At 40.7% G+C, this 43325-nt stretch carries 26 protein-coding genes and 1 pseudogene; 17 read left to right on the plus strand and 10 right to left on the minus strand.

Going from position 1 to position 43325, the window contains the following annotated elements:
- Positions 1-176 precede the first annotated feature (176 nt).
- The 5 genes and pseudogenes from HMPREF0106_RS21665 to HMPREF0106_RS21645 all read left to right on the plus strand — a co-directional run.
- A pseudogene (locus HMPREF0106_RS21665) lies at positions 177-2786 on the plus strand (SusC/RagA family TonB-linked outer membrane protein); the annotation flags it as partial.
- 20 nt (positions 2787-2806) lie between these two features.
- Positions 2807-4441: a RagB/SusD family nutrient uptake outer membrane protein gene (locus tag HMPREF0106_RS21660; RefSeq protein ID WP_032850989.1), complete on the plus strand. Its 1635-nt coding sequence runs from the start codon at positions 2807-2809 to the stop codon at positions 4439-4441.
- Positions 4442-4464: 23 nt separating this feature from the next.
- A complete protein-coding gene (locus HMPREF0106_RS21655; protein WP_004296466.1) occupies positions 4465-6138 on the plus strand; it encodes a BACON domain-containing protein in 1674 nt (557 codons plus the stop codon).
- A 60-nt stretch (positions 6139-6198) separates the two neighbouring features.
- Positions 6199-7182 carry a glycosyl hydrolase family 18 protein gene (locus HMPREF0106_RS21650; RefSeq protein WP_004307900.1) on the plus strand — a complete coding sequence of 328 codons (984 nt, stop codon included), beginning with the start codon at positions 6199-6201 and terminating at the stop codon, positions 7180-7182.
- Between the two features lie 171 nt (positions 7183-7353).
- Complete coding sequence (locus HMPREF0106_RS21645) at positions 7354-9180, plus strand: endonuclease/exonuclease/phosphatase family protein (RefSeq protein ID WP_032850980.1); 1827 nt, start codon at positions 7354-7356, stop codon at positions 9178-9180.
- A gap of 80 nt (positions 9181-9260) precedes the next feature.
- Here the strand turns inward: HMPREF0106_RS21645 and HMPREF0106_RS21640 are convergent, their stop codons facing one another.
- Genes HMPREF0106_RS21640 through rbsK form a run of 10 tightly spaced genes read right to left on the minus strand, consistent with a single transcriptional unit; the run spans position 9261 to position 25031 of the window.
- Complete coding sequence (locus tag HMPREF0106_RS21640) at positions 9261-10238, minus strand: fibronectin type III domain-containing protein (RefSeq protein WP_009038928.1); 978 nt, start codon at positions 10236-10238, stop codon at positions 9261-9263.
- A 23-nt stretch (positions 10239-10261) separates the two neighbouring features.
- Positions 10262-11269 (minus strand): GRP family sugar transporter, encoded by a 1008-nt coding sequence (locus HMPREF0106_RS21635; RefSeq protein ID WP_008642584.1) that lies wholly within the window; start codon positions 11267-11269, stop codon positions 10262-10264.
- 18 nt (positions 11270-11287) lie between these two features.
- Positions 11288-12808 (minus strand): alpha/beta hydrolase, encoded by a 1521-nt coding sequence (locus HMPREF0106_RS21630; protein ID WP_009038929.1) that lies wholly within the window; start codon positions 12806-12808, stop codon positions 11288-11290.
- Between the two features lies 1 nt (position 12809).
- Positions 12810-14408 (minus strand): alpha/beta hydrolase, encoded by a 1599-nt coding sequence (locus HMPREF0106_RS21625; protein WP_009038930.1) that lies wholly within the window; start codon positions 14406-14408, stop codon positions 12810-12812.
- 12 nt (positions 14409-14420) lie between these two features.
- A complete protein-coding gene (locus HMPREF0106_RS21620; protein WP_004323853.1) occupies positions 14421-15968 on the minus strand; it encodes an ADP-ribosylglycohydrolase family protein in 1548 nt (515 codons plus the stop codon).
- A gap of 6 nt (positions 15969-15974) precedes the next feature.
- Positions 15975-17582 carry an ADP-ribosylglycohydrolase family protein gene (locus HMPREF0106_RS21615; RefSeq protein WP_009038931.1) on the minus strand — a complete coding sequence of 536 codons (1608 nt, stop codon included), beginning with the start codon at positions 17580-17582 and terminating at the stop codon, positions 15975-15977.
- 12 nt (positions 17583-17594) lie between these two features.
- Positions 17595-19559 carry an ADP-ribosylglycohydrolase family protein gene (locus HMPREF0106_RS21610; protein WP_009038932.1) on the minus strand — a complete coding sequence of 655 codons (1965 nt, stop codon included), beginning with the start codon at positions 19557-19559 and terminating at the stop codon, positions 17595-17597.
- Positions 19560-19618: 59 nt separating this feature from the next.
- Positions 19619-21148 (minus strand): RagB/SusD family nutrient uptake outer membrane protein, encoded by a 1530-nt coding sequence (locus HMPREF0106_RS21605; protein WP_009038933.1) that lies wholly within the window; start codon positions 21146-21148, stop codon positions 19619-19621.
- A 14-nt stretch (positions 21149-21162) separates the two neighbouring features.
- The gene (locus HMPREF0106_RS21600; protein WP_009038934.1) at positions 21163-24096 is read right to left on the minus strand and encodes a SusC/RagA family TonB-linked outer membrane protein; all 2934 of its coding nucleotides are present in this window, start codon (positions 24094-24096) and stop codon (positions 21163-21165) included.
- A 20-nt stretch (positions 24097-24116) separates the two neighbouring features.
- Positions 24117-25031, minus strand: coding sequence for a ribokinase (rbsK, locus tag HMPREF0106_RS21595; protein ID WP_008642596.1), 915 nt, complete (start codon positions 25029-25031; stop codon positions 24117-24119).
- Between the two features lie 143 nt (positions 25032-25174).
- On the opposite strand from rbsK, the gene HMPREF0106_RS21590 reads away from it, so the two are divergent.
- The 12 genes from HMPREF0106_RS21590 to HMPREF0106_RS21535 all read left to right on the plus strand — a co-directional run bounded on the left by HMPREF0106_RS21590 (position 25175) and on the right by HMPREF0106_RS21535 (position 43113).
- Positions 25175-26191: a LacI family DNA-binding transcriptional regulator gene (locus tag HMPREF0106_RS21590; protein ID WP_008642597.1), complete on the plus strand. Its 1017-nt coding sequence runs from the start codon at positions 25175-25177 to the stop codon at positions 26189-26191.
- Between the two features lie 907 nt (positions 26192-27098).
- Positions 27099-30518: a TonB-dependent receptor gene (locus HMPREF0106_RS21585; protein WP_009038935.1), complete on the plus strand. Its 3420-nt coding sequence runs from the start codon at positions 27099-27101 to the stop codon at positions 30516-30518.
- A gap of 20 nt (positions 30519-30538) precedes the next feature.
- Positions 30539-32272 (plus strand): RagB/SusD family nutrient uptake outer membrane protein, encoded by a 1734-nt coding sequence (locus HMPREF0106_RS21580; RefSeq protein ID WP_009038936.1) that lies wholly within the window; start codon positions 30539-30541, stop codon positions 32270-32272.
- A 19-nt stretch (positions 32273-32291) separates the two neighbouring features.
- Positions 32292-33083, plus strand: a complete 792-nt coding sequence (locus tag HMPREF0106_RS21575) for an endonuclease/exonuclease/phosphatase family protein (protein ID WP_004310723.1) — start codon at positions 32292-32294, stop codon at positions 33081-33083.
- A gap of 28 nt (positions 33084-33111) precedes the next feature.
- Positions 33112-35268, plus strand: a complete 2157-nt coding sequence (locus HMPREF0106_RS21570) for an alpha-N-acetylglucosaminidase (protein WP_009038937.1) — start codon at positions 33112-33114, stop codon at positions 35266-35268.
- An 8-nt stretch (positions 35269-35276) separates the two neighbouring features.
- Complete coding sequence (locus tag HMPREF0106_RS21565) at positions 35277-36419, plus strand: glycerate kinase (RefSeq protein ID WP_032850981.1); 1143 nt, start codon at positions 35277-35279, stop codon at positions 36417-36419.
- 6 nt (positions 36420-36425) lie between these two features.
- Positions 36426-37682, plus strand: coding sequence for a GntP family permease (locus HMPREF0106_RS21560; protein WP_009038939.1), 1257 nt, complete (start codon positions 36426-36428; stop codon positions 37680-37682).
- 14 nt (positions 37683-37696) lie between these two features.
- Complete coding sequence (locus HMPREF0106_RS21555; RefSeq protein WP_008642604.1) at positions 37697-38782, plus strand: acyltransferase family protein; 1086 nt, start codon at positions 37697-37699, stop codon at positions 38780-38782.
- Positions 38783-38788: 6 nt separating this feature from the next.
- Positions 38789-40972, plus strand: a complete 2184-nt coding sequence (locus tag HMPREF0106_RS21550; protein WP_008642605.1) for an alpha-N-acetylglucosaminidase — start codon at positions 38789-38791, stop codon at positions 40970-40972.
- A gap of 118 nt (positions 40973-41090) precedes the next feature.
- A complete protein-coding gene (locus tag HMPREF0106_RS21545; protein ID WP_004317492.1) occupies positions 41091-41672 on the plus strand; it encodes an RNA polymerase sigma factor in 582 nt (193 codons plus the stop codon).
- Between the two features lie 108 nt (positions 41673-41780).
- Positions 41781-42737 (plus strand): FecR family protein, encoded by a 957-nt coding sequence (locus HMPREF0106_RS21540; protein WP_008642606.1) that lies wholly within the window; start codon positions 41781-41783, stop codon positions 42735-42737.
- A 31-nt stretch (positions 42738-42768) separates the two neighbouring features.
- Positions 42769-43113, plus strand: coding sequence for an endonuclease/exonuclease/phosphatase family protein (locus tag HMPREF0106_RS21535; protein WP_232286749.1), 345 nt, complete (start codon positions 42769-42771; stop codon positions 43111-43113).
- Positions 43114-43325: the final 212 nt, after the last annotated feature.

The following is a 43325-nucleotide window of genomic DNA, read 5'->3' on the forward strand; positions in this document are numbered from 1 at the left end:
CTTTTTTTGATGTATATTTGTACGTTGTAGATATGACTTGTTGCATTGTAACTCTTAATGATGTGGTGTCTTTAAAGTTACTAAAAAGCAAACATATCTACAACTTTTAATAGGATTAAGAAAGAAGAAGACAGTTGAAATAAAAAAGAGATTACCACCAAATTTGACGAAGAACCAAAAAATCAGATATAACCGGTGCTGTGGCTTCTGTTTCTTCCAAACAATTTAAGGATCAGCCGGTAAAGCGGGTGGAAGATATTCTGCAAGGACGTACTGCAGGTGTGGCAGTGACGAGCGTAAATGGTTTACCTGGTGGTACAGTTAAAGTTCGTGTTCGTGGTACTACTTCTCTTAATACCAGCAATGACCCCTTGTATGTCATCGATGGCATTATGTCTGGTGGACTGGATGTAAATCCAGCTGACATTCAATCTATTGAAGTTCTGAAGGATGCTTCGGCAACGGCTATTTATGGCTCACGCGGTGCTAATGGTGTGGTATTGGTAACTACTAAAAAAGGGGTGGAAGGTAAAGTGCAGATTTATGCAGATGTGGCTATAGGCGTATCGAACATTCTTAAAAAATATGACTTACTGAATGCTTATGAATATGCGACTGCATTAAAGGAGTATAATGGTATCTCATTTGCAGATGATGAGATGGAAGCCTATAAGAATGGCTCCAAAGGCATTGACTGGCAGAATTTGATGTTGCAGACCGGTATTAGTCAGGACTATAAATTAGGTATTTCGGGTGGAACGGCTAAAAATAAGTATCTTATTTCCGCCAATGTATTGAATATGACAGCCATGACCATCACGACCAAGTATCAACGTGCACAGTTGCGGATAAATTTGGATAATGAACTCACTAAGTGGTTGACACTTTCTACCAAAATTAATGCTTCACGTACTCACAGTCACAATGGGGGCATTGACATTATGAACTTTCTGAACTATTCTCCTACGATGGAAATGAAAGATCCGGTAACGGGCGTTTATAATATGGACCCTTATAATTCAGTAAATGGAAACCCTTATGGTGCACGTGTCGCAAATTATGGTGACTCATATGTGTATGCTTTGAATACTAATATGGATTTGACTTTCAAAATAATGAAAGGGTTGACATTGTCTGTACAGGGTGCTGCTAATTACTCTCATGTTCCGAGTTACTCTTTCACCTCGTCATTAGCAAAACCCGGTCAACTTAGTGGTATGGAAAATGCGAGCAGGATGAATCTTTTCTGGCAGAATACCAATAATGTGACTTATAACACAAGTTTCGGCGATCATCATTTGACTGCAACAGCTGTATTTGAAGCAAGTGGTGCCGAAGGCAGAAATCTAAAACTGACCGGTAGTGATTTAGCCAATGAATTTGTTGGTTATTGGAATGCAAAAAATGCAAAGACACGCGATGGAGAAAATGGCTATTCCGCAGAAGCTATTGTGTCCGGGCTTGGTCGAATTATGTACAATTACAAAGGGAAGTATATGCTGACAGGTACTTTCCGTGCCGACGGTTCATCTAAGTTTCAGAAGAAGAATAAATGGGGATATTTTCCGTCAGCAGCTGTTGCTTGGGATGTTGCTAAAGAAAACTTTATGAGCAAACAAAACATTGTCCAGCAATTGAAACTAAGAGCCAGTTTTGGTGTTGTTGGTAATCAAAGTATCGGTGCTTACACAACATTGGGTATGTTGGCTCCTACAAATTATGACGGTTATGGTAGCGATGCAATCCATACCGGTTATTGGACTGGAAATCTCGCTACACCGGATGTAACTTGGGAAAGCACCTATCAGTATAACATAGGTTTGGACGCCAGTGTTTTAGACGGTCGCTTGAGTTTTACAGCCGAATGGTTCCGAAAGGATACTAAGGACCTGTTGCTTCGCAAACCTGCTCCTCAATATAACGGAGGTGGCTCTTTCTGGGTCAACCAAGGTGAAGTTAGAAACTCTGGTGTTGAATTTACCATCACAGCAACTCCTTTGACTGACAAAGATATATTTGGTTGGGAAACATCGCTGAATGCATCTTATTTAAAGAATAAGATAATCGATCTGGCAGGTAGTGATTTTATCGTTGGGGAGAATTATACAAGTATTGGCGGTGGTCCTATTCAAATTAAAAAAGTAGGGTATCCGATTGGTTCTTTCTATCTTTATGAATGGGCAAACTTTAATGACCAGGGCGCCAACTTGTATAAACATCAATCTAATGGAAGTTTGACAACCAATCCGGGTGCTGACGATCTGGTTACTAAAGGGCAGGCCGAGCCTAATTGGACTTTCGGATGGAATAATACATTTACTTGGAAAAATTGGACGCTCAATCTCTTTATCAATGCTGCATTAGGACAAGATAGACTGAATGTAAGCCGCTATGCGATGGGATCTATGACAGGTGTATATCGTTTCATCTCTTTATCTGATGCTTATTACAAAAGTTGGGATAAAGTAGCCAATAAAGCAGATGCTGTGTATGCAAGTCATAAAAATTCAGATAATAGAAACTATCCTGATTCCGATTTCTGGCTTGAAGATGCATCATTTGTGAAACTGAAAAATATAAGCCTTACGTATAATATTCCTAAGAAGATAACGAAAGTAGCCGATATTCAATTGTCGGTCAGTGCTCAAAACCTGTTTACATTAACGAAATACACAGGTATGGACCCAGAAGTGTACAGTGAATCCGATTACGGCTTTAATGGCGTAGATATGGGCTCTTATCCTGTTCCAAGAACTTTCACTTTTGGTATGAAACTTAACTTTTAATCTTTTAACTATACATGGATATGAAAACAATATATAGAATATTCAAATCTGTCGGACTAGCATTGATAGCACTTTGGATGGTGTCTTGCCAGGATTTACTGACAGAAGATCCTAAAGGGCAGTTGGCGGTAACTAATTTCTTCAATTCAAAAGCTGATCTGGACTTGGCTCTGAATGGAATGTATTCCAAAGTTGCAAGTGATATGTATGCAAATATCTGGGCAGGTTTCGAATCAGTGATGGGTGATGATATTTCTACACACCCTGCAGCTAATAAACAGGGGCTGCGTGAGGTAGATACTTATAATGTTTCGGACAACAACACTTGGGTGACTGAATTGTGGGGAGCTCGTTGGAGATTGGTGAAAGCTGCTAATTTCATTATAGATAATGCCGGACGAACTCCGGAGGTGAGCCAGGAAGAGAAAGATGCGGCCATTGGACAAGCTTATTATTGGCGCGCCTATTCTTATTTTTACTTTGTAATGGCTTGGGGAGAGGTACCTATGGTTGTGAAAGATGAAATCAATTACAACATGCCGTTGGCAACCGTTCCTGAAATTTACGAGCTGATTGTATCTGATCTGAAAAAGGCAGAAACAATGGTCCCTGCTAATTATACTAAAGAACCCTATGCAAGAAATGGGGTAAACATTGCTGTTAGTCAAGGAGCTGTAAAAGCAACACTGGCTTATGTGTATATGGCAATGGCGGGATGGCCGTTGAACAAAGGAACAGAATATTATCAACTGGCCGCTGCAAAGGCAAAAGAAGTAATCGATGCTGCGAAGAAAGGTACTTACTACTACAAATTATTACCTGATTACAAGCAAGTATATTCGATGGAGTATAATAAGAATAATCCAGAAGTGTTACTTGGTGTTTATTATAATTTAGGAATAGATGCACTTACCAATGCCCCTTTAGCCGATTTCTTGGCAGACTATGCTTATGGTGGCGGTGGATGGGGAGATACGAACGGAGAAATTAAATTCTGGTATGATTTCCCGGAAGGCTCACGCAAAGATGCATCTTATTTCCCGAAAATCATATTGAAGAATGAAACGAAGTTGCGTGATTGGTGGGAAGACCCCAATCCGGAAGCGCCGCGTGTGGTTGTTGCTCCCTGTTTCATGAAGAAAGTAGAAACGACTACTGGAGAAGAATTCGACTATACAAATCCGAAAATTTCGATGAATCAGAATGGAGAAAAGACGCATCAGATTATTCGCTTGGCAGAAGTATATTGCTGGTATGCCGAAGCCGTAGGTCGTTCAAAAACAGGCAGTATCACGGAAGCTGTCAACTTATTGAATGAGGTACGCAATCGTGCCAATGGATCTGTTGTTGCAGAGCGGGATATCTATAAGACAACCATGTCGTATGATGAACTGGCAGAAGCTGCCTATAATGAACATGGTTGGGAAATAGCCGGATATTATTGGGGAAATATTGCCACTAGAGCAAGGGATATGTTTCGCATGAATCGCATTAAAGATCATTTTGAATACAGAAAATTAAATCCGGAGATTGAAGTGGCCCCCGGAGTCTTCAGGAAAGAAGCTGTTTCCGTATCTGGTACGTGGAATGACAGTAAAATGTATCTTCCCCGTCCTTTTGTAGATTCGTCTATTAATCCGAATTTGAAGAACTGAATGAAACAATAAAAACAATCATTATGAAACTAAGATATTTATATTTAGCAATAGGTGTATTATGTAATGCCTCTTTAGTATCATGCGGTGATAGCTTCAAAGAGAAAACAGAGATTGTTGCATGCGGAATCTCCACAAATGCTTTGACATTCGGAGTCTCCTCTACTGAAGTTCAGACTGTAGATATTACGTCAGAAGCAGCTTGGGAAGTAGCAGTGGATCAGGCAGGTGGTAATTGGCTTACAGTTTCTCCTTTGGAAGGAACTGGTAATGGTACGCTAACAATTGCTGCTGATAAGAATAACGGCCCAAAACGCAGTGCAACCTTGACCATAGCGGCGAAAGGTGCTGAACTTCGAACCATCACAGTTATTCAGGATGGCTATAAAGGAACCATTTATAATTACGGTGACTTTACTGGATTGCAAAAGACGGGGCTTGTGGCAGGGATCAATCCGATCACTATCGTAGATAATGACGAATGTGAAGATGGAAAAGCGTTAAGAATCTATACCCGGGCAGGTGAAGAGTATGAAGGTACTAATGGGGACCGTTTCAAGGTGCAGACAACAACGCAATTCGGATCAGGTCGTTATGAATGGAGGATATATGTCCCTAAATTCGGAATGAATGACCGGGCTAGTATTGGAGCATTTTTATATTTTGACGATGGGCATGAATTGGATTTTGAAATTTGTTCCGGTACAGCTGCAGACCGTGCAGCACATAGTGCCGGACCAGATGATATGCTGTGCCTTGTGACTAGTCAGGCTAATCCTTTTTTCTCTGAATTCACGCCTATTAAGGGGGATGCTTGGCATACGTTTGTATTGGATTTGAAGTTAGAAAATAAGAAATATCTGGCGGAGTGGTCGGTTGATGGTAAGGTTTTAAAGAGGGCACAATTAGATTATGGTGAAGAGGCTTATTTCCGTGCTATATCTAGTGTCGAGAATCTTTATGGTATGGGCGATCATGCGGCAACTCAAGAAAATTATGCCTTATTTGATTATCTTGAATATGTTCCTTATGATTATTCAATGAAGCCGATTATCGAAGGTCAACTTCCTCCCGAACCAGAGGGAACAACAGTGAAGTGGGACTTTGAGGAAGCTGGTTTTGTTCCTGTTGGATGGACTAACAATGGAGGAACGATTGCGGATGGAAGTTTGAATCTATCTAACGGGAATAACTTCGTTTATGGTCCGGAGATAGGAGCTGGAAAATATACATGGGAAATAGATGTTCCTTTGGTAGGGGTAGGTGAAAAATGGTTGGCAGGCGGTAATATCGCTGCAACTAATGCTGAAGAAAGGTCATTCTCTATGTTTGTTTTCTCGGGTACTGAAAATGATCGTGCGGCTTGTACGGTTCCTCCTGTTCCTGGTCAGATGCTGGTACGTTGTTATACGGAAGCTATGGGAGTTTACGGTGTACCTATTGATCCGGGTAAACACACTTTGACTATTGACCTTAGACTTAATGCAGATGGTGCATATTGGGCGGCATGGATTATAGATGGTGAAGTGGCGAAAACATTTACTACTTGGTATACTCCGGCACAGTTTAAATTTGGATTCTCAATGATGACCTTTGCTGATGGAGGTGGCTGGCAAGGAGATAAGCCTACTGCAAAGACATATACAGTCAAATATGACTATATAGAATATAAGAAGTATAATTATGATGAAGAATAACAGTTTACTTTACATTCAATGAGGTATTTAAGTATAATTGGAACAGCTATATGCTGTGTAATGTTGGTAATGACGAGTGTTTCCTGCAAGCAGGAAACATTCTCTTCCACCACCCAGGAGAAGAAAGTAGCTCCTTGGTATGTCTATATAGATGGAAGCTCTTTTAAGGATATAGAGCCAGTGAAAGAGATTATTAGTTCCATTAGCGTTTTCGGGAATCCTCCGAAATCATTTATCGATGAATGTCATCAGAATCATATCGAAGTATATCAGGCTGTAGGTGGGAATGAAGAAACGATTGATACGCCACAGAAAAGAAAGGCGCTTGTTGAGAAGTATGTAAGTGATTGCAATGCAAACGGATATGATGGAATAGATCTTGATCTCGAACATTTGAACCCTGATATTCAGGATGCATATACCGAATTCCTGAAACTGGCTTCAAAAGAACTCCATGCTGTTGGAAAGAAATTAAGCCATTGCGTTAGTTTTTATCCGGCTTTGTATCAGGATAACGAAACTAAGATGTTTCACGATCCGGCAGTTTTGAATACTACTTGCGACTTAGTTAGAGTGATGTGTTACGATATGTATTTTGCACCTGGGATAGATAAGCCCGAGCTCAAACATAGGGATGATTGTATGGGCATTGGACCTACGTCTAATTATCTATGGACTAGAGAGGCGATGCTTTTCTGGATGAAACATATTCCAAATGATAAATTAGTGATGGCGTTGCCTGCTTATGCAAATGATTATGCTGTAACTGGCGGCATCAAAGGAAGGCAGATTTACCAATCTGTGCCTGACAGTATAAATGGAATTTTGCCTTCTCCTACCTGGTTATGTTATGAAAAGGTAAACATGTATCTGTATGATGGTACTGATGGTAATCGGCATCTGTTTTATGCAAGTGATGCCAGAAGTACGGAAGCGCTACTTGAACTAGCTGATGAACTGGGAATCTCTCAAATCGGTTTTTGGCACTTTAATAGCGTAGATCCGCAAATGTGGGATACTGCCGCAAAGTGGCAAAAGAAATAATAAGATAATAAATCGACCTTGTAAATAATATAGCTTTATTCTCATCCCCCCATTTAGAGAAAAGTTATTCTTAACAATAAGAGGCCGCAAAGGTATGAATCCGTATCTTTGTGGCTTTTTATTTTTTTCTTACCTTTGGGGGACTTAACATAACCCCCAAAAATGAAGAACATGAAAAAGATCTTTTTACTCATTTCCGTCATTCTATTTATTTTTCCGGTACAGGCTCAACATACATTGAGACTGATGACTTATAATATTAAAAATGCGAACGGCATGGATGATATTTGCAGTTTTCAACGGGTAGCCAATGTGATAAATAATGCTTCTCCTGATGTTGTGGCTATACAAGAGGTAGACAGTATGACCCGTCGGAGCGGGCAGAAATATGTGCTGGGTGAAATAGCTGAACGTACACAGATGCATGCCTGTTTTGCACCTGCTATAGAGTTTGAAGGAGGTAAATATGGAATCGGACTGTTGACAAAGCAAGTTCCGCTACGTTTACAAACTATCCCTTTACCTGGTAGAGAAGAGGCCCGCACCTTGATTCTGGCAGAATTTGAGGATTATATTTATTGTTGTACTCATCTGTCATTAACGGAAGGAGATCGCATGAAGTCCCTGGAAATAGTGAAGTCATTGATTGCTTCCTATAAAAAGCCTCTTTTTCTAGCCGGAGATATGAATGCTGAACCTGAATCCGATTTCATCAAAGAATTGCAAAAGGATTTTCAAATACTCTCCAATCCGGAAAAGCATACTTATCCTGCTCCCGATCCAAAAGAGGCCATTGATTATATTGCCGTGTCAAAGCAAAACGCTACCGGATTTGCTGTCATATCTGCGAAAGTAGTTAATGAGCTAATGGCTTCCGACCATCGTCCCATACTTGTGGAATTGCGTACCGCTGAAAAGGCAGACAAGATATTCCGTACTAAACCTTATTTGCAGAATCCTGTGGGTAATGGCATTACTGTGATGTGGGAAACAACCGTTCCTTCTTATTGCTGGGTGGAATATGGCACAGATACTACCCGGCTGGAACGTGCGCGTATGATTGTTGACGGTCAGGTGGTCTGCAATAACAAGCTGCATAAAATACGTATAGATGGCTTACAGCCCGGACAGAAATATTATTATCGTGTGTGTTCGCAAGAGATGTTGCTTTATCAGGCATATAAAAAGGTATTTGGAAATACAGCACAATCGACCTTCAGTGAATTTACTCTTCCTGTTGCTGATACAGAGTCTTTTACCGCTATTGTTTTTAATGATTTGCATCAACATACCAATACTTTCCGTACTCTATGTAAACAAATACAGGATGTTAAGTATGATTTTGTTGTTTTCAATGGTGACTGTGTGGATGATCCTGTGGATCACGAGCAGGCAACCACATTTATCAGTGAACTGACCGAAGGAGTGTGTGGCGATCGCATACCGACTTTCTTTATGCGTGGCAACCATGAAATCCGCAATGCCTATTCTATCGGTTTGCGTGACCATTTTGATTATGTGGGAGATAAAACTTATGCCTCTTTTAACTGGGGAGATACCCGTATCGTCATGTTGGATTGTGGAGAAGATAAACCGGACGACCATTGGGTATATTATGGCTTGAACGATTTTACTCAATTGCGTAATGAACAGGTTGATTTTCTGAAAAAAGAACTGTCTGCCAAAGAATTCAAGAAAGCAAAGAAACGTGTCCTTATTCATCATATTCCGCTTTACGGTAATTATGAAAAGAATCTCTGTGCAGATCTGTGGACTAAATTATTGGAAAAAGCACCTTTTAATGTCAGTCTGAATGCACATACCCATAAATACGCTTACCATCCGAAAGGGGAACTGGGTAATAATTATCCAGTTATTATTGGTGGAGGATATAAGATGGACAGTGCTACGGTGATGATTCTGGAAAAGAAGAACGATGAATTGAGGATTAAGGTGCTGAATGTAAGGGGAGAGGTTTTACTGGATATAACAGTCTAAAGTCTCTAATAACTTTATAAAAAATGGAGGTGCGCCAGACTTCTAGACACACCTCCATGAATTAGTTATTTCATAAAGTGCTATTCGGAGAAATATGTATAATAGAAATTCTCTATATATCCGTCATAGTTTTTGCTTTCCTCTTTGATACAACTATTTTCGTCATATTCGAATGTGTAAGTAGCTGTACTGGATGAATGTTGCCAACCACTGCTCGTATGGCAATTAGCCGAAGCTTTTCCAAAGAGACCAGTTTCAACCAGCCAACGACTAGCTCCACTACTTTCCGCATAGATGCAATGTGCTCCGCTCACATTAGGCACGGCAGAATAGGTCTGAACTTTAAACTGCTCTACTCCATCTGAAAATCTGGTCCATTGCATAATATTTCCATCTTCTATGGTGATGTTAGATGCAATATTGCCATTCTTTTCAGCTTTGGTCATGTAGCCGTTTTCATCATAAGTATATTCGTAAGTGTTGGAACCATCTACAAAAGTTGCAACATAACCTTGGTCATTTAAAGTCATGTTATATGCGTTCTTACCTGTCACTGTGATATTATTTCCGTCATAAGCAAAGAGCCATTCTCTATCCAATTCTCCTTCATATAACCTGTATACACGTTTTACAGTACCATTATCATTATATTCGTAATACCATTTATCCCAGTCGTCCGCAAAAGTGGCTATTCGATAAACTGTTACTTCAGAGGTTGTTGTAAAAGTGATTTCTGCATAGTCTGAATCTTCAAAATAGATTGATCCGGTTTTTTGAGCTTTTACTTTGAATGTATAACTTTTTTCCGGCTCTAAACCTGTCAGTTGAATTGTATTTTGGTCAGTACTTTGTTCACTACCGTTGTTCAAGCTATAAATATAAGCTGTTGCGTTTCCTATGGCTTTCCATGTAATAACAGCAGAACTCTCTTTTACATCAGGAACAGTAACTTCCGGTTTATCCAGAATGTTTGTACTGGGATGATTGTCATCATCACTGCAAGCAGTCGTACCTAGTACTACTGCCAGCATGGCTAATAAGTAAAAATACTTTTTCATGTTGTTCTATTTAAGGTTAATAATTAGTTTCCGGCAACTACTATCATTCCCAAACCAACCAGGAAGAAGATAAACATCAAGGCCAGTAGTTGATTAACAGATTTCGTTGAACCTTTAAATTCTTTCCAGATAAATACTCCCCAAATAGCGGCAATAAGTGGTGCGCCTTGTCCTAGTGCATAAGATACCGCCGGACCAGCTTCTCCTGATGCGATATAGCTGAACGCGGAACCAAGTCCCCATATCGCTCCACCAAGCATTCCGCATATATGAGTTTTCGTGTTTCCTTTAAAGTATTCGGAGTAGCTGACTTTTTCTCCAACAAAAGGATATTTCATTACTAATGTGTTGAAAACAAAATTGCTTAGTAATACGCCTATTGAAAAAACAAAGATGGCAGAATAAGGAGTCATCATTCCTATAGCAGGAGAATTGAAGTTTTCTACGTCCATACCTTTCACTACGAACCTGTAGAACAAAGACATCAGTACACCGGCAATTAATGCAATGATAATTCCCTTTTTGTTGTTTTTCCTGCTTTCTTCTCCCTTTTGCATTTTTCCGGAAGCCACTCCATTGCAAATGATAGCAATGACAATGAGAGCTACACCGCCAAATAAAAGCAAAGGATTACCAGTTGGAATTCCCAGATAATTGACGATTACCCCTAATACCAATGCAATGCCAACTCCTAAAGGAAAAGCTACAGACATACCAGCCAAGGAAATAGACGCTGAAAGAAGAATGTTTGAAGCATTAAATATTACGCCCCCCAAGATAACCCAACCAATGCTGTCTCCTGATGCTTGTCCCAGATCTTCCAGGAATGAACGTCCGGTATCTCCATGACTACCCATTGTGAAGCCTAGTAAGATGGTGAACAATACCATTCCAATCACATAATCCCAATAAAAAAGTTCATAACGCCAATTTTTGGAAACTAGTTTTTGGGTATTACCCCAAGAACCCCAACAAATCATGGTTACGATGCAGAATATAACTGCCAATAAATAACTGTTTACTGTGAACATACTATTAGTATTTAATTGTTAAACATGAATTCTGTTATTTAAATATAGTATCCAATCTTCCCAATAAATGAAAACATTGGCTTCTTTACATTTTCTTGACCGGAACTCATGTTCCAGGTCCGATTCTTTCAAAAGGATATGTATATTACTACTAAAACCATATTCTTTTGATTCGGGTAGTATCTCTATCCAGCATCTGGGATATCTTTTGTGTGAGTTGACTGCTTTTATAAGATTTTGAGCATCATTCTCGTTGCCGATGGCATTTACACAGACTATGCCGGTAAACAAATTTTCTCCCTGAATGGCTTCTATACCTTCTTTGATATTATCTCCCAAAGTGATTAAAGCCCGCATACGTTGGGAACCTCTGATGCCGGAGAGTTGCTTTTCTATATCAGAAATTGTTTCTGACAGGTCTGTGTTAGCTTTTACGAAACTAAGAACAGCAGGCCATGTTTTATTCTCATCTACCATTTGATGAAACTGACTGACGAGAACCTTTTGCTGTTGTTCGTTGATTTCTCCCTGTACATAGATAATAGGATATTTTCTTGTGCTTCCTTGAGCCTGTTCCGGATAATAGACCGTTGCATTGGCTGTTTGGATAAACGGAGTCTCATTCGGAAGACTACTCTCACTATTTCCTGACTGCTTCCCATTGAAATATTCGTTTATGAATCTGAATGCTTTGGGCAGTGCAGTATTCCAGCAGGCGAAATCATGTCCTCCTGAACGTACTTCCCATTCATGAGGTATTTGTCTTTCCAGTAATAAACGGTGCAGTTCTTCATTACTTTCGCAAAGAGTACCTTCTTTATCTCCAATATCCAGCATGATGCCAAATCCTTTTAAATCGGAATTGCGGAGGGTGGAAAGAATGTGGTAGGGTGAATGTTGTTTATAGTAACTGGTTAGGCGCTGCTTACCATTCTTTCCCACTCCTCCGAAAATCCGTCCCCATTGATTGTCCCATCCTTTTTGTGGCCCTTCTTCCATGTATTGTTTTTCTGTACGGATGGATGGCGATAACGCAACGACAGAGCCGAATAAGTGGCGGTTGCGCAAACTAACGGATAATGCTCCGAATCCTCCCATAGAGAAACCAATGATCGAGCGTCCATTAATATCCTTGCGAGTACGATAGTTGTTATCTATATATGGAACCAGTTCTTTGATAAAGAAAGTTTCATAAAGGGAGCTACCATCATAAGTGTCACTGTAATAAGACAGGTAACCGTCAGGAATAACCATAATGAAAGGTTGAATCTTTCCTTCTTTTATCATTTTGTCCATTACACGGGCAACGTTGCCGTATTCGAGCCAACTGGTATAATCACCTCCTATTCCATGAAACATGTATAAGACTGGATATTCTGTATCTGAATGTTCATAACCTTCCGGTAAGATAATAGAGTAGGAGATTTCTTGCTTTAGGGACGGACTGTAAATACTCATCCCTTCTTTTTCTATGGGAAGTGCCCAAGCTCCATCTATACCTGATAGAAATAGGATAATATATAACAGTATCTTCTTCATATTATTTCTTTATTAACTGTTCACCAATATAATAACTCATTGAATAAATACCTGTTTGGGCGGACTGTTCACTATCCAGTCCGTTTCTGACACGATATTGCACCGGAGCTTCTGCACCTCGCAATCCATTGAACAGAGTAAAGATGCTATTGTAGTTGCTGCCTTCGTCTGTTATGTCCAAATAATAGATTTTGGCACGATTCTCGGCAGAAAGGTTGATAATATCCGCGTCTTCTGCAAAGAAAAAGTTGATAGCAGGGGCATTGCCTGTTGACTGATTGTATAAGTAATCAGCTTCTGAACCGTAGGTTAATCCTAATCTGAAATCTGCATTGCTTTCCGTATGAACCGTCTTTTCCACTGCATCGGTAATAGCTGAAAAATTTGTTTCATTTAGAATCATTTCTTTCACATTAAAACCTGCGATTATCATACGTTTGATTTGCATAAGAGAATCTAATGCCACTGCCACCTTCTTTGTTGTAAGATCAACATTACCTTCTCCTTTGCTGTAATAAAGAACTTTGTAAGTTAGTTCGGAATTATAGTCATCCGGTAACCATAGTTCGATATTGGAATTACCTACTTTAATGTTTTTATTAGTAGCATGTAATTCTTCTGTGAATTTTTTCAGAGTTTCCTGCGGATAGTTTTCTCCTTTGAATGAACGTTCGATAAAAGGCAGTGCCTCTTTCATGGATTCACGCCAATAACTGTCGGTGTGGGCACCATTCCGTACACGATATTCGTGTTTGATATTTTTGTCCTGTAATAGAGTATGTAATTCACCGTTTCCTGCATATAGTCTTTCTTCATCATCACCGCAGTCTATGTAATACCGTACTGTTTGAAATGTGGAACTTGGTTTATCCTTGAAAAAGTGTAGCGGACATTGGCTTTTATAATAGCTTGTCAGCCTGCCTGTTCCTGTCTGGCCGCTTCCTCCGAAGTTGTTTCCCCATTGAAGATTCCAACCGTCTTGTGACAAAGAGATGTATTGTTCATCTGTATTTAGAGAGGGACTTAATCCTATTGATACCGAGAATGTTTCAGGATGTTGCGATGCTATACTTAATGCCCCGAAACCTCCCATAGAGAATCCGGCAACAGCTCTTTCCGTCTTACTGGCTGTTGTTCGGAACCGCTTATCAATCAGGGGTACGAGTTCATTAATGAACATATCCATATAGTTGAACTTTCCGTCATAGCGGTTGCAAAAATAAGAGTTGAAACCTTCCGGCATGATGTAGATCAATGGGCGAATACTACCATTGCTGGTTTGCGCATCAGCTATGCTTTGAATATTCAGACCTAAAGGTCCCCATGAACTTTGGTTCCCTCCCCAGCCATGTAGAAGGAAAACTACTCCATATTTACCCGTACTTTCCGATAGATATTCTTGAGGCAGTAATACGGAATATTTGATTTCTTGTCCTAATATTTTGCTGTAAAAACTTTGATCGGGATTATAGCGTTTGGTAAACAGTTCCGGTGTCTCGGTCTGTTCGCCTTCGGACGGACTGTTATCATCAGACGAACATGATGACAATCCGTAGGAAAATAATAATAAGGCTAATAATAGGAATAGTTTTCTATTCATGGCTTCTCTCTTTTATTTATAAGGATTGATTGGCTCTGCCGGTGTGGATGAATAAACCACCATGTCTTTACATTGAACGGCATATTTTTCATTTGGATTAATCCATTTAATAACCAGTTTGTGAGGTCCTTCCTCTAAATCATAATTATAGAAAATGTCATACTTTCTTTTTATGTAGTCATAAGGCATTTCTATGGTTTCTACTTTCTTGCCGTCAATGTAGGCCTCCAGGATGGCGATGTAATTGTCATTACTATCTTTAACATCTTGTCTGATCATCCCCATTAAAACAACTCCCTTGCCATTGAACTCAAATGTTTTTTCTGTACCGAGATCGTATTTGATAACTCTTCTTTCAGAAGGATATAAGCCTTCAAAAGAAACTTCCCATGCTACGGTTTTTGGCTTCTGAATCGTGGTATAGTATTTATCTCCTTTGATTTTTCCTCCGTTTGCTTTTAATACATCACTCAATAGTTTGAGATTAATGTCGTATACAGAACTTAAAGAGATATCTGTGTAGGGGAACTTAATATTTTCACATCTTTCGAGTGCCGGTTTCCAGTATTCGGGGATAGCCTTGTAGCCTTGTATGACTCCAAGAATTCCTGCGGCAGTTGCCGGGTTACAGTCGGAATCTTGTCCGCAACGAGTGGCTATATCCATTGTTTTGAAAAAGTCGCCGTTGCCATATAAAAGTCCCATCACACAGTAAGCCGCATTGATAGTGGCGTCAATGTTAAATGCATTGAATACCCCTTCCGGGCAGCCAATCTCAAAAGCATGGCGGTTTTCTATTTCCAGCCAGCATTTACGCCAGTCATCGGGATATTGTTTCCAATATTTAATAACGTCTATGATGCAACGGTGAAATTTACTTTGTTCGGGTATTGTTTTAAGAGCTTCCGTGACAATTGTATAAATGTCGTTATTTACATAAGCCAATGCATACATTGCTCCCATGTATACACCTCCATACCATCCGTCGCCGTAGTTCATGATATGCCCTATCTTGTCCGAAAAATTGGAGGCGGTATTTACCATCCCCGGACATATCATTCCAATGAAGTCTGCTTCAATCTGGAAATCAATATCGTCAGCGTGCGGATTATTTTTCCAATGTCCCGATGCCGGTGGCATAATACCGTGTAATATGTTATATCTGGCTGCTTGGTTGGCATGCCATAATTTGTAATCTGCATTTGCAAAGGCTTTGGCAAATGATTCGGCAGGGGCATTTATCCCTTCTTTTTGCATTACTTCCAGAAAGGTAAGATCCATATATACATCATCATACAATCCCGGATCTTCTGCAAAGATGTCCTTGCAATAGTCATCATACCAGATTATTGGAGTTTTCTCATGAATGATCGCTCCTCTGTATTTAAATTCTGTAGGACCGCCATAGGTGCATCCTATGGTTTGTCCGGCCCAGCCTCCTTTAATTTTGTCGAGCAGTACCTCTTTACTTATTTCAACTGTTTTTCCATATTCTATTTGTGCCATTCCCGATATGGAAAAGGTAAATAGTAGAATGATGTTAATCAGGACTTTTTTCATCTTAACTTATTTATTAAAGTAAAATCTATCATGTTCTTTTTTCTCTGAATAATACATTATGTCGTTGATACGAATAATGTAGTCTTTTTTGCGGTTCAACCATTTCATTTTAACGTGGTGTCTTCCTTCCTTCATGAGGTATTTCCAGGCTGGTTCTACTTTGCGGTCTGTGTTTCTCATGGGTAAAGCTGCTACATGGTCCAGTTCTCCGTCAATCCATATTTCCACTTTAGCAACGTAAGGGTCATTGGGCTCTGCCAATCCGAAGACCTCGGAACCGATGTGGCGTGTAGATACACGATTGATATAATCGGGAGTAATACTTCTTGTGCAGCAAATGTTGCCCCAGATAACAAATCCGTTACCATTGAAATCAAATTCAAATGTATCTGTCAGGAAGCAGTCTTTGCGTTCTCTATAAAGTGGATAGGTGTTTTCGAAATTTTGTTCTAAAGGAAGTACGTCCGCCTTTTTGATTGGAATTTCTATTTCCCCACCAGATACTTTTCCACCTGTTTTGACTATGAGTTGTTTAGCTTGATCGAAACTCATTTGGTATGCTTTTGCCAACGACATATTCGTTCCTTCAAATGTAAAGTCTTCTACTTCTTTCAAAGGGTTTAACCAGAATGAAGGGATTTTATCATACCCATACATGACGCCGAGTACACCGCCGACTGTAGACGGATTACAGTCAGAATCTTGTCCGCAGCGTGTTGCAATATCGACAGAGTTGGTGAAATCTCCTTTACCGTAGAGCATAGCTAATGCTACGAAAGCGGAATTGAGCTTGGCGTCAATATTAAAGTTTAGAAATACGCCTTTGGGGCATCCTACATCGCAGTTCCATTTTTCTTGCAGGAAGTACCAGCAATCTTTCCAGTTGTCCGGGTGCAAAGAATGGAAATTGATTACATCCTGAATACATTGATGGAATGCACTCTTTTCAGGTATGGCAGAGATTGCGGTTTTTAGAATCGCTTCAGGACTCTTTTCATAGAAAGCGGAGCTATAAAGAGCTGCTACGAAAGCACCGCCATAAAAACCATCACCGCTATTCATAATGTGGCCTACTCTGGAGGCGATATCCAATGCTTCCGGCAGCATTGCCGGAGCCATCAGACCAATGAAGTCTGCTTCGATCTGGAAATCCAGATCGTCTGCATGTGGGTTATTCAACCAATGACCGGAAGCCGGTGGCATGATACCTTGGCGGATATTATATCTGCCTGCTTGGTTAGCATGGGCCAAATGATAATCAGCGAATGCAAATCTTTTGGCAAGTTCTTCTTGTGAACAATCCAGGCCAAGTTCATCAAATGCCTCAACAAACGTGCAATCGTTATAAATATCATCGAATAATCCGGGTTTCTTTTCCCACCAATATTTAACGTAACTTTCCGCCCAGGGGATCGGCTGGTAATCTTGAATATAAGTTCCCGTGAACTTAAACTCTGTAGGTGCTCCGAAAACAACACCAATGGTTTGTCCGGCCCATCCTCCTTTAATCTTATCTAAAAGTTCTTTATCAGATAACTTTAAAGTTTTTACAGGCTGGGCTTGTACGTTGAGAGCAAAAAGCCCTATAATACATATCGTAATTATTTTCCTCATTTTTCTCCTCCTTTATTTCTCATAAACTCCCAACTCGGTGATAGAGATGAATGATGATACATTCTTTGTGTATTTATGCCAGTGTTCCTGCACTTTTGCATCCATTAGTACGCGTATCCCCTTGGTTTTTACTGCCGGGAATTCCAAAACATATTGTGCAAACGGAGGTTGGAAAAATACAATATCGGTTTCGGGAAGTGCCGGAGTTGATTTGAATTTACCTACGTCATACCAATGTCCGTCATTTCCAAGATATTGAATGTTTAGAGAAGTAAACCATCCTCCGAATTCCTCCAGACAGCCCATATCTAAAACAAGCATATTGATATTATGCTCTTCTTTCCAACCGTATCCGAAATAGTCTATTTTAGGCAGATTACTTTTGGCCGCTAATGAATAAAATACAGATCCTACGCCATCTTTGACTCCGTCATTAATTACTTCTACATTTGTTGCGTACATCGGTTTTCCAAAGGTAATCCAGCAAGAATCGAGTACTTCTTCGTTTAGTTTGCGGATATTTGCGTAAATAGTGTCAGCCTTGGGGGCTATATTCTTGGTTTTAACCAATAACTCAAAGTCTTTAGTAATTGAGTTCTTGTTATTTGCGCTTAACTGTAGGGTAATCGGATATTTGCCGGCTTCTGTAGGAGTTCCTGCCAGTTTACCGTTTTGGAATGTAACTCCTGCCGGAAGTTTACCTTTTACCAGTTCCCATTTGAAATCAGCGTTTGTTCTGCAGGCAAATGAGTAATCGGTAGGCTGTCCGATTTCCAAGTCCGGATTCGGACCGATACAGAATTCCATCGGGGGAATGAATTGTGCTTTGGGGTTAACATATACCATATCACCTTTCACTTTTCCTCCTTTGGCACAAACCAGTTCGATTGCTTTGTTGTAAGTACGTTCAATCATGTCTTCAATGGAAGCATCAGGCATATCAAATCTGGTGATATTGATATACCGGTCGTTGAAGGGTTTTTCCCATCCTTCGATAGGTTTAGTCAAACTTTCGGGAAGAGACTTTGCGCCATACATTACTCCTAGAAGTCCGGAGATAGTGGCTGCCTGATTGTCGCAGTCAAATCCCATTGCACAGCTTAAATCCAATGTCCGTTGGAAATCTCCTTCGCCATACAACATAGCCAAAATCCCGCATAATCCGTTCAGATTAGCATTCCAGATTGTTTTTGTCATGGCTGGCTCATCTATGTAATATTTTTTAGCCATGATTTGACGTGCTTTTACCCAATCTTTAGGATATTTGTCATATAAAGCAATCATCTCTTTTACAGCTATCGCATATCTGTCATCAGCAGGCAGTTCTTTCAAGGCTCGTGTAATCAGTTTGCGGATATCCTTGCAGAAAAAAGCGTCAGCGTACATTGCACCATATAGGACAGTGGGAGATACCGCCCACGAATCGCTTGTGATACGGGCCGCCCAATCACTTTTTCCTGCAGCATACGAAATCATTCCCGGTGCTGTATACGCCCATATCTCGTTAATCAATTGAGGGTCGATCTGATACCAGTGCGGATTCAGATTTTCGTCACCTGTGAACGGAGGGGTGAATCCAAGATGCATTAATCCGAGTGCAGCCCTATTGGCTAGCCATACACGGTCACGGATATGATACACCCATCCTTCACGCATATTGGCATAAGTAGGTTCTACGCCATATTTCTCCATTAATAGTAAGTAGATATACTCAACATCAGTATCGTCATCAGAGAATGCACCGTTATACTTCTGCAATTTATCTATATTTTTAGTGTAACCGAATGGAAATCTGGATTCCGGGGCAGGTTCATCTACAAACTTGTTCTCAAAAGGAAGTCCATATATGTTTCCTACCATTTGCCCGATCCAAGCTCCGGCTATTTTGTCTTTTAACTCTGTCTTTGAAATCTTCTGTGCAGAGATAAATAAGATGTTAGTAATTAAAACAAGTAAAAAGATGATTGGTTTTTTCATACTTATCAGGGTTGATTTGTTGGAAGGTACACTTTTCTATGTGAACCTTCCAATTGTGGTTAATAATCTTTGTTTTGAGATAATTTTGGATTTGCATTTAAAATATCCGTAGGAATTGGAAATACATTTCTAAAAGTTTCTGAACTTTGGTCAGGGTGTGCCCAATATTTTTTCAGATATTTTCCGAAACGTATCATATCTTCATGGCGCCATCCTTCCCATGCCAGTTCTCTGCCTCGTTCTGCATAAAGTTCATCAATCGTCAATTGGCTTGTAGTATATGCATCAAGACCTGCTCTTGTACGAATCTTCTTGAAGTCTGCCAGTTGGATGGCCTCACTTGTTCTGTTTTGTCGTACCAAAGCTTCTACATACATTAATACAACATCGGCATAACGGAAGATGGCAAAGTCGTTGTCCATACTAACTGTATATTCTTTTAAAGAACCATCAGTCTGGTAATGCCATTTCCAGCAGCGTGCACCATCGTATGTGCCACGTCCTCCGTTGCTATTGTAATATTTTTCTTCGGAGAAGACAGGAGTATATTCGAAACCAAGATCCTTTCCGCTTAGGTCTACTTGAGGACCGTATAACCAGCTCTGACTTCTGCGAAGATCTTGTTCTGCGTATGTTTGGAAAAAGTCTGGTTGGCAGAGAAAACCCGACCATGGGGCTGCCGGAATATTAAATGTTGCTTGTGATGCAGCTTCCAATGTCAGCGTATGCAGATAGAATGAACTACTGCTACCACTAGTATATACTCTATCATAAAGGATTACAAAGATATTCTCTTTAGAATCTTCGTTTTTAATGTCAAAGTTAGTAGAATAGGAGTCTTCAATGCTGTAAGCACCTATATCCATAATGTCTTTACAGGCTTTCTCTGCTTTGTCATACATTGGAGTACCGAACCATGCTTCTGCATTCAGATACATTTTCGCAAGAATACAATAAGCGGCAGCTTGTGTGACCCGTCCATAATTAGTATCTGAAGGCTCCCTGTCTAGGAACTCGATATTGTCATTAATTTCTTTTTCCAGATAATTGAAAATATATTCACGACTTTTTTGTTCCGGGTATCCGGTTTCCGTGTAGTCAGTTGTGAAAGGTACGTTTCCCCAACAAGAAATGGCTTGGTAATAGTAGAAAGCACGCAATATTTTCATTTCGGCTATAATCTTCTCTTTTCCTTCAAACTGAATAGGTGATAGTTCCGTTTCGTAAATAATTTCATTACATGCAGCAATACCATTAAATATCCAGTTCCAGCCCCTTGTTAATAATTTATTTGCAGGTGGAATTTTATTCGTCTGGATTTCTTCATAACGTCCATTACTGTACCAGGAACCACCACAAGCGGGAACAGCACATTCATCAGAAGCTTGTAAAAGCAGTGTCCATAAACTTTGTTCGGAATTGTATCCTTGTAATTTCGTATATGCTCTACCTGCATTGGCTACCAGTTCCTTCTCGTTTTTAAAGAAGTCATTCATCGCTACTCCTGTGTATACAGTTTCGCTAAGATCGGTACATCCGTATGATAATATACAGATAACGAAACTTAATATTATATTTGTCTTTTTCATGGTAATCTTATTTTTTAGAATACTATATTAACTCCAAAAGTAAATTCTGTTGTACGCGGATAATAGCTCAAACTTTCCATACCGGGTTCCAGTCCGGAAAGGGCAACTTCTGGGTCGACACCAGAATAACCGGTGATACAGAATACATTCTGTGCAGTAAGAGACAATCTTAGTCTTTTTATCATTTTAGATGTGAAATCCCAAGTATATCCAAAGGTAACATTATCTAGTTTTAAATAAGAAGCATCCTCTATATATTTGGAGGAATATTTATAGGTCGTACTTGTGAAATTCGTTTGAGATAACCAGTTTGATGAGATATTTCTAAGTCCGATGCTGCTTAGATTTTCATATTCCATCGCATAGTTGTTCAGAATTTCTCCGCCGATAGATGCACGCAGTGAGAAACTCAAGTCGAATTTCTTATATCTGAAGGTATTACTCCAGCTAAGAGTGGCATCCGGATAAGCACAGCCAATTTTTTCCCATTGTTCTTCCGGTACGGAACCGTCTGCATTTTGTCCTAGCAATACATCTTTTCCATCTGTATCAGTTCCTAACCATATAGGACCATAGAAAGTACCCAATGACTGTCCTTCTATCAGACGTTGAGTGTAGCAGGCAGCACTTGTAGACCATCCCACTTTGTATGTTCCGTTAGTGAATTCATCATTGGTGAATTTCACCAATTTGTTTTTATTGTGCGAAACGGTAAGTGAGGTATTCCATGTAAAGTCTCTAGTGTTAAAAGGTGTACCGGATATTGTTAATTCAACTCCTTCATTAGTAACTTTTCCAACATTCGTAAACAAGGTATTATATACATAAGGAGGTGTTGGCACGATGTAGTCATATAGCAAGTTTGATGTAGTCCGTTTGTAATAATCGAAAGTGAACGAGAGGCGGTTATCAAACATTGTCATATCAACACCAACGTTGAACTCTGCTTTTTTCTCCCATTTTAGATCCGGATTTGCATTACTCGCAGGTTGATAAGTATTGATCCATTGGCCATTGTAATAGAATTTACCGGCTGTAGTCATCATCATCAAAGATTTGTAGTTTGAGAAATCCTGGTTACCGGTAACTCCGTATCCGGCTCTCAATTTTAAATCATCGATCCATTTGACATTCGAGAGGAATTTCTCTTTATTAATACGCCAACCTACGCTGACAGCCGGGAACCATCCCCATTTATTATTGTCACCGAAACGGCTGGAGCCATCACGACGTAGTGAAGCAGACAAAAGATATTTATCATCGTAGTTGTACATAAAACGTCCGAAGAATCCGATATATGTATTATCTTCTTTATTGGACGACATGCTGGCTTTGCCTTCAGTTAGATTCGTTCCTGTTCCGATGTTATGAGTCTGGTTGTCATCGAAGTCGAAACCGGAATTTGTCATGGATGCAGATGTGCTATAAGTATACTGGTATGTATATCCGAGTAATGCCTGAATGGAATGTTTTCCGAAAATATTCGAGTAATTTAAAGTAGACTCATATTGTGTATCGTTTTCCTGATAGTTTTCAATATAGGCTTGCCCGTTTGTTCCTATTAAACTTGGATAATAATGTGTGTAGTATTCACGTGTCTCATATTGTTCCTTGTCGTATGAAACAAAGTTCTCCCATTTTAATCCTTTTATAGGCAAAATGTTTAGAGTAGCACGAATATTTGCACCATAATTATCATTCTTACTTTCCATGTTCCTTTCGTTAATGATCGCTACCGGATTGTAATATTCCATTGCTTTGATACGGCTATATCCTCCGGCATCCGGATCGCTGTCGTCATAAACAGGCTCTGTTGGATTATGGGTAAATGCCTGCATAAAAGCACTTGTAGAGGAAGGGCTGTATTTGCGATGAATGATATTCAGGTTATAATCCAAATCGACCCATTTATCTAATAATGACTGGCGAATATTGGTACGTGCCATTAGCTTTTCGGAGCTATTGTGCTTTTGCAAGCCATCGCTCTTTTCATAATTGAAAGAAGTGTGATGTGAGAACTTCTCGGAACCTCCGGATATAGACAAGTTGTGCTTATGGCTGAACGGAGTTTGCGTAATTTCTTTAAACCAATCGGTATCACTGTCAAAGATATAACTTTCCAATTCTGGGCGATACTCCTTGATAACAGATTTGTATTCGCTTGCCGATAAAGGTTTTGCTCTGCGTGAAACGACTCCCACGGTGAGTTGTCCATCATAAGAAACTTCCGTTTTGCCACTTCTTGCACGTTTAGTTGTGACGATGATTACTCCATTCGTACCTCTTGTTCCATAAATAGCAGCTGCCGAACCATCTTTTAATACGTCTATAGATTCCACTTCCTGGAAGTTGATATTTCTGATATCTGCACCTGCCACCCCATCAATAATAATTAATGGACCTTGGCCTGCGGAAAGTGTGTTTGTTCCGCGAAGTAATACTTCATATTTGGCTGTCGGATCAGCACCGTTCGGGTTGATAATTTGTAATCCTGCCACTTTTCCTTGCAACATTCCCATAGCATTGGTGAATGTTCCGGGATTGAGGTCATCTTTCTTCATGCTGGTAACCGATCCTGTAAGCTCTTTCTTTGTGGTAGAGCCGTAGCCGATTACTACAACGTCATTAAGCACTTTCGAGTCTTCGCGCAGGTGTATTACAAGCTGTGTCTGATTTCCTACTTGTTGTTCAACAGTTGCATAACCTACATAAGATATAACCAATACATCAGAAGGATTCGCTTTTACATTGAAGGTTCCATCAACTCCTGTAATAGAACCATTTGTTGTACCTTTAACAAGGACACTGGCACCGATAATGGGTTCATTTGCTTCATCGAGGACTGTACCTCTTATTGCCTTCTGGGCAATAGCATCATTGCTCATCAAAGAAAATACTATTAACAACATACTTGTCAATAGACCGTGGATTGAACATTGTTTTATCATAATAACAGAATTAAGGATGATTATTGTATTTCTTTTCTCAAAGGTATAGATACTTGTGCTCCCATTCTGGTAACAGAAATAGAAGAGGCTTTACTTGCAAATATAATTGCATCTTTTAGATTTTTGCCCTCAGACAGAGCTACGCACAATCCGCCGCAGAATGTATCTCCGGCAGCGGTTGTGTCTACTGCTTCTACCTTGAAGGCTGGAATGTGGATAAACTCATTGTTTTCATAGGCGAGAGCTCCTTTGGCTCCCATCGTAATAATGACAGTTTTTATGCCTTTCGAACTAATATAACGAATCGCTTCTTTTGCCGATTCATCATCTGTAATGTGCATTCCCGAGATGATTTCAGCCTCTGTGACATTAGGAATAAGAATGTCGACATTGGCTAATAACTCGTCAGGCAGTTGTTGGGTAGGGGCAGGGGCGGGATTTAATATAACGGTAATTCCATCTTTTTTCGCCATTTTGGCTGCATAAGTGACACTCTCGATTGGAGTTTCCAACTGCATGATGACGATGGATGCCTGTTTGATGGCAGGTTCTGCATGCTGTATGTCATCAATAGATAAAGTCCCGTTGGCTCCGGAAGCAACAACAATACAGTTTTCCCCTTTTTTGTCGACATTGATAAGAGCTACTCCTGACGGTTCCTGCGGGGTAATTCCTACATAAGTAGTGTCGATCTTTTCTTTGTGAAACATTTCCAAGGTTTCATTTCCAAAAATGTCATTCCCTATTTTACATATGAAAGTGACATCTCCTCCTAGTCTTGCAGCAGCTACGGCTTGGTTAGCTCCTTTGCCGCCATGATTCATTAAGAAGTTTCCTCCCAGAATTGTTTCTCCTGGTTTTGGTAGACGGTCTGATTTGATAACCATGTCCGTATTACTACTACCTATCACTACGATTTTCTTCTTTGTGTCCATATAATGAGTATTAAGTATTAAGGCGAATTGAATCGTAAACGATGCGCAATCGTTTGTGCAAATATAGAAATTTTTTTCAAAACAAAATATTTTTCTTGCTTTTTTCTCAAATAAAATGTTATTTTTGCAAAAAACAGCCAGTAATGAAGAAAACTCTGATTGATGTATCAAAGAAAACTGGGTACTCTATCTCTACGATTTCCAGAGTGTTAAATGGGAAATCAGAGAAATATAGGATCAGCCAGTCTGCTAAGGAGGTTATTTTGCAGTCCGTTAAAGAATTGAACTATCAGCCTGATATAGTTGCGCAAAGTTTGCGCAATAACACGACATATACTATAGGCCTTCTTGTACCACACATAGATAATCCTTTTTTTGCCAATATAGCAAGTGTTGTCATCCGTGAAGCACAACGTTATAATTATACTGTCATGCTTATCGATACCCTGGAAGATCCTGTTCAGGAAAATAAAGCTATCGATTCGCTTCTATCGCGTAAAATAGACGGCATTATTTTGGTTCCAACCGGTGAAAACCCTTCTAAACTCGAGGAAATTAGTACTAGAACTCCGATTGTGCTAATTGACCGCTATTTTGAGAAGCATAATTTGCCATACGTAGCTACTGATAATTATATAGGAGCTTATCAGGCAACGAAATTATTATTAGAATCGGGGCATAGTAAGATTCTCTGTATTCAGGGGCCGGATATTTCTATAACAACTAAGGAACGTGTGCGCGGGTATCTTGATGCGCTTCGCGAAGCTGGTTATCAGGATAACGCAATGATAAGAGGAAATGAGTTCTCGATTCAGAATGGTTATATTGAGACTAAGTTGGCTCTGAACTCTACTACAAAACCTACTGCTATATTTGCGTTAAGTAGTACAATTCTTTTGGGAGCCGTCAAAGCATTAAATGAGCATAAAGTGAGAATTCCTCAAGATATGTCTATTATTTCGTTTGATGATAACTTATATCTGGACTATTTGAACCCTCCTATTACTCGTATTGCACAATCATTGGAGAATATTGGCATTATTGCTGTAAAAATGTTGATGCAGAAGATTTTGGAAGAAACTGAACTACATTCGGAGATTCTTTTGAAACCTAATATTATAAAACGGGATTCGATAAAGGTGTTAACTGATAGAAAGTAGTATTTTATATAATAGAAAAAATCGGGTTTGAACAATGTCAAGCCCGATTTTTACATATTAACACCGTTTCTTATGCTGCCGGATCCGGTGCTTCACCACTGTCTTCATTTCCACCTTCTCCGTTGCCTCCATTTCCATTGTCAGGCGTACTTGACACCATTGCCTTTTGAACCAACTATATGAATTTATAAGTATTAAGAGTTTTGGGCTCAGTTGTAATTCTTGGGGATTGGGGGGGATTTGATTCAGGGCAATCACATCCCTAAAAATTGATTCATTCCTGCACGGTTTTGAATCAATTGCCACTAATGATTTCATTAGTTACTTTTAGGTAATTACTTCCCTATTAATATGTATTTCATAGCCTAATGAGTTTTCGTTTGACTTAAGTCAAACGAACGCTTAACTTAAGTTGAACTATCGTTTGACTTAAGTCAAACGAAAACTCATTAGGCAATCAAAAAAATAATATAGGCAAGAAGAAAAAATAAAAGTAGCATAGTGGCGAGGTATAATTAACGATAGCATAGTTCATTCATTTCCGTACCGGAATGAATCTATTTTTAAGGGTGTGATTGCCCTGAATCAAATCCCCAAAATTTTCAGACTGAGCCGAGTTCTGGTGGAATCACTCATATGTGAGGTGGATGTTGCTCATTCTTTTTCAGGTAAAGACACTAATTTATGCATTAAATGAGAAAATACGATATCCACCCTTTATATTTTCTTTTAAAAACTATACCTTCGAAGTGGTTTCTTTCTTTTTTATCAAGTATGGATGGATTTCCGGCAAGTTCTCCTATATTTCCCGAATTAATATTCATTAACTTATTTGCCGTAATACTTTTTAATATCTCTTGTGTATTAGCTAATAGATATTGAACTATTAACTTTAAAGACTAATATTATGGAAAAAGATTCTCCTTTTTCATCCACCGGCAGAAGGTGTATTGTAACCCTAATGTGCATATTTGTCACTGCTTTTGTTTATGCACAACAGCAAAAAATATCGGTTAGTATCAAAGAGCTTCCTCTTAAAGAAGCTATCAGTCAGATAGCAGAGAAGGCATCGATGAATGTAGCCTATAGCAAAGAATTTGTGGATACGAGTAGGAAAGTGTCATTGGAGGTAAAAGACACAGAGATAAACAAAGCGCTAACTCTTTTGCTAAAAGGGACTAACATTGGGTTCCGTTTCCTGGATGACAGTATTTTATTTTATAATAAAGAATATCAAAATAAAACTGACCCTGTTGATTCGCAAGGAGAGAAAAAGGAACTATATGTGAAAGGTAAAGTTACTGACGAGAATGCGGAACCGATCATCGGAGCCACCGTATCGGTAAAAGGCTCGACTACAGGTACAATCACCGATATCAATGGTCAGTATTCCATCAAGGTACCCTATGGAAGTACACTTCGGTACTCATACGTCGGCTACCGTGAAGAAAGCGTCATAGCGAAAGCAACGACAGTAAACGTAGTGATGAAAGAGAATGCTGTCAGCCTGGAAGATGTAGTAGTTGTAGGTTATGGCGTGCAAAAGAAAGTGAATGTAACAGGTGCCGTATCTATGGTTAAAGCGGAGGCTATTGAGAACAGGCCTATAACTAACGTAACTACAGGGCTGCAAGGATTGTTGCCTGGAGTTAGTATTGTTTCCTCTTCGGGGCAGCCGGGTGCTGTGCCCAGCATCAACATTCGTGGTACGGGAACCATCAATAGTAGTACAGCACCTTTGATCTTGATTGACGGAGTAGCCGGGGGAGACATTAACTTATTGAATCCTTCGGACATCGAAAGCGTATCAGTACTGAAAGATGCCGCCTCATCAGCTATTTATGGAGCACGTGCCGCTAACGGTGTTATTCTTGTAACGACTAAAAAGGGAGAAAAGAAAGAGCGCGTAGTATTCCAATATAACGGATATGCCGGATTCCAGACTCCCACAGCATTGCCCGAACTTGTTAATGGAAGGGAATACATGGAACTCTCCAATGAAGCCATGAGTGCTGCTGGATTTTCCAAGCCCTATACACAAGAGGCTTTCGATAAATATGATTCGGGATTGTACCCCAACGAATATTCCAATACAGACTGGATTGACGAAATATACAAAAGCCGGGCTTTTCAAACGGGACATAATGTGAGCGCACGGGGTGGAAGCGAGAAAACCGGATTTTTTATGTCGTATGGTTTTCTGGATCAGGATGGACTGGTTGTAGGTGACGGATATAGTTCCAAAAGACATAATGCGCGTATCAGTGTAAACACGGAGGTATATGATCGTTTGAAACTGACCGGACAGATGAGCTATGTTGATTTCTATAAAAAGGACTTAGGTTATAGTGGCACATCAGGAGTATTCCGCCTGTCACAGCGTATGTCTCCGTTACTTCCCGTCATGTGGCAAATTCCTGATGAGAATGGCCGGATGGTAGATAGTGAGAACTGGTCGTACGGTTCGGTGCGTAACCCCTTGCAAGTAGCCTATGAGTCGGGAATGGAAGAACGGAAAACACGTGTGCTCAATGGTATTTTCAATGCAGATCTCAAAATTATAGACGGACTGAACGTAGGTATGCAGTACTCTGCTAATATATATACCCGCCAAGTGGATGAGTTTAACCCGAAGATGTTGTCTTATTACTCGGACGGTAGCCCGTTGAAAGCAAATGAAGATGCCAAGGACTATATCTCACAAAGCCATCTCGACGTTATGACCCAAACGCTGCAATTCACCCTGAACTTTAATAAAACCATAGGACGCCACGAGTTGGGAGCATTGATGGGATTTTCGCAAGAGTGGGAAAACAGAAGCACACTGGGGGCTACACGTGATAATGTGATGGTTGAGGATATTCACGTTATTAGTGCCGGAATGATTAATTTTATGAATAGCGGAACAAAAGACGAGTGGGCTTTGCGTTCTTACTTTGGTCGTGTCAACTATGCTTTTGACGGTAAATACCTGTTTGAAGCTAACCTGCGTGCCGACGGAACTTCAAGATTTGCCAAGGGCAATCGTTGGGGATATTTTCCATCATTCTCGGCAGGATGGAACTTTTCACGTGAAAAATTCATGGAGTTCGCTACTTCGGTATTGAGCTCGGGTAAGCTGCGTGCTTCCTGGGGTGAGTTGGGGAATCAAAACATTCCCGGTAATTACTACCCCTACTTGTCACCTATCATAACCGAAGAGTCTTATCCTATCGGAGCTTCTAATACACCTGTTATGGGACTTTGGCAAAACAAAATCGGTAATCCCGACATCAAGTGGGAAACCATCCGCATGCTTAATTTCGGGGTAGACCTTAGTTTTTTGAACAATAGACTGAATGTGGACTTTGATTGGTATAAGAAAGAAAATATTGATGCATTGGTTCGTCCCGATGTTCCGGCTATTGTCGGGGTTTCCAGTAGTAACGTAGGTTATGTCAATCTTGGTAAGATTGATGTCAAAGGATGGGAACTTAATCTGTCATGGCGTGATAAGATCGGAAGTGTAAATTACAATCTCGGGTTCAATCTGTCGGACGCCCGTAATAAGATTACCGATTTGGGTGGAACTCCGGAGTCGCTGACCAGTACGGCTTCCGGTTCGTATCGTCGGGTAGGTGATCCGATAGGTGCTTTCTATGGTTATCTGACTGATGGACTGGCGCAAGTGTATGACTTCGAATCGGTGAATACAACTACAGGTAAGTACCAGAAACCAAAATTTCCTCTTGTTGCATCACAAAACGGCATTGTACAGCCCGGAGATATTAAGTATCGGGACATCAGTGGTCCTGACGGCGCTCCCGACGGGGTAATTGATGACTACGACAAAGTGGTGTTTGGCGAGAAAGAGCCCCATTACACTTATGCAATCAAGGGTGGCTTGGAATGGAAAGGCATTGATTTCAGTTTCTATTTGCAAGGCGTAGGCAAAGTTGCCGGTTACCTTGAGGATGAGGCTCGGCATGCGTTTATCAATGACTACTCAATCCCTAAAAAAGAGCATCTTGACAGATGGACGCCTATGAATCCAAATGCTTCTTATCCCAGACTTTATCAGTCACAGGAGCACAACAGGCTCTTCAGTGACTACTGGAAAGAGGATGCATCGTACTTGCGTCTGAAGAATATTCAGATAGGTTATCGTTTTCCTGCCCGGATGGTGGCACCTCTTGGCATTAATAGTCTTAGAGTATATGCTTCGGCAGATAACTTGTTTACTAAAACCGATTACTTCGGAGCTTATGACCCTGAAGTGAGGACCACCAGCGGAGATGTCTATCCGCAAGTAAAAACCTATGTTTTTGGATTATCAATAACATTCTAACCTATTAAACGACTATAAAGATGAAATACTCAAAATACTTTTTAATCATTGCTTTATTTGGTATAGTTACCTCATGTAGCGATTTTCTGGATAGAACGAACCCTAACGAGCCGGACAATGTAACATTCTGGGTGAATGAAGATCAGCTTAAAAATGCCTTGCCTCCCTGTTACGAAGCTTTGCAAAAAGACTATCTCGTGAATTGGAGCGAATCGACGGCCGAAACTGTTATGTGGGGGAATATTACTAGTGGACTAAGTAAGGTTTCAGGAGGCAAGCACTCTTATACTGACGGCTTCCCCTTCACTACCTATTGGACAGGAGCGTATAGCTATATTTATCGCTGCAATAATTTTCTGGACAACTATAATAAAGCGCAGGTAGCTCAAAATAAGAAGGACGTTTATGCCGCGGAAGTAAAAACTATCCGGGCGCTTATGTACTTTTACCTCACGACATTTTGGGGTGATGTACCTTGGGTAGGAGAAGTCATCCAGCCCGAAGATGCATATATCGAACGTACTCCCAGAGAGAAAGTCATCGACCAGCTCGTCGAGGATTTGAAATGGGCGGCGGAGCGTATGCCTGAAGAAAGGTATACGGGCGATAAACTGGGAAGACTCGACCGCTGGGGCGCTTTAGCCATATTGGCACGTATTGCCTTGCAAAACGAAAGGTGGGAACTGGCTGCAAAAACGAGTGAATATATCATCGAAAACAGTCCCTATGGTCTGTATGAATACGAAAAACTATTTCATCACGAAGGGGATGTCGAGAATGATCCGAAAAATATCGAAGCTATCGTATATAGTCTTTTTGTACCTGAAATCCGTACACAAAGTCTGCCCAATGAAACTTGCAGTCCAACAGATTATATACGCCTCAATCCAACGAAGTCGTTAGTGGATGCTTATCTGTGTACAGACGGTAAACCGGCAAAAACCGGATTGGAATATTATAAAAAGACCGGTGTGCAGACCTCATCGTTATACAAGTCGCCTGAAGAGCATTATGTGGATTACTTCCAGAACAGAGATCCTAGAATGAAGATGACTTTATATGCTCCGGGTGACAAATGGCCGGGAGGAGATGACGGTGATCCTGATACGGATAAGGCCAACGAGATATTTAATCTGCCTCGTTTTGCTTCATTGCAAGATAATAACCGTGTGGGGGCAAATAGCCGTACAGGTTTCTATCTGAAAAAGTATAACGATATTGATTTGGCCGGCTCAAGTGTGGGTGGACATGGGAATCTCAATGTCATCCGCTTTGCCGAAATCTTGCTGATTTATGCCGAAGCCACTTTCGAACTACAAGGCAAGAAACTGACACAAACACAGATTGATTACTCCATCAACAGGCTTAGAGATCGTGTGAATATGCATCGTATGAACCTTGACGAACTTAGCGCATGGGGGATGGATCTCGAAACCGAATTGAGAAGAGAACGTCGCATTGAGTTGGCAGGTGAAGGAACAAGATACGCCGATGTGATGCGCTGGCGTGAAGGCGAACTTCGCTTTGGACGTGCCATCACCGGTCCCAGCCTGAAAGTTTGTATGAACGATTTGGGCGCCAACCCGTATCCCGATACCGGAGTAGATGAGTTTGGCGATGTTATCTACGAAAAGTCTACCGCGGAAGGCGGAGCACGCTACTTCGACGCAACGAAACATTATTTGTGGCCCGTGCCTAATCCCGAGCGTCAGAAGAATCCTCTGTTAGGACAAAATCCGGGCTGGGAAAAGTAATCATTAAAAAATAGAAACCATGTATTCAATGAAGAAATATTTATTATTGTTTTTATGCCTGACTTTGGGCGTTGCCTATGCGCAAGATACTCTACGGGTGCGGGTAATGACCTATAATTTAAGATTTGGCGAACTGGCATCTTTAGAGGAACTTGCTCATCACATCAAATCCTTCAAGCCTGATTTTGTGGCGCTTCAGGAAGTGGATAGCAAAACAGACCGTAAGCGTACCCCGCATCAGAAGGGGAAGGATTTTATATCCGAACTTGCCTATCATACAGGGATGTTTGGGCTTTACGGAAAAACGATTGACTATTCTACCGGTTATTACGGTATTGGGATGTTAAGTAAATATCCATATATTTCTGTCCAAAAGATAATGCTGCCCCATCCGGTCAAAGAGCATGAGAGACGGGCCATGCTGGAGGGATTATTCGAAATGGGTAATGATACCATTGTTTTTACCTCTACGCATCTGGATGTCAACTCTCAAGAAACAAGGGCGGAGCAAATAAAATTTATTACCGGTCATTTCAAAAATTATAAATATCCTGTAATTTTGGGAGGTGATTTCAATGCGCGTCATTACTCCGAGGCAATACGTGGTATGGATAGCTGGTTTGCTGCGAGTAACGATGATTTTGGAATGCCGGCATGGAAACCTGTGATTAAGATAGATTACTTGTTTGCTTACCCGCAAAAAGGATGGCGTGTGATTAGTACACAAACTGTTCAGTCGCTTTTGTCAGACCATTTACCGATTATTACGGAACTGGAATATGTGAAAGAAGCATCGAAGAAAAAATATTGATACTCACTTATAACATTTATGATTTTCTATGATACATACAATAATCAAGTATTTACTGATTTCAGCAACGCTTTTTTTCTGCTCATGCCACAAGCCTAAGACGGATATTATCACCCCCGCCAAACAGTTAATAGAGCGTCAGATTGGGGAAAGAGCACAGTCTATCCACTTTGAATATATCGAACCATCCGACGGTAAAGATATATTCGAAGTGATAGCAAGCGACGGCCGGCTTACCCTAAGGGGAAGTAGCTCCGTTGCTATCTGTTACGCTTTTCATACCTACATGAAAGAGGCCTGCAAGAGTATGAAAACATGGAGCGGTGAACATATAACGTCGGTGATGCCGTGGCCCGATTATGAATTGTATGAACAGGTGTCCCCTTATGAGTTGCGCTATTTCCTTAATGTTTGTACATTCGGCTACACTACCCCTTACTGGGACTGGGAGCGTTGGGAAAAGGAAATTGACAGGATGGCTCTTTATGGTGTAAATATGCCCTTGGCTACCGTGGCCAGCGAAGCCATTGCGGAACGGGTATGGCTGCGTATGGGATTGAACAAAGAAGAAATCCGTGAGTTTTTCACTGCCCCCGCACACCTTCCCTGGCATCGCATGGGCAATCTGAACAAGTGGGACGGTCCCTTATCTGATGCATGGCAACAGAACCAAATCGCTTTGCAGCATCAAATCCTGACCCGTATGCGCGAGTTGGGTATGCAGCCCATAGCACCTGCGTTTGCAGGTTTCGTGCCGGAAGGATTCGTGCAGAAACATCCCGACACACAATTCCGGCACATGCGGTGGGGTGGTTTTGATGAAGAGTACAACGCTTATGTATTGCCACCGGATTCACCTTTTTTCGAAGAGATAGGCAAACTGTTTGTCGAAGAGTGGGAAAAAGAGTTTGGAGAAAATACGTATTATCTCTCGGATAGTTTTAATGAGATGGAGCTGCCTATCGATAAGGAAGATAAAGAAGCGAAATATAAGTTATTGGCCGGGTATGGAGAAACGATCTATAAATCAATTGCAGCCGGAAACCCGGATGCCGTTTGGGTTACACAGGGATGGACATTCGGATATCAACATTCATTCTGGGATAAAGAATCGCTTAAAGCCTTGTTAAGCAATGTACCTGATGATAAAATGATTATCATTGATTTGGGCAATGATTATCCGAAATGGGTGTGGAACACCGAACAAACATGGAAAGTACATGATGGATTTTACGGAAAGAAATGGATATTCAGCTATGTACCCAACTTTGGCGGGAAAAACACCATGACAGGAGACTTGGACATGTATGCAAGCTCCTCGGTCAAAGCGTTACGTGCAGCTAATAAAGGTAACTTGATTGGGTTCGGTTCTGCCCCTGAAGGACTCGAAAACAATGAGGTTGTTTACGAACTGTTAGCCGATATGGGATGGTCATCAGATAGTATCGACCTGGACGATTGGATGAAGATATACTGCGAGGCCCGTTATGGAGGATATCCCGATGCCATGGAGGAAGCTTGGAAACTTTTTCGGAAAACAGCATATAGTTCTTTATATTCATACCCCCGTTTTACCTGGCAAACCGTAATACCCGATCAACGGCGGATCAGTAAAATCGACCTTAGTGATGATTACTTGCAGGCTATACGTTTGTATGCTAGTTGCGCTGACGAACTGAAAAGCTCTGAATTATACAGAAACGACCTCATAGAGTTTGTTTCGTATTATGTAGCGGCTAAAGCTGAAAATTTTTATAAGCAGGCCTTGAAAGATGATTCGGAGAATCGTGTTCTCGCAGCGCAACGTAATCTGCAACAAACTGTTGATTTGTTGATGGACGTTGACAGGCTGTTGGCCTCTCATCCTTTATATCGATTAGAAGAATGGGTGGAACTTGCGCGCAATAGCGGAACAACTCTTCAGGAAAAAGATGCTTATGAAGCAAATGCCAAACGCTTGATTACAAGTTGGGGTGGTATTCAGGAAGATTATGCTGCCCGTTTCTGGAGCGGGCTGATTAAAGACTACTATATCCCTCGTATACAGCTCTATTTCACAAAAGACCGGAATAAAATCCGAGAATGGGAGGAGCAATGGATCACATCTCCCTGGAGCAACAGTACGACTCCGTTTGATGATCCGGTCGAGGCTGCATTGAGTTTAATAGAGAAAACAAATAAGTGATAGCTTTTATGAAAAAGATTGTATTGGCATTCGACTCGTTTAAAGGTTCGGTCGGTTCTTTTGAGATAGCAAAAGCTGCCGAAAAAGCGATTCAGGAGGAATTACCCGACTGTCAGATTATACGTTTCCCCATAGCTGATGGCGGCGAAGGGACTACAGAAGCTCTATGCTCTGCCCTTCATGCTCAAACGGTGTCATGTCGGGTGCATGATCCATTCATGAAGCCAATTGAAGTATCGTATGGCATCGTAAACAATGGTGCGATGGCTATTATCGAAATGGCCTCGGCCTGCGGTCTGCCATTGATTGATTCAAATCGGAGAAATCCCATGAAGACTACGACTTATGGAGTTGGAGAAATGGTTGCTGACGCATTAAAACGCGGGTGTCGGGAATTCATTATCGGGATCGGCGGAAGTGCTACGAATGATGCGGGAATAGGTATGCTGAAGGCTTTAGGTGCACGCTTTTTAGATAGCGGAAACGGTGAGTTGGAGCCTGTCGGCGAAAATCTGATAAAAGTTCATCAAATAGATATTTCCCAATTAAATCCGGCATTGAAGGAAAGTCATTTTACGATCGCCTGTGATGTTAGTAATCCATTTTTTGGAGAAGAGGGTGCGGCCTATGTATATGCTCCCCAAAAAGGGGCAAATAGTTTGCAAGTGATAGAGTTGGACAATGGGTTGCGGCATTATGCACAGGTGATAAAGGAATATACAAATATGGATATATCACAGCTTCCCGGTGCTGGAGCAGCCGGAGGAATGGGAGGCGGCTTACTTCCGTTTTTGAATGCAGAATTGCAATCCGGAATAGAAGTTATATTGAAAACGCTTCGTTTCGAGGAGGTCGTCCGACAGGCAGACCTGATACTGACCGGAGAGGGGAAGCTGGATCACCAGACTTGTATGGGAAAAGCGCTGGACGGAATCTTACGTGTCGGTGAGAGATGTCAGGTTCCGGTGATAGCGTTGGGGGGAGCGGTCGAAGCCACCGAAGCGCTTAATAGGATGGGGTTTACTGCCGTACTGCCTATTCAACCTTTTCCGGTAACACTTGAAGAGGCGATGCAACCGGAGTTTACGAAAGAAAACATAGAGAGAACGGTGCGACAGGTGGTGAGAATCATAAAACAATTTACTAAATAATACTCAATGACAGCGATAGGCGCATTAATCGGGCTTTCATTATCCATACTGTTAATCATAAGAAAGCTTTCTCCGACATACAGTCTGATTATCGGAGCGATAGTCGGAGGGTTGTTGGGAGGACTATCTTTAAATGAGACCGTAACGGTGATGACCGAAGGAGTGAAAGAGGTCACCCCGGCGGTATTGCGGATTCTGACAGCCGGAGTCTTGTCAGGCATATTAATACAAACCGGAGCTACCACGGTCATCTCCAATGCGATTATAAACAAAATGGGTGAAAAACGGGTATTTATGGCATTGGCACTCGCAACGATGTTGCTTTGTACGGTAGGCGTCTTTATTGATGTGGCTGTGATAACCGTTGCGCCGGTGGCTCTTTCGATAGGCAAGCGTCTAAACCTGTCTCCATCTGTGTTACTTATTGCTATGATCGGGGGAGGTAAATGTGGAAATATCATATCACCTAACCCGAACACCATTATAGCAGCCGGAAATTTTAATGCAGATCTATCGGCTGTAATGTTTGCCAATATTTTACCGGCAGTGATCGGTTTGTTTTTCACTGTTTTTGTTATTGTCCGTCTGATGCCTCAAACAGTGAAAAACAAAAAAACGATGATGCAAACAGAGGATAAAGAGGAAGAGAGAAATTTGCCCTCGTTAAGAACCAGTCTGATTGCTCCTGTTGTTACGATTGTTTTATTGGCATTACGTCCTGCGGCAGGAATCAATATTGATCCTTTGATAGCTTTGCCGGTAGGTGGTTTATGTGGTGCTATCTGTATGAAACAATGGAAAAATATTCTTCCCAGTATAGAATATGGACTGCAAAAGATGTCTGTGGTAGCTATTCTGTTGATAGGAACCGGAACTATTGCCGGTATCATAAAGAACTCTTCTTTGAAAGATTGGATTCTTACAGGATTGGATCATGCTCATATGAGTGATGCATTGATTGCTCCTATATCAGGCGCGTTGATGTCGGCGGCTACCGCATCGACAACAGCCGGAGCGACACTGGCTTCTTCTTCGTTCGCTGAAACGATATTGGCTATAGGCATTTCTGCGGTTTGGGGAGCGGCTATGATTAATTCCGGAGCTACAGTTCTTGACCATTTGCCACATGGTTCGTTCTTTCATGCGACAGGAGGCGTATGCGAACTCAATTTTAAGGAACGTCTGAAGCTGATACCTTATGAATCGCTTATAGGGATAGTGTTAGCTGCCGGAACGACTATTTTATATATAATAAGTAATTAAAAGAATCAAATATTATGAATCCGAACAAACGGTTACTTTCGCTTGATGTACTTCGGGGTATTACTGTTGCCGGGATGATCTTGGTCAACAATACAGGAAAGTGCGGGTATAACTTTGCCGCTTTTGCACATGCCAAGTGGGATGGCTTTTCGCCGGCCGATCTGGTATTTCCGATGTTTATGTTCCTGATGGGTATTTCGACCTACATCTCTTTGTGTAAGTATGACTTCCAGTGTCGACCGGCCATTACGAAAATCATAAAAAGAAGTCTCTTATTAATATTTATAGGTCTGGTTATGGAGTGGTTCATTACATCAATCGATAGTGGTAACTATTTTGATTTGAGTCAGCTCCGGTTGATGGGAGTTATGCAACGGCTTGGGATTTGTTATGGTATTACAGCCTTATTGGCCGTAGCAATACCGCATAAGCGTTTTATGCCATTAGCTATTATCTTGCTGATTGTCTACTTTATTTTTCAGTTATTTGGAAACGGATTTGAAAAGAGTGCGGATAATATCGTCGGGATGATTGATTCGGCTATTTTAGGGGCTAACCACATGTATCTTCAGGGCCGCCAGTTTGTCGATCCCGAGGGGATACTTAGTACGATTCCCGCTGTGTCTCAAGTAATGATCGGTTTTGTTTGCGGAAAGATAATCATCGATATTAAAGATAATGACCGCCGGATGCTGAATCTATTCCTTATAGGTACCACGCTGTTGTTTGCCGGCTATTTGTTAAGCTATGCCTGTCCTTTGAATAAACGTTTGTGGTCTCCTTCGTTTGTTTTGCTTACTTGTGGGATTGCGGCATTGTCATTGGCATTGCTACTTTATATCATTGATGTGAAGCAGAATAAAAAGTGGTTTTCGTTTTTTGAAGCATTTGGAGCGAATCCGCTTGTAATTTATGTGTTTAGTTGCATAGCCGGAGGATTGCTTGTGCATTGGCATATCCATACGGCTGTATTCAATAATTTGCTTAACCCGTTATTCGGAAATTACTTCGGTTCATTTATGTACGGTGTATTTTTCCTCTTGTTCAATGGGCTGTTGGGATATATTTTGTTAAAAAGAAAAATCTATATAAAATTATAAATCAGAATGAAAAGAAAAAGTGTATACACGTGTCTGGTTATGCTGCTTATGTCGTTGGCTCTTCAGGCTAAAGACAAAGACGTAGCTGTTGCGGAAGCATTATTGAAACGTTTGCTGCCGTCATACATCGAGAGTTTTCAGTTTCAAAAATTAAAAGGAGAGAAAGACTGCTTTACGATAGAGTCCGTAAAAGATAAAATTGTAATCGGTGGAAACAACGCCAATTCAATGGCGATGGGACTGAACCATTACTTGAAATATTACTGTCTCACTACAGTGTCATGGTATGCGGATATAGCCGTTGAAATTCCTGAAGAATTGCCGATGGTTGGTGAGAAGGTCGTTTCGGAAGCGAGAGTGGATACTCGCTTTTTCCTGAATTACTGCACGTATGGTTACACGATGCCTTGGTGGCAATGGAAAGAATGGGAGCGCTTTATTGACTGGATGGCCCTTAATGGTATAAATATGCCTTTGGCAATTACCGGACAAGAAGCTGTGTGGTATAAAGTCTGGTCGAAAATGGGAATGTCGGACATCGAAATACGCTCTTACTTCACGGGACCACCGTATCTGCCCTGGCATCGGATGGCTAACATAGATCGTTGGAACGGTCCGTTGCCGATGGAATGGCTGGAACACCAGGTAAGCTTGCAGAAAAAAATACTCGCACGTGAGCGTGAATTGAATATGAAGCCCGTATTACCAGCCTTCGCCGGACATGTACCTGCCGATTTAAAACGGATCTATCCCGAGGCCGATATTCAACATTTGGGCAAATGGGCCGGCTTTGCTGATGCATACCGTTGTAACTTTTTGAACCCTAACGATGCTTTGTTTGCGAAAATTCAGAAACTATTTCTTGATGAACAAAAAAAACTTTTCGGAACCGATCATATTTATGGTTTAGATCCTTTCAACGAGGTTGACCCGCCCAGTTTCGAACCCGAATATTTGCGGAAGATAGCTTCGGATATGTACGCTACATTGACGGCTGCCGATCCCAAAGCCCAATGGATGCAAATGACGTGGATGTTTTATTTTGATAAAGATAAATGGACTTCCGAGCGAATGAAGGCTTTGCTGACAGGAGTGCCACAGAATAAAATGATATTACTTGATTATCATTGTGAAAATGTTGAATTATGGAAAAGAACAGAGCATTTTCATAATCAGCCCTATATTTGGTGTTATCTGGGCAATTTCGGTGGAAACACGACTTTGACAGGTAACGTCAAAGAAAGTGGCGCACGACTTGAGAATGCTCTCATTAACGGTGGAGGCAACCTTAAAGGAATCGGCTCTACGCTGGAAGGATTGGATGTGATGCAATTTCCCTACGAATACATTCTTGAGAAAGCATGGAACCTGAATGTAGATGATAATAAATGGATTGAATGTCTGGCTGACAGACATGTGGGATGTGTGTCGCAGTCTGTGCGCGATGCTTGGAAACGATTATTCAATGACATTTATGTACAGGTGCCGCGCACATTGGGTACTTTACCCGGGTATCGCCCTGCATTGAATAAGAACAGTGAAAAACGGACAAGTAATGTGTATAGCAATGTTGAACTACTAGAGGTCTGGAGAAAACTGAATGAGGCACCTTCTGACCGGAGAGATGCTTTTCGCCTGGATTTGATTACTGTAGGCAGACAGGTGCTTGGAAACTACTTTCTTGATGTGAAAATGGAGTTTGACAGGATGGTTGAAGCTAAAGACCATCAGGCTTTGAAAGCTTGCGGCGAAAAAATGAAGGAGATATTGAATGATTTGGATAAGCTGAATGCCTTTCATCCTTATTGTTCGCTGGATAAATGGATTGATGATGCGCGGAAGATGGGAGATTCTCCCCAGTTGAAAGACTATTATGAAAAGAATGCTCGCAACTTGATTACTACTTGGGGTGGAAGCCTGAACGATTATGCCAGTCGTTCGTGGGCAGGACTGATAAGTGATTATTATGCAAAGCGCTGGGAGGTGTATATCGATACATTTATCAAAGCAGTTGGGGAAGGTGTAGAGGTGGATCAGAAGCAACTTGAAGATGAATTAAAAGAAATAGAAGAAGGTTGGGTAAATGCAACTGATCGGAAGGATGTTCGAAAAGATGTTCATTCAACAACTGACGGATTATTATCATTCTCCACTTTTTTGTTCAGCAAATATCAAAGACTGGTGAAATAAATAAGAGACCTGTTTCATTTGTTGCTCGCGAATCATGCTATATCAGAAAGAATTAATATATTTGAAAGTAAGGACTTGATATAATAAGCTTTTTATTTTCATATTTAAAATGATTAAGATGTCCCAGAAATACTCACAGGATGAAGCCCAAGCTTTGGTTAAGGCTCTGAAAGAGGGGAACCAGCTGGCATTTAGTATTGTGTACAAGACATATGCGGCGCAGACCTTTTCTTTGGCATTTAAATATTTGCTGAATAAAGAATTGGCTGAAGATGCTGTGCAGAACTTATTCTTAAAACTCTGGCTGAAAAAAGAAGAAATCGACGAGACAAAACCTATAAACAGATACCTTTTTACAATGTTGAAGAACGATCTGCTCAATACGTTGAGAGACTCAAAGAAAAATATCTATTTACTTGAGGATTGCCTTTCAATGGTTTTGGAATTGGAAGACAATTCTCAAAACGAAAACCTTAAACAAGAACAAATGAACATCATACAGCAAGCTCTTGAGCAACTTTCGCCACAACGCCGCAAGGTTTTTGAAATGAAAGTTTCGGGAAAATACTCCAATCAGGAAATAGCCGATAAACTTAATCTTTCGATCAATACAATTAAATTTCAATATAGCCAATCTTTGAAGCAGATTCGCGCGACAGTGGGAGAGCTTAGCCTATTGTTGCTTTATTGTATGATGTAGTTTTATCTCTTTTTGCTGAAATGGAACGTTCTTTTGAATTAACACGGTTTAACGTAGTCTGTATAATACTTTTTTGTAACAGTGTGTATTACTAATAGATATTGAAATATGAAATCAAAAAAGAAACATACAAGTCAGGACCTTGAAATAGTTGACGGCATCGGGAAATATATGGATGACGACATTCAGAGGATAATAGAAGGCAAACAGCTCGAATTGGGCGACAGAGAATTGCCTCCTTTTGATGAATATCGCATTTATAAGAATATTCAGGAAGCCGTGATGCGGGAAGAAAAACGAAAGAACAGGAGAATAAGGATGCCATTGTTCTTTAAGTGGACGGTAGCCTGTGCAATTGTTTTGCTTGTGATAGGTGTAGGATATAATTTCTATCAAAGTCATAGTGAGGCAAACCTTGTTTATCGGGAGGTCTGTGCTGTAAGGGGTGAAAAGCTACTCGTATTACTTCCTGATGGTAGCCGGGTGTGGTTAAATGCCGATTCTAAATTGACTTATCCGGAACAGTTTGCAAAATACAACAGGAATGTTACGCTGGAAGGAGAGGCTTATTTTGAGATAGCAGAAAACAAGAAATCCCCTTTTCTGGTACTTGCCGAGAATGTGAAAATACAAGTGACGGGAACGTGTTTCAATGTAAAAGCATACGCTTCGGATAAGGTAATCAAAACTACACTCGACGAAGGAAGTATAAATATCGGGCATGTGCAAAGCCGCAGGCCTATGCAGCAAATGCTTCCCGGACAAACTGCAGTTTATGAAAAAAGGAGTAATGTAATAAAAATAAAAACTGATAGATATCACGATGATGCTTCGAGTTGGAAGAGCAACCGGCTTATTTTCAGAAATGCATCATTGAAAGAGGTGCTTACAACACTCTCGCGGCATTTTGATATAGAGATTACAGTTAAAAACGAAAAGATTGCTTCGTTTACGTACGACTTTGTTTGTAAAGGGAACGACCTGAACTATGTGTTGGAAGTGATGCAATCCATAACACCGGTTAGCTTTAAAAAAATATCAGAATATACATATACCGTTGAATAAGTAAACTTAATCTAATAACAAAAACAAATTTATGAAAGCACTTTTAAAGCCCATTGTATGGGTATGCCTTTTCTTCTTTGCGTATCAAAGTACGTATGCGCAGGCTCTTAAAATAATGAGCTATAATTGCCGGATGTCCGGGGAAATGACCGGTTACTCGGTGAAGGAGTATGCTGTATTTATCAGGAAATACAATCCGGATGTTGTAATGTTGCAAGAGATAGATTACAACACAAAAAGGAACAAAAATCAGGATTTCACCACTCAACTGGCTGCGGAGTTGGGATTGTTTTCCGTATTCGGGAAAGCGATGGATACTGGTGGTGGAGAATATGGAGTAGCTATCCTTTCAAAATATCCTTTTGTTTATCCTTAATTCCGCAACACTATAATTTAACTTTATTTATAAGTTCCTGAGCAACAAAAAGTTGCTCAGGATTTTGCCATGTCAGATTTTTCACTTATCTTAGTGTTGCAATTCAAAACAAGCGTAAATCGTAACAAGACATGGCAAAGGTACAAATAAAATCTGAAAAACTCACACCTTTTGGAGGAATTTTTTCAATCATGGAGCAATTTGACTCCATG

This window comes from Bacteroides sp. D22, assembly GCF_000163675.1.
Lineage (GTDB): Bacteria > Bacteroidota > Bacteroidia > Bacteroidales > Bacteroidaceae > Bacteroides > Bacteroides xylanisolvens.

Coding starts and splice junctions, on each gene's coding strand:
- HMPREF0106_RS21655 (WP_004296466.1), top strand. CDS start 4,465: ATGAAACTAAGATATTTATATTTAGCAATAGGTGTATTATGTAATGCC.
- HMPREF0106_RS21565 (WP_032850981.1), top strand. CDS start 35,277: ATGAAAAAGATTGTATTGGCATTCGACTCGTTTAAAGGTTCGGTCGGT.
- HMPREF0106_RS21590 (WP_008642597.1), top strand. CDS start 25,175: ATGAAGAAAACTCTGATTGATGTATCAAAGAAAACTGGGTACTCTATC.
- HMPREF0106_RS21560 (WP_009038939.1), top strand. CDS start 36,426: ATGACAGCGATAGGCGCATTAATCGGGCTTTCATTATCCATACTGTTA.
- HMPREF0106_RS21555 (WP_008642604.1), top strand. CDS start 37,697: ATGAATCCGAACAAACGGTTACTTTCGCTTGATGTACTTCGGGGTATT.
- HMPREF0106_RS21615 (WP_009038931.1), bottom strand. CDS start 17,582: ATGAGGAAAATAATTACGATATGTATTATAGGGCTTTTTGCTCTCAAC.
- HMPREF0106_RS21535 (WP_232286749.1), top strand. CDS start 42,769: ATGAAAGCACTTTTAAAGCCCATTGTATGGGTATGCCTTTTCTTCTTT.
- HMPREF0106_RS21585 (WP_009038935.1), top strand. CDS start 27,099: ATGGAAAAAGATTCTCCTTTTTCATCCACCGGCAGAAGGTGTATTGTA.
- HMPREF0106_RS21550 (WP_008642605.1), top strand. CDS start 38,789: ATGAAAAGAAAAAGTGTATACACGTGTCTGGTTATGCTGCTTATGTCG.
- HMPREF0106_RS21540 (WP_008642606.1), top strand. CDS start 41,781: ATGAAATCAAAAAAGAAACATACAAGTCAGGACCTTGAAATAGTTGAC.
- rbsK (WP_008642596.1), bottom strand. CDS start 25,031: ATGGACACAAAGAAGAAAATCGTAGTGATAGGTAGTAGTAATACGGAC.
- HMPREF0106_RS21630 (WP_009038929.1), bottom strand. CDS start 12,808: ATGAAGAAGATACTGTTATATATTATCCTATTTCTATCAGGTATAGAT.
- HMPREF0106_RS21610 (WP_009038932.1), bottom strand. CDS start 19,559: ATGAAAAAACCAATCATCTTTTTACTTGTTTTAATTACTAACATCTTA.
- HMPREF0106_RS21645 (WP_032850980.1), top strand. CDS start 7,354: ATGAAAAAGATCTTTTTACTCATTTCCGTCATTCTATTTATTTTTCCG.
- HMPREF0106_RS21545 (WP_004317492.1), top strand. CDS start 41,091: ATGTCCCAGAAATACTCACAGGATGAAGCCCAAGCTTTGGTTAAGGCT.
- HMPREF0106_RS21640 (WP_009038928.1), bottom strand. CDS start 10,238: ATGAAAAAGTATTTTTACTTATTAGCCATGCTGGCAGTAGTACTAGGT.
- HMPREF0106_RS21575 (WP_004310723.1), top strand. CDS start 32,292: ATGTATTCAATGAAGAAATATTTATTATTGTTTTTATGCCTGACTTTG.
- HMPREF0106_RS21635 (WP_008642584.1), bottom strand. CDS start 11,269: ATGTTCACAGTAAACAGTTATTTATTGGCAGTTATATTCTGCATCGTA.
- HMPREF0106_RS21605 (WP_009038933.1), bottom strand. CDS start 21,148: ATGAAAAAGACAAATATAATATTAAGTTTCGTTATCTGTATATTATCA.
- HMPREF0106_RS21570 (WP_009038937.1), top strand. CDS start 33,112: ATGATACATACAATAATCAAGTATTTACTGATTTCAGCAACGCTTTTT.
- HMPREF0106_RS21600 (WP_009038934.1), bottom strand. CDS start 24,096: ATGATAAAACAATGTTCAATCCACGGTCTATTGACAAGTATGTTGTTA.
- HMPREF0106_RS21580 (WP_009038936.1), top strand. CDS start 30,539: ATGAAATACTCAAAATACTTTTTAATCATTGCTTTATTTGGTATAGTT.
- HMPREF0106_RS21660 (WP_032850989.1), top strand. CDS start 2,807: ATGAAAACAATATATAGAATATTCAAATCTGTCGGACTAGCATTGATA.
- HMPREF0106_RS21625 (WP_009038930.1), bottom strand. CDS start 14,408: ATGAATAGAAAACTATTCCTATTATTAGCCTTATTATTATTTTCCTAC.
- HMPREF0106_RS21620 (WP_004323853.1), bottom strand. CDS start 15,968: ATGAAAAAAGTCCTGATTAACATCATTCTACTATTTACCTTTTCCATA.
- HMPREF0106_RS21650 (WP_004307900.1), top strand. CDS start 6,199: ATGTTGGTAATGACGAGTGTTTCCTGCAAGCAGGAAACATTCTCTTCC.